General features: G+C 50.0%; 65 protein-coding genes and 1 riboswitch (1 of these 66 running past the window's edge). Of the genes, 22 read left to right on the forward strand and 43 right to left on the reverse strand.

Annotation, left to right across the window (positions count from 1 at the left end):
- Window positions 1-216 precede the first annotated feature (216 nt).
- The 3 genes from ABJU74_RS14230 to ABJU74_RS14240 all read right to left on the reverse strand — a co-directional run bounded on the left by ABJU74_RS14230 (window position 217) and on the right by ABJU74_RS14240 (window position 1879).
- The gene (locus ABJU74_RS14230) at window positions 217-1113 is read right to left on the reverse strand and encodes an alpha/beta hydrolase (RefSeq protein ID WP_348385503.1); all 897 of its coding nucleotides are present in this window, start codon (window positions 1111-1113) and stop codon (window positions 217-219) included.
- A gap of 115 nt (window positions 1114-1228) precedes the next feature.
- On the reverse strand, window positions 1229-1624 hold the full coding sequence (locus ABJU74_RS14235; protein WP_348385502.1) for a hypothetical protein: 396 nt from the start codon (window positions 1622-1624) through the stop codon (window positions 1229-1231).
- 30 nt (window positions 1625-1654) lie between these two features.
- The gene (locus ABJU74_RS14240) at window positions 1655-1879 is read right to left on the reverse strand and encodes a hypothetical protein (protein WP_348385501.1); all 225 of its coding nucleotides are present in this window, start codon (window positions 1877-1879) and stop codon (window positions 1655-1657) included.
- A gap of 126 nt (window positions 1880-2005) precedes the next feature.
- Between ABJU74_RS14240 and ABJU74_RS14245 the strand changes: the two genes are divergently transcribed.
- Complete coding sequence (locus ABJU74_RS14245) at window positions 2006-2386, forward strand: MAPEG family protein (RefSeq protein ID WP_348385500.1); 381 nt, start codon at window positions 2006-2008, stop codon at window positions 2384-2386.
- A gap of 31 nt (window positions 2387-2417) precedes the next feature.
- Here ABJU74_RS14245 and ABJU74_RS14250 read toward each other — a convergent pair whose 3' ends face one another.
- From ABJU74_RS14250 to ABJU74_RS14270, 5 genes are all read right to left on the reverse strand, one after another.
- Window positions 2418-2900 carry a RidA family protein gene (locus tag ABJU74_RS14250; RefSeq protein ID WP_348385499.1) on the reverse strand — a complete coding sequence of 161 codons (483 nt, stop codon included), beginning with the start codon at window positions 2898-2900 and terminating at the stop codon, window positions 2418-2420.
- Window positions 2901-3146: 246 nt separating this feature from the next.
- On the reverse strand, window positions 3147-4010 hold the full coding sequence (locus tag ABJU74_RS14255) for a hypothetical protein (protein WP_348385498.1): 864 nt from the start codon (window positions 4008-4010) through the stop codon (window positions 3147-3149).
- A complete protein-coding gene (thiC, locus tag ABJU74_RS14260) occupies window positions 4007-5920 on the reverse strand; it encodes a phosphomethylpyrimidine synthase ThiC (protein WP_348385497.1) in 1914 nt (637 codons plus the stop codon). Before thiC ends, ABJU74_RS14255 begins: the two co-directional genes overlap by 4 nt.
- Window positions 5921-5958: 38 nt before the next feature.
- Window positions 5959-6069: riboswitch (TPP riboswitch) on the reverse strand.
- Between the two features lie 83 nt (window positions 6070-6152).
- A complete protein-coding gene (locus ABJU74_RS14265; protein ID WP_348385496.1) occupies window positions 6153-7319 on the reverse strand; it encodes an EAL domain-containing protein in 1167 nt (388 codons plus the stop codon).
- 146 nt (window positions 7320-7465) lie between these two features.
- Window positions 7466-7762: a DUF1153 domain-containing protein gene (locus ABJU74_RS14270; RefSeq protein ID WP_348385495.1), complete on the reverse strand. Its 297-nt coding sequence runs from the start codon at window positions 7760-7762 to the stop codon at window positions 7466-7468.
- Window positions 7763-8112: 350 nt separating this feature from the next.
- Here ABJU74_RS14270 and ABJU74_RS14275 point away from each other — a divergent pair, with 350 nt between their 5' ends.
- From ABJU74_RS14275 to ABJU74_RS14295, 5 genes are all read left to right on the forward strand, one after another.
- Entirely contained in the window at window positions 8113-9213 is a 1101-nt protein-coding gene (locus ABJU74_RS14275) for a DUF3667 domain-containing protein (protein ID WP_348385494.1), read from the forward strand.
- Window positions 9214-9216: 3 nt separating this feature from the next.
- Window positions 9217-10854 (forward strand): alkaline phosphatase D family protein, encoded by a 1638-nt coding sequence (locus ABJU74_RS14280; RefSeq protein ID WP_348385493.1) that lies wholly within the window; start codon window positions 9217-9219, stop codon window positions 10852-10854.
- A gap of 202 nt (window positions 10855-11056) precedes the next feature.
- Window positions 11057-12235, forward strand: coding sequence for an LL-diaminopimelate aminotransferase (locus ABJU74_RS14285; protein WP_348385492.1), 1179 nt, complete (start codon window positions 11057-11059; stop codon window positions 12233-12235).
- Window positions 12236-12433: 198 nt separating this feature from the next.
- The gene (locus ABJU74_RS14290) at window positions 12434-12916 is read left to right on the forward strand and encodes a hypothetical protein (protein ID WP_348385491.1); all 483 of its coding nucleotides are present in this window, start codon (window positions 12434-12436) and stop codon (window positions 12914-12916) included.
- 190 nt (window positions 12917-13106) lie between these two features.
- On the forward strand, window positions 13107-14255 hold the full coding sequence (locus tag ABJU74_RS14295) for a sigma-54 dependent transcriptional regulator (protein ID WP_348385490.1): 1149 nt from the start codon (window positions 13107-13109) through the stop codon (window positions 14253-14255).
- A 21-nt stretch (window positions 14256-14276) separates the two neighbouring features.
- Here ABJU74_RS14295 and ABJU74_RS14300 read toward each other — a convergent pair whose 3' ends face one another.
- The 18 genes from ABJU74_RS14300 to ABJU74_RS14385 all read right to left on the reverse strand — a co-directional run bounded on the left by ABJU74_RS14300 (window position 14277) and on the right by ABJU74_RS14385 (window position 29826).
- Window positions 14277-14669 (reverse strand): flagellar export chaperone FliS, encoded by a 393-nt coding sequence (locus tag ABJU74_RS14300; protein WP_348385489.1) that lies wholly within the window; start codon window positions 14667-14669, stop codon window positions 14277-14279.
- A gap of 17 nt (window positions 14670-14686) precedes the next feature.
- Complete coding sequence (gene fliD / locus ABJU74_RS14305) at window positions 14687-16039, reverse strand: flagellar filament capping protein FliD (protein ID WP_348385488.1); 1353 nt, start codon at window positions 16037-16039, stop codon at window positions 14687-14689.
- 70 nt (window positions 16040-16109) lie between these two features.
- Window positions 16110-17252, reverse strand: a complete 1143-nt coding sequence (locus ABJU74_RS14310; protein WP_348385487.1) for a flagellar type III secretion system protein FlhB — start codon at window positions 17250-17252, stop codon at window positions 16110-16112.
- On the reverse strand, window positions 17252-18034 hold the full coding sequence (gene fliR, locus ABJU74_RS14315; RefSeq protein ID WP_348385486.1) for a flagellar biosynthetic protein FliR: 783 nt from the start codon (window positions 18032-18034) through the stop codon (window positions 17252-17254). Before fliR ends, ABJU74_RS14310 begins: the two co-directional genes overlap by 1 nt.
- Window positions 18031-18306 (reverse strand): flagellar biosynthetic protein FliQ, encoded by a 276-nt coding sequence (locus ABJU74_RS14320; protein WP_348385485.1) that lies wholly within the window; start codon window positions 18304-18306, stop codon window positions 18031-18033. The genes fliR and ABJU74_RS14320 overlap by 4 nt, the downstream gene beginning before the upstream one ends.
- A gap of 3 nt (window positions 18307-18309) precedes the next feature.
- Complete coding sequence (gene fliP / locus ABJU74_RS14325; protein ID WP_348385484.1) at window positions 18310-19095, reverse strand: flagellar type III secretion system pore protein FliP; 786 nt, start codon at window positions 19093-19095, stop codon at window positions 18310-18312.
- On the reverse strand, window positions 19085-19339 hold the full coding sequence (locus tag ABJU74_RS14330; protein ID WP_348385483.1) for a flagellar biosynthetic protein FliO: 255 nt from the start codon (window positions 19337-19339) through the stop codon (window positions 19085-19087). Before ABJU74_RS14330 ends, fliP begins: the two co-directional genes overlap by 11 nt.
- Entirely contained in the window at window positions 19339-19680 is a 342-nt protein-coding gene (fliN, locus tag ABJU74_RS14335) for a flagellar motor switch protein FliN (protein WP_348385482.1), read from the reverse strand. The genes ABJU74_RS14330 and fliN overlap by 1 nt, the downstream gene beginning before the upstream one ends.
- 9 nt (window positions 19681-19689) lie before the next feature.
- Complete coding sequence (locus ABJU74_RS14340; RefSeq protein WP_348385481.1) at window positions 19690-20613, reverse strand: FliM/FliN family flagellar motor switch protein; 924 nt, start codon at window positions 20611-20613, stop codon at window positions 19690-19692.
- 23 nt (window positions 20614-20636) lie between these two features.
- Entirely contained in the window at window positions 20637-21209 is a 573-nt protein-coding gene (locus ABJU74_RS14345) for a flagellar basal body-associated FliL family protein (protein ID WP_348385480.1), read from the reverse strand.
- Between the two features lie 42 nt (window positions 21210-21251).
- Window positions 21252-22964, reverse strand: a complete 1713-nt coding sequence (locus tag ABJU74_RS14350) for a hypothetical protein (protein WP_348385479.1) — start codon at window positions 22962-22964, stop codon at window positions 21252-21254.
- A gap of 11 nt (window positions 22965-22975) precedes the next feature.
- The gene (locus tag ABJU74_RS14355; protein WP_348385478.1) at window positions 22976-23392 is read right to left on the reverse strand and encodes a hypothetical protein; all 417 of its coding nucleotides are present in this window, start codon (window positions 23390-23392) and stop codon (window positions 22976-22978) included.
- Window positions 23393-23412: 20 nt separating this feature from the next.
- Window positions 23413-24774, reverse strand: a complete 1362-nt coding sequence (locus tag ABJU74_RS14360; protein ID WP_348385477.1) for a FliI/YscN family ATPase — start codon at window positions 24772-24774, stop codon at window positions 23413-23415.
- The gene (locus tag ABJU74_RS14365) at window positions 24764-25459 is read right to left on the reverse strand and encodes a hypothetical protein (protein ID WP_348385476.1); all 696 of its coding nucleotides are present in this window, start codon (window positions 25457-25459) and stop codon (window positions 24764-24766) included. The genes ABJU74_RS14360 and ABJU74_RS14365 overlap by 11 nt, the downstream gene beginning before the upstream one ends.
- Window positions 25452-26504 (reverse strand): FliG C-terminal domain-containing protein, encoded by a 1053-nt coding sequence (locus ABJU74_RS14370; protein ID WP_348385475.1) that lies wholly within the window; start codon window positions 26502-26504, stop codon window positions 25452-25454. Before ABJU74_RS14370 ends, ABJU74_RS14365 begins: the two co-directional genes overlap by 8 nt.
- Entirely contained in the window at window positions 26497-28233 is a 1737-nt protein-coding gene (fliF, locus tag ABJU74_RS14375; protein ID WP_348385474.1) for a flagellar basal-body MS-ring/collar protein FliF, read from the reverse strand. The genes ABJU74_RS14370 and fliF overlap by 8 nt, the downstream gene beginning before the upstream one ends.
- A gap of 1 nt (window position 28234) precedes the next feature.
- Window positions 28235-28597: a flagellar hook-basal body complex protein FliE gene (gene fliE, locus ABJU74_RS14380; RefSeq protein ID WP_348385473.1), complete on the reverse strand. Its 363-nt coding sequence runs from the start codon at window positions 28595-28597 to the stop codon at window positions 28235-28237.
- A gap of 14 nt (window positions 28598-28611) precedes the next feature.
- Window positions 28612-29826 carry a sigma-54 dependent transcriptional regulator gene (locus ABJU74_RS14385; protein ID WP_348385472.1) on the reverse strand — a complete coding sequence of 405 codons (1215 nt, stop codon included), beginning with the start codon at window positions 29824-29826 and terminating at the stop codon, window positions 28612-28614.
- 350 nt (window positions 29827-30176) lie between these two features.
- On the opposite strand from ABJU74_RS14385, the gene ABJU74_RS14390 reads away from it, so the two are divergent.
- Window positions 30177-30992 (forward strand): flagellin, encoded by an 816-nt coding sequence (locus ABJU74_RS14390; RefSeq protein ID WP_348385471.1) that lies wholly within the window; start codon window positions 30177-30179, stop codon window positions 30990-30992.
- 88 nt (window positions 30993-31080) lie between these two features.
- Here the strand turns inward: ABJU74_RS14390 and ABJU74_RS14395 are convergent, their stop codons facing one another.
- The 8 genes from ABJU74_RS14395 to ABJU74_RS14430 form a co-directional block, all read right to left on the reverse strand.
- Window positions 31081-31806, reverse strand: coding sequence for a sigma-70 family RNA polymerase sigma factor (locus ABJU74_RS14395; RefSeq protein WP_348385470.1), 726 nt, complete (start codon window positions 31804-31806; stop codon window positions 31081-31083).
- A 17-nt stretch (window positions 31807-31823) separates the two neighbouring features.
- On the reverse strand, window positions 31824-33935 hold the full coding sequence (gene flhA, locus ABJU74_RS14400; RefSeq protein WP_348385469.1) for a flagellar biosynthesis protein FlhA: 2112 nt from the start codon (window positions 33933-33935) through the stop codon (window positions 31824-31826).
- A 6-nt stretch (window positions 33936-33941) separates the two neighbouring features.
- Window positions 33942-34769, reverse strand: coding sequence for a transglycosylase SLT domain-containing protein (locus ABJU74_RS14405; protein WP_348385468.1), 828 nt, complete (start codon window positions 34767-34769; stop codon window positions 33942-33944).
- A gap of 157 nt (window positions 34770-34926) precedes the next feature.
- On the reverse strand, window positions 34927-35238 hold the full coding sequence (locus ABJU74_RS14410) for a hypothetical protein (RefSeq protein WP_348385467.1): 312 nt from the start codon (window positions 35236-35238) through the stop codon (window positions 34927-34929).
- Window positions 35235-35525: a flagellar biosynthesis anti-sigma factor FlgM gene (flgM, locus tag ABJU74_RS14415; protein WP_348385466.1), complete on the reverse strand. Its 291-nt coding sequence runs from the start codon at window positions 35523-35525 to the stop codon at window positions 35235-35237. The genes ABJU74_RS14410 and flgM overlap by 4 nt, the downstream gene beginning before the upstream one ends.
- A gap of 120 nt (window positions 35526-35645) precedes the next feature.
- A complete protein-coding gene (locus ABJU74_RS14420) occupies window positions 35646-36143 on the reverse strand; it encodes a flagella basal body P-ring formation protein FlgA (RefSeq protein WP_348385465.1) in 498 nt (165 codons plus the stop codon).
- A gap of 66 nt (window positions 36144-36209) precedes the next feature.
- On the reverse strand, window positions 36210-36653 hold the full coding sequence (locus tag ABJU74_RS14425; protein WP_348385464.1) for a hypothetical protein: 444 nt from the start codon (window positions 36651-36653) through the stop codon (window positions 36210-36212).
- 48 nt (window positions 36654-36701) lie between these two features.
- Window positions 36702-37397 carry a MotA/TolQ/ExbB proton channel family protein gene (locus tag ABJU74_RS14430; RefSeq protein ID WP_348385463.1) on the reverse strand — a complete coding sequence of 232 codons (696 nt, stop codon included), beginning with the start codon at window positions 37395-37397 and terminating at the stop codon, window positions 36702-36704.
- A gap of 248 nt (window positions 37398-37645) precedes the next feature.
- Between ABJU74_RS14430 and flgB the strand changes: the two genes are divergently transcribed.
- The 13 genes from flgB (at window position 37646) to ABJU74_RS14495 (ending at window position 47784) form a co-directional block, all read left to right on the forward strand.
- Window positions 37646-37999 (forward strand): flagellar basal body rod protein FlgB, encoded by a 354-nt coding sequence (flgB, locus tag ABJU74_RS14435; RefSeq protein WP_348385462.1) that lies wholly within the window; start codon window positions 37646-37648, stop codon window positions 37997-37999.
- A 1-nt stretch (window position 38000) separates the two neighbouring features.
- Window positions 38001-38399 carry a flagellar basal body rod protein FlgC gene (gene flgC / locus ABJU74_RS14440; protein WP_348385461.1) on the forward strand — a complete coding sequence of 133 codons (399 nt, stop codon included), beginning with the start codon at window positions 38001-38003 and terminating at the stop codon, window positions 38397-38399.
- Window positions 38399-39067 (forward strand): flagellar hook capping FlgD N-terminal domain-containing protein, encoded by a 669-nt coding sequence (locus ABJU74_RS14445; RefSeq protein WP_348385460.1) that lies wholly within the window; start codon window positions 38399-38401, stop codon window positions 39065-39067. The genes flgC and ABJU74_RS14445 overlap by 1 nt, the downstream gene beginning before the upstream one ends.
- A 41-nt stretch (window positions 39068-39108) precedes the next feature.
- The gene (locus ABJU74_RS14450; protein ID WP_348385459.1) at window positions 39109-39939 is read left to right on the forward strand and encodes a flagellar hook-basal body complex protein; all 831 of its coding nucleotides are present in this window, start codon (window positions 39109-39111) and stop codon (window positions 39937-39939) included.
- A gap of 33 nt (window positions 39940-39972) precedes the next feature.
- The gene (gene flgF, locus ABJU74_RS14455; RefSeq protein ID WP_348385458.1) at window positions 39973-40719 is read left to right on the forward strand and encodes a flagellar basal body rod protein FlgF; all 747 of its coding nucleotides are present in this window, start codon (window positions 39973-39975) and stop codon (window positions 40717-40719) included.
- Window positions 40720-40751: 32 nt separating this feature from the next.
- A complete protein-coding gene (gene flgG / locus ABJU74_RS14460; RefSeq protein ID WP_348385457.1) occupies window positions 40752-41540 on the forward strand; it encodes a flagellar basal-body rod protein FlgG in 789 nt (262 codons plus the stop codon).
- A 26-nt stretch (window positions 41541-41566) separates the two neighbouring features.
- Window positions 41567-42253: a flagellar basal body L-ring protein FlgH gene (locus tag ABJU74_RS14465; protein WP_348385456.1), complete on the forward strand. Its 687-nt coding sequence runs from the start codon at window positions 41567-41569 to the stop codon at window positions 42251-42253.
- Between the two features lie 81 nt (window positions 42254-42334).
- Complete coding sequence (locus tag ABJU74_RS14470; RefSeq protein ID WP_348385619.1) at window positions 42335-43399, forward strand: flagellar basal body P-ring protein FlgI; 1065 nt, start codon at window positions 42335-42337, stop codon at window positions 43397-43399.
- A complete protein-coding gene (locus ABJU74_RS14475; RefSeq protein ID WP_348385455.1) occupies window positions 43396-43698 on the forward strand; it encodes a rod-binding protein in 303 nt (100 codons plus the stop codon). Before ABJU74_RS14470 ends, ABJU74_RS14475 begins: the two co-directional genes overlap by 4 nt.
- The gene (gene flgK, locus ABJU74_RS14480; protein ID WP_348385454.1) at window positions 43691-45022 is read left to right on the forward strand and encodes a flagellar hook-associated protein FlgK; all 1332 of its coding nucleotides are present in this window, start codon (window positions 43691-43693) and stop codon (window positions 45020-45022) included. The genes ABJU74_RS14475 and flgK overlap by 8 nt, the downstream gene beginning before the upstream one ends.
- A gap of 35 nt (window positions 45023-45057) precedes the next feature.
- Window positions 45058-45906 carry a hypothetical protein gene (locus ABJU74_RS14485; RefSeq protein ID WP_348385453.1) on the forward strand — a complete coding sequence of 283 codons (849 nt, stop codon included), beginning with the start codon at window positions 45058-45060 and terminating at the stop codon, window positions 45904-45906.
- Between the two features lie 122 nt (window positions 45907-46028).
- Window positions 46029-46892, forward strand: coding sequence for a flagellar motor stator protein MotA (motA, locus tag ABJU74_RS14490; RefSeq protein ID WP_348385452.1), 864 nt, complete (start codon window positions 46029-46031; stop codon window positions 46890-46892).
- Window position 46893: 1 nt separating this feature from the next.
- Window positions 46894-47784 carry a flagellar motor protein MotB gene (locus ABJU74_RS14495; RefSeq protein WP_348385451.1) on the forward strand — a complete coding sequence of 297 codons (891 nt, stop codon included), beginning with the start codon at window positions 46894-46896 and terminating at the stop codon, window positions 47782-47784.
- A 502-nt stretch (window positions 47785-48286) separates the two neighbouring features.
- On the opposite strand, the gene ABJU74_RS14500 is transcribed toward ABJU74_RS14495, so the two are convergent.
- Entirely contained in the window at window positions 48287-49369 is a 1083-nt protein-coding gene (locus ABJU74_RS14500) for a diguanylate cyclase (RefSeq protein ID WP_348385450.1), read from the reverse strand.
- A gap of 1 nt (window position 49370) precedes the next feature.
- Window positions 49371-50792: a Si-specific NAD(P)(+) transhydrogenase gene (gene sthA, locus ABJU74_RS14505; protein WP_348385449.1), complete on the reverse strand. Its 1422-nt coding sequence runs from the start codon at window positions 50790-50792 to the stop codon at window positions 49371-49373.
- A 307-nt stretch (window positions 50793-51099) separates the two neighbouring features.
- Here sthA and ABJU74_RS14510 point away from each other — a divergent pair, with 307 nt between their 5' ends.
- Window positions 51100-51261: a hypothetical protein gene (locus ABJU74_RS14510; protein WP_348385448.1), complete on the forward strand. Its 162-nt coding sequence runs from the start codon at window positions 51100-51102 to the stop codon at window positions 51259-51261.
- 9 nt (window positions 51262-51270) lie between these two features.
- On the opposite strand, the gene ABJU74_RS14515 is transcribed toward ABJU74_RS14510, so the two are convergent.
- From ABJU74_RS14515 to ABJU74_RS14540, 6 genes are all read right to left on the reverse strand, one after another.
- Window positions 51271-51582, reverse strand: coding sequence for a hypothetical protein (locus tag ABJU74_RS14515; RefSeq protein WP_348385447.1), 312 nt, complete (start codon window positions 51580-51582; stop codon window positions 51271-51273).
- 96 nt (window positions 51583-51678) lie between these two features.
- Complete coding sequence (locus ABJU74_RS14520; protein ID WP_348385446.1) at window positions 51679-52023, reverse strand: hypothetical protein; 345 nt, start codon at window positions 52021-52023, stop codon at window positions 51679-51681.
- Window positions 52020-52787: a JAB domain-containing protein gene (locus tag ABJU74_RS14525; RefSeq protein WP_348385445.1), complete on the reverse strand. Its 768-nt coding sequence runs from the start codon at window positions 52785-52787 to the stop codon at window positions 52020-52022. Before ABJU74_RS14525 ends, ABJU74_RS14520 begins: the two co-directional genes overlap by 4 nt.
- Before the next feature lie 75 nt (window positions 52788-52862).
- Window positions 52863-53312 (reverse strand): hypothetical protein, encoded by a 450-nt coding sequence (locus ABJU74_RS14530; protein ID WP_348385444.1) that lies wholly within the window; start codon window positions 53310-53312, stop codon window positions 52863-52865.
- Between the two features lie 47 nt (window positions 53313-53359).
- Window positions 53360-53695 carry a hypothetical protein gene (locus ABJU74_RS14535; protein ID WP_348385443.1) on the reverse strand — a complete coding sequence of 112 codons (336 nt, stop codon included), beginning with the start codon at window positions 53693-53695 and terminating at the stop codon, window positions 53360-53362.
- Window positions 53696-53759: 64 nt separating this feature from the next.
- Window positions 53760-54275 carry a helix-turn-helix transcriptional regulator gene (locus tag ABJU74_RS14540; RefSeq protein ID WP_348385442.1) on the reverse strand — a complete coding sequence of 172 codons (516 nt, stop codon included), beginning with the start codon at window positions 54273-54275 and terminating at the stop codon, window positions 53760-53762.
- 342 nt (window positions 54276-54617) lie between these two features.
- Between ABJU74_RS14540 and ABJU74_RS14545 the strand changes: the two genes are divergently transcribed.
- Window positions 54618-54776, forward strand: coding sequence for a hypothetical protein (locus ABJU74_RS14545; protein ID WP_348385441.1), 159 nt, complete (start codon window positions 54618-54620; stop codon window positions 54774-54776).
- A gap of 232 nt (window positions 54777-55008) precedes the next feature.
- Here the strand turns inward: ABJU74_RS14545 and ABJU74_RS14550 are convergent, their stop codons facing one another.
- Window positions 55009-55586 carry the final stretch of a putative 2OG-Fe(II) oxygenase gene (locus ABJU74_RS14550; RefSeq protein ID WP_348385440.1) on the reverse strand. 721 nt of this gene lie beyond the right edge of the window, so 578 of the gene's 1299 nt are visible here — the last part of the coding sequence; its start codon lies beyond the right edge, outside the window — the gene reads right to left on this strand; its stop codon occupies window positions 55009-55011.

Here is a 55586-nt window from a genome sequence, read left to right on the forward strand (position 1 = left end):
GATGGTTCTGCGGTCTGGTTGGTCTATCCGAAATCAAATGTCCTTACGGCCAAGGTCCGTGTGTTGATTGATTTTCTTGTTGAGAGAATTGGTTCCCCACCAATCTGGGAAGAAAAGTAACTTATACTGCGATTGGAAAACTTCCTCTCCGTGGCAATCGTCTTAATGTCCGTTTTCGGGATGAAGCGGACGTCAGGTACAAGGCTTCTTCACACTTCACAACCCACCCCGAAACTCCGCATAAGCCGCAATCACATCCGCTGCGCCTTCGGTCTGCGGATAATGACCCAGATGGTCCAGCCGCCACGCCGGGACGTCAGGGTTTAGCGCCGCGATCGCATCCACCAGATGGCCGCCGGAGACCGGGTCTTGGGTGCCGTTGATCAAGGCGATCGGGCATGGCGGGGCTTTCAGCACCGCTTCCCAGCGCGCGCCGTGGGTGCGGCGATCGGCGATATAGTGGAGCAATTTATGTTGCAGCCGGTTGCCGCCCTTATGGCTGATGACCGTCCAATAGGCGTCGAGCTCCGCCGCGCTGGGCTGTGTGTCCTTACCGAAAACCTGACTGAAATTTTCGCCAAAGCTTTTGCGGTTCATCAGGTGGACGATCAACCCGCCAAAGGGCCCGATGAGCAGCTTTTGTATCCGCCTTGCGCGATGCTGCGCGGGGAGCAGGCCGCCATTGAGGAACGCGCAGCTGAGTATGCGATGGGCCATGCTGCCTTCGCCGCTGCGCGCCAGCAATTCTTGCCCCGGACTAACACCATAATCATGGACGAGCAGGTGGAAATCCTCACCCAATAATGTCTCCGCAAGATGCTCCGCGAGGTCAGTCTGTTCCTGCAGATCATAGTCATGCCGCCTCGGCTTGTCGGAATAGCCAAAGCCCAGAAAATCAAATGCCAGCACGCGGTAACGCGCCGTCAGATCTGCCCACATCGGCAGCCAGTCGAGGCTGGACGTCGGAAAGCCGTGAAGCAGCAGCAGCGGCGGCGCGCTGTCTTCGCCGCCCGTGCGGACGAATATCTGGTGGCCTTGCCATTCGAAAAGCTGTCCGTCCTCTTGCCATTGGGTGGCGCTTTGCGGGGTGATGGTGGTGCTGTTATTTATCATGACAGGAGGCTAGCACGGATGGATCCTGAAACAAGTTCAGGATGACGATTGGGGCAACAGCGCAAGTTATGCGCAGATGCGTTTGGCTGCGTTTTTACCTGCCCGACCCGTGTTCTTATTTGCTTTTGCGCTTTGGCTTGTCTTTTCCCTTTGCCTGTTCCAGCGGACAGGGAAAATCGACGCCATAATATTTTAGCTGTCCGATATTGCCTTCTAAACGAAAGCTGACGTCTTTCCCAGAAAACTGAAGGGTTTTGCTGTTGTCACTGGACCGCTGCATGATCGTGGCGACCCCGCCTTTTCCCCAACCGTTCGGGATGTAAAAGGCCAGAATATGGAGAGCGGCCTCCTGCGGATTAGCAGGCTGCATGGTTACAATATAATCCTGGAACACTGCGGGCGGCATCTCGCAAACATAGCGCCGATGGCTGCTTGGCGGCCGCGACAATATCTGATGATCCGGTGAATTTTGCACAGCAATGGCCGGAGCGGCAGAGCCCACCACAGCCAATGATATTGCCGCTACTATGCTAATGACACATCACTCCGCTGGTTCCAATATCCGTGGTGTGGCGACAAAGGGGCGATCTTCCAATGCGCGCAGGCCATTGGATATCCTCGTGCGATCACTGATCAGCCGGACATATTGATAGTCACATCCTGAAATCGGGTGGGGATATTCAGAAATATCTTGCTGCAGCAATGCGCGCGCTTTTTCGAGTTCCGCGCGGGCCTTATCCAAGGCCAATTCATAAGCTTCCTGCATAATGCTCTCCTTGTTGAATATTGCCATGGCATAGCATGAATAGGCCTGTCACTAGCCTACCTCCGAGGTAATTGCATTAGCGCTGCCGCGATTATAAGCGAATAAGTTTAGAAAAGGGGCGCGCACATGATGATGACGGCAATAATTTTAACGGTACTCATAGTCTATGTCGTGCAGCTGTTCTTGCAGGAAATGTCGCTGCTCGGGGTTGATCGCAAAAAATTGCTAGGCAATCGTGATAGCTTGCCCGAACATACGGTTGTGTCCGCGCGGCTGGAACGCGCAAAGAATAATATGATGGAAGCACTGCCCATCTTTTTGGGTCTGGCGCTGCTTGCGATCATCAAAGATGGCGATGATAGCGCTGCTACAACCGGCGCGCTGGTTTTTCTGGTCACCCGGATACTCTATGTCCCTGCCTATGCGAGCGGCATACGGGCGGTGCGCTCGATATTATGGACGATCAGTTTGATTGGCTTATTGATGATGGCGCTGACGCTGGTGTGATCAGCCGTTAGGGCGCGGCGCGATCAAATGTTCATTCGGCCGGTTTTGAATCCTTTGGCGTCAGACGCGCCGTAATCTTGATCTCTACCAGTCCATCGGGCGTGAACAGACGGTCAATATCAATGGCCGTCCACGCTGGAAACGGCGCTTTCACAAACCGGTTCTTGGCAGCGGCAAGCGGCGGCATAGATTGCTCGATATCGACATGATAGGTGGTTATATCAATCACATCATCCCAGCTCGATCCGGCGCGCTTTAAAATCGTACCGAGATAAGCGAAAGTGCGCGCATAGCTTTCCTCATCGGTCATGCCTTCTGGCGTTGGCCCAGCGATCACGCCTGATAGATAGACCGTATCTTTGTGGATAACGGCCTCAGAAAAGCCGAATTGCTCCATGAATGCGCGGCCCTGTTCGCTATCGGGCATCAAGGTCTGCTTCGGTTCCGCCTGCGCGGCAGGGGCGGCTGCGATGATCGCCATCGCGGCGGCCCAGGAAGTCAATATTGTTTTCATGATAGTTTTCCTCTCATCCTCTGGTAAGCGCGATCAGCGCTTCGAAATAGGCCGCCTCTCCCCGATATGCCGCCCCAATCTCCCCCAACATTCTGAACTCCCAACCATTAAAGGCCTGAAGACGGGTGAGCAAGGCTGCAGCAGACAGGTCCATGGGGTGAATTTACTCCCTGGGTTTGTTGACTTCTTCGGCCGACTGATAGAACTCCGGTCGCTTGTCACGGTCGAACCGACCAATTGCACAGCTTACCAAACTGTAATCTTCGGTTCAAATTTCTGATCGCCGGTTGAGCTCCAAACCTTCATGTTGATCACGGCAGGCACCAGGCTGTCCCCCTTGTAGGTTGGAACGACGTCCATCTTGTCGACTACTCCATCTTCAATGTAGAGGGTCAAAGTGTCAATCACCTGCTTTTGGAACCTGGCGGCTGCAGGCGTCACATACGCTATATTCTCCTTGACGTCCGATCCGCCAAATTCTGTCGGAAAAATATGGATCGACACCAATTCCCCAGCGTTAACTCGCTGCTCGATATCGGCAGTGGTTAACACATCGGAAAAGTCGGGCGGAATCTTGGCAACCATGGCACCTTCTTCCACCACATCGATATGCACAGTGCTTTTGGCTGTCACTTTGGCGTTGACGTCCGTTATAGCCAATTCCAACCGATAAGCCCCCAACTGCTCGCCATCCTCAACACGCAAACCAAGGCCTTGTGGTGCGAGCCGAATGACATTTCGGGTACCAGCAGGAGTGGGAGGCAGAGCATCATAGACCATAGTGTCGCCATAGCGGCTGCCGTCGGGCGCATAAATATCCAGTGCGGCTTTGAGGTGACAATCGCCGGCCTCGTTGGTTTTGCAATTGGCATACAGGATGTACTGCTGGATCGGTTTGTTGCGTTCGGTTTTAGTGGTAGTCGGCAAGCTCGGTGGTGTGGGGCCGTTCCAGGCTTCGATAAACTGATCGGGTTTTGTCGACCACAGATGCAGTATCCTGAGATCGCCTGCCGTTGCTTCGACATTGTCACCTTCTTTAGCCAAGGCCGTATTGGTCAGTGCCAATGCGGCAAGAACAAGCATCCAAAATGCGCCCAACCGCGCAATCACTCCGCTGGCTCCTGCTTCACTTCATCTTCCGGCAAATATAATCGGTCACCCTTGTCCTTATAGACTTTCGCCATTTCGCGCATGCCTTCTTCCGCCGCGGCCTTACTTGCTGCTGCGGTGTCTGCGCCTAACTTCTCGCTCGCGATAAAGCCTTCGGCGCTCTGGTTTTGTTTGCTGGCAAAGTCGCGCACTTCCTGACTGATTTTCATGCTGCAGAATTTTGGTCCGCACATGGAACAGAAATGCGCGGTCTTGGCGCCTTCTGCGGGGAGAGTCTGGTCGTGATATTGCATCGCCGTATCCGGATCGAGCGACAGGTTGAATTGATCGCGCCAGCGAAATTCGAAACGCGCCTTCGACAACGCGTCATCGCGGACCTGTGCCGCCGGATGACCCTTGGCAAGATCAGCGGCATGGGCGGCAAGTTTATAGGTGACCACGCCCACTTTCACATCGTCACGGTCCGGTAGGCCGAGATGCTCTTTCGGCGTGACATAGCAAAGCATCGCAGTGCCATACCAACCGATTTGTGCAGCGCCGATGCCGCTGGTAATATGGTCATAGCCCGGTGCGATATCCGTGGTTAGAGGCCCCAATGTATAAAATGGTGCCTCGCCGCACACTTCAAGTTGCTTTTCCATATTTTCCTTGATCTTGTGCATTGGCACATGGCCAGGCCCTTCGATCATCACCTGGACATCCGACTTCCACGCGCGATGGGTTAGTTCGCCGAGCGTGTACAGTTCAGAAAATTGGGCTTCATCATTAGCATCAGCAATCGAGCCGGGGCGCAAGCCATCGCCTAGACTATAGGCAATGTCATAGGCTTTCATAATTTCAGTAATGTCGTCAAAATGCTCGTAGAGGAAGCTTTCTTTGTGATGGGCAAGACACCATTTCGCCATAATCGACCCACCGCGCGAAACGATACCGGTGACGCGTTTTGCGGCCATCGGAACATAGGGCAGCCGCACGCCGGCATGGATGGTGAAATAATCAACGCCTTGCTCAGCCTGCTCGATCAACGTATCGCGGAAAATTTCCCAGGTCAGATCTTCGGCGACCCCGCCCACTTTTTCCAATGCTTGATAGATAGGCACTGTCCCGATTGGCACGGGAGAGTTCCGGATGATCCACTCGCGCGTATCGTGAATATTGCGGCCGGTGGACAGATCCATCACCGTATCGCCGCCCCAGCGGATTGACCAGACCATCTTGTCCACTTCGCTCGCCACATCCGATGCCACGGCGCTGTTTCCAATATTAGCGTTAATCTTGACGAGGAAGTTCCGACCAATGGCCATCGGTTCGGTTTCCGGGTGATTAATATTATTGGGAATAATCGCCCGACCACGCGCCACTTCATCACGGACAAATTCCGGCGTGACATAGTCCGGGATGGACGCGCCAAAGCTTTCGCCATCACGCTTATATTCCTTCAACCGTTCGCGCCCGAGATTTTCTCGCTCCGCAACATATTCCATTTCCGGTGTAATAATGCCTTTGCGCGCATAGTGCATCTGACTGACATTCATACCCGACTTGGCGCGTAAAGGGCGCTTCACCACATGCGGGAATTGCGGAACGCCGCCACTGCGATCGGGACCCAGTTGACCATTATCCTCCGGTTTGATTTCGCGGCCATCATAGCTCTCAACATCGCCGCGTGCCTCAATCCATTCGCGGCGCAATTGCGGAAGGCCAGCATTAATATCGATGAGAACATCAGGGTCGGTATAGGGACCAGAAGTATCATAAACCCGCACCGGCGGTTCACCGCCTTCGAGTTGAATTTCCCGCATCGCGACACGAATGCCCGATCCGCTATGAGCAGCCACATGTATCTTTTTGGATCCAGCAATTGGACCGGTGGTTACGCCAATTTCAGTTTTTGCAGGAATGTCAGCCATAGTCTTACTCCATAAGGCGGAGTGAAGAGGCGGAATTAAAGGTAACGCCGCTCCCTCCCTCCGCCCGGGTTAACGGGATCAGGTTCAACGGGTCGCGGTTTATTCCGCTCTCAACCTGCTGTTGCGCACAGGCTCCCCGGGGATGAGTCGCAGGTTAGTGCGCCCGGACCAGAAGGTCCAGCGAAGAAATAAGAGTCGGTGTGATTATAGCTGCGTGACGAGCGCGAATATTCTACCAGCCAGGTACAAAATATTTTGGCGGGACGGCGCAGCCCCAATAAAATCCTTGCCCGAAATCTGCTCCCAAGAGACGCGCCTGTGCCAAATGATGTTTGGTTTCAATGCCCTCAATCACGGACCGCGCCTTTCGGCTGCGGCAAAATTCTAACATCGAAGCCAATAGTGAAATTGGAATATCCCCGTCATAGCAGGCATTAAATATCGTCTTGTCAATTTTCAGCTCATCAAAAGGGATTTTGGAAATGCGATCCAAATTGGCAAGCCCCGTGCCATAGTCATCAATCGAAATACTCAATCCATGCCCGCGTAATAAGTGACAAACCGCCGCCAAGCGATCCACATCAACCACCCGAGATTCCTCGGTAATTTCCAGCATCAGCGCATTGGGCGGCACATCGGCATGTTTCAACCGGCTAATCAAAGCATCAACAAACCGGCGATAGGTCATCATGATTGCGCTGCAATTAAACGAGACCGGTACCGATTGTCCGCGCTTCGCCAAAGCGGTTGCGAGGCGAATGGATTCGTCGACTACGACCATGGTTGCTTCGACTTCAACCGCAACATCGACCAGATCGGAAAAGATAATCGCCGGGTTGAGTGCCCGTCGCGTCTTTACTCTGGTGAGCGCCTCATAGCCGACAATTTTGTCATTTTCCAAGGACTGCTTGGACTGAAATTCCACCGATAAGTTGGGCAAGAGACGATCCGTTTCGACCAAGGCGCACACATAATCGAGATCGTTGACCGCATGGCCGCTGACATCAGCCATCCGTCCGATCAAATTGCACAAGGTCGGAATCGCATAGGGCTTTTGCAGCCGTTGCACGATACTGGCGGCATCAAAGGCGAGATCATCATCGCCGTTATCTTTTGGATTGGGTGTCAAAATAACTGGCATGGAAGTTCGCAACCCAGAAAATCGATCGAGCAATTCGCTGCCATTTTCGCGCATTGTTTTTGGATCAATGATCAGTGCGTCAGGACCGAAGACGAGACTGGCTTCTTCATCGAGTTTTGAAAACACACAGGCAACAGCAATGTCATTTGCTTCCAGATCATCTTGCAACGATCGCGACAGGGCATTTTCTTCTTCGACAATGATAACTTTCGCGCTCGACGTGGTGAACGACGGCGCAGAGGAGGATGTTGTGGGCATTGGGGGTAACCTTGATGATTGGGTGTCGCAACAAGAGGCCGTAAGGGAAGGCGTCCCGTGCGAAAGTTAATATAGATGAAGAAAAGCAGCAGCAGTCAGGCGGCGGGACCAGAAAACCCTATCAACCGCCTGCACTGCGCTCTTGACTAGATATCTCGACTTTGACCTTGGTCGCGATATTCCTGCAAATGGGTAATCCGCAGCCCGGACATGCCAGACCGATGGATAGCCTGCTGCCAGGAAATCAACTCTTCCAACGACAATTGATAGCGCTCACACGCTTCATCAGTCGTCAACAGTCCGCCATTAACGGCGGCAACCACTTCGGCTTTACGCCGAATAACCCACCGCGTTGTGTCTGCGGGTGGCAAATCATGTTCGGCTAATGCTTCCCCAAGCGGACCGATCACCCTCGTGGCTTTTGGTATTGTTACGTGCTTCATATGGAACCTCATTTCTGCCTTGCGGCGTTACCCTGTTCCTATGCCCGTCCATGAAAATGCCGCCGGGATATTAACCGCATTTCAATGGCTATGGTTACCAACAATTAATGCTGTTAAGCGCTTCAAAAACCCGAAAAATCAGTAAAAATAGACTAGTCGCGTTTTTGACCTCAAAATTTCTACTGTACCTTTTTCTTGCTGAATTTAGTTGGCATCTGAGGGAAGCCAGTCGATCCAAAGCAATTGAATTTCCCCAGTGCTCATCGGGTCAGCGAGGGGATCTGGGCGTGAAAGGTAAGATTTCAAAAAGCTGCTTGCCTTATTCACCAAAATGACCAAAACCCTCTCCTATGTCTGGGGAATTTGACGCAGCTGGAACAGCCATTGAAGGCGCCTTGATTGCCAAAGCAGTCGAGAGCGAATCTGGTGACAGCCCATCCAAAAAGGGTGGCGAATGTCTCAACTGCAAAGCAATTGTGACCGGAAGCTTTTGCAGCAATTGCGGCCAACCTCTGCATATTCATCGATCAATCGCCGCTATCTGGCACGACTTGTTGCATGGCGTTTTGCATTTCGAAGGAAAGATCTGGCGCACCCTGCCCATGCTCGCATTCAAACCTGGTCAATTGACGCGCCGCTACATTCGAGGAGAACGCTCTGGGTTCGTTTCACCCATGGCTCTGTTTCTCTTTTCCATTTTTCTGATGTTTGCTGTGTTTGCATTTATCGGCACCAACAATATCAAATTGCCAGAAGATGCCACCTATGTAGAAAATTTGGAAATCCAAGATGCCAAGCTCATTGAGAAACTAGAACAGTTCGAATTGGAACTTGCCGCCCCAACACTTACTTCGGCAGATCGGGAAAAGATCGAAGAGGAATTGGTCAAGTTAAAACATGGGCGCAACGGCCTATCTTACGCCCGAGCCAAACCGATACCCTATCCCGAACTCAACCAAAACCCCGACAGCCCTATTCAATTTAGCAATGATGGCGAGATCGATACCGGCAGTCCCTATTGGGATAAAACATTGAACGATGCGCTAAAAAAGGCACAAACCAATCCCAGCTTATTGCTCTACAAACTGCAATCCAATGGGTATAAATTTGCTTGGCTGCTTATCCCCTTATCGCTTCCATTTGTTTGGCTGACCATGTTCGGCAAACGGGGTTATAAGCTCTATGATCACGCCATTTTTACAACCTATTCCATTAGCTTCATGTCATTGCTGTTCATTTTTGTTGCAGTTTTAGGAAGCGCCGGATTCGGCGGAATAGTTGGTCCTATTGCTGCATTGGTCCCGCCCCTTCATCTCTATAAGCATCTCCGCCATAGCTACGGTTTGTCGCGCCTGGAAACGCTGATCCGATTAGTTGTCTTATTGATCGGAGTTGTCTTAAGCCTGACATTTTTCCTGCTTATATTGTTCCTTCTTGGTCTTTTAGGATAACACATGACAACATCTCTTAACCGCCGCCAGCTCATCCAGCTAGGCACCTTTGGGCTTGGCGCTATGTCTGCGTCTGCATCGGCCAGTATCGCGCGTGCCCAAGGCTTCACGCATGGCGTTGCAAGCGGAGAACCTTCGCAAAACTCGATTTTGCTTTGGACTCGTTTTGTCGGTGATGGCGATATTAAATTGACCGTAGAAATGTCGAAAAATGCCGCGTTTGAAGGCGCCAATATAATCGGTGAAGTCACCGCATCGCCGAGCCGTGATCATATCGCCAAATTTGTGGCAACCGATTTGCTCGAAAATCATTGGTATTTTTTCCGTTTCATTGCACCGGATGGCGCAATATCCGCCATCGGCCGCACACGGACCTTGCCGCAAGGCCCAACAGCAAAATTTAACATCGGAGTGTTTGGCTGTTCAAATATGCCCTTTGGCTATTTTAACGCCTATGCACATGCCGCGACGCGTCAAGATTTGGACCTCACAATCCATACGGGCGATTATCTTTATGAATATCCTGTCGGGACCTATCCATCAGAGAAACAGGCTCTGGCTGGCCGTGTTATTGATCCCGGTCATGAAATTGTTCAATTGGCAGATTATCGCTTGCGCTATGCCGCCTATCGGAGTGATCCGGATTTGCAACGTATTCATCAACTCTACCCGATGATATCGATGTGGGACGATCATGAGTTTACCAATGACGCCCACATGACCGGAGCGCAAAATCACCAACCCAAAACGGAAGGCGATTGGAACGTTTGTAAGCGGGTTGCCGAACAGGTTTATAGAGAATGGATGCCGGTTCAAGACAGGGCTGACGCCGATCCGCTTTGGAGCGCCTATCAAATTGGTGACCTGGCAACATTGTTCATGACCGAAAGCCGGATCGGTGGACGCGATGAACCCGCCGATCTTGCGGCGGCATTGCAGGGCCAAGAAAATTTGCAAAAGGCTTTGGAATCTTTTCGCGATACCACTTGGCAAGATCCAGCGCGTCAGATGCTTGGTTTTGCGCAAGAAACCTGGCTCAGCAACTCCATGCGCCAATCACGGGCAGCCGGTACAAAATGGCAGGTTTGGGGTCAGCAATGCGTCATGGGTGAATTGCGTCTACCCCAAGATGCGGTCAATTGGCTCGCCAGCGATGCGCCGGCTTTTGCAAAATCCAGAATCGCGATCGGTGCCCTGGCATCGCAAGTGGGTCTCCCGATCAACCTGGACAGCTGGGACGGTTATCCGATGGCTCGCGAACGGGCCTTAACCGGGGCCCAGGAAGCGGATGCCGATCTGATTGTGTTGTCAGGCGATAGCCACAATGGTTGGGCCTTTAATCTCGAGACCAGCAATGGCGCGGTTGGAGTTGAATTTGGTGGTCACAGCGTAACATCCCCAGGATTGGAATCTTATCTGTCCGGAACAGATCCACAAACCATGGCGCGTGCGGTTCAAGATACCAACGGTCAATTGCAATGGTGCGATACATCGAACCGCGGCTATATGACGGTTTCATTGACACCGGACAAGGCCATCTCGACATGGCATTTCCTCGACACGATCCGATCGAAATCCACCGCTTTGAAAGGCAGTGAGAGCCGGACTGTGCTGCACGGACAACGCAGTTTGATGGCCTAATCAATGTCTGAAACCCTGTCTCCATAGGTCCAGATTTGCTATCTCAAACGCATCTACGTCCTGTTGGTATTCAAGAGATCAGAAATGAGGTTCTGCAAACGGCCGCGAAATATTAGTAAATTGTCCTACAATCCTCGACAATCCTATCAAAGTTGCGCAAAGCAGCCATTACTTAAAACGAACCACCGGAAACGATTATAAAATGTCTGAAGAATTTTACCGTATCAAACGCCTACCGCCTTATGTCTTCGCTGAAGTGAATGCCATGAAAGCGGAAGCGCGTGCGCGCGGTGAAGATATTATTGATCTGGGTATGGGTAATCCAGATGGCGCGCCGGCACAGCATGTGATTGATAAGTTATGCGAGACGGCAAATGATCCGACCGCCCATCGGTATAGCGCTTCCAAAGGCATAAAAGGACTGCGACTGGCGCAATCCAACTATTATAAGCGCCGCTTTGATGTCGATCTTGATCCGGAAAGCGAAGTCATTGTCACGCTTGGGTCCAAAGAAGGGTTAGCCAATCTGGCGCAGGCAATAACCGCGCCTGGCGACGTCGTTCTCGCTCCCAACCCGTCCTATCCCATCCATACTTTTGGGTTCATCATTGCTGGCGCGGCTATTCGGTCAATACCAGCGGCCCCTGGGCCTGACTTCTTTACGCGGCTTGAATATGCGATGAGCTATTCGGTGCCCAAGCCGTCTGTGCTCGTCATGGGCTATCCATCCAACCCAACAGCCTATGTGGCCGACCTAGATTTTTATCAAAAAGTCGTCGATTTTGCGCGCGATCACAAACTCTGGGTGATCAGTGACTTGGCCTATGCCGAAATCTATTATGGCGATGTTCCCACCCCATCTATGCTGCAAGTCGAGGGCGCCAAAGATTGCGTGGTCGAATTTACCAGCATGTCAAAAACCTACTCCATGCCCGGCTGGCGCATGGGTTTTGCGGTAGGCAATCAAAAGTTGGTCGGCGCATTGACGCGCGTCAAAAGCTATTTGGACTATGGTGCGTTTACCCCAATCCAAGTTGCTGCCACCGCTGCGCTCAATGGACCGCAGGATATTATTGCGGAAAATCGGGCCTTATATAAACATCGCCGCGATGTGATGGTCGAAAGTTTCGGCCGCGCTGGATGGGACATCCCTTCTCCCGAAGCCAGCATGTTTGCCTGGGCGCCCGTGCCCGAGCAATTTCGCGAGCTGGGCTCTATGGAATTTGCCAAACGACTGCTCGCCGAAGCGGGCGTTGCCGTTGCACCCGGTACGGGATTTGGCGATGAAGGCGAAGGCTATGTCCGGCTCGCTCTTGTCGAAAATGAGCAGCGCATTCGGCAGGCGGCACGCAATATGAAAAAATTTCTTAGCCAAGGATAGATGCTGAATTTTATCTAGCGGCATCGACCGTAAGAATTTTGCCCATAGACGCCAAAAACGGCCATAAATCATGTAAATCACAAGATTTCCGGAATTGTTAGTTCGATTTTACTGGTGCAAACCGAATAAGCAGGCTTATAGTTAATCCATGTCGGGTCGCTTGATTTTCCGAATTACAACAACTGACGGCGTTTGAACATGGACGAAATTCGTGCCGAAATTGCGTCAATAAAATCAGCATTGACGCAAGCGGCAGAAAAAGTAGATGCTCTCGACGGGCTTGTCGCCCGGCCAGAACGCTTAGTAAAATCCGAAACCGCCGAAACACCTCAACAATATTCAAATGCCCAGCTCATCGCTCGCGCTGAACAACTGCTTGCATGGAGCCGGTTCAAAGCCAAGACGCTGAGCCTTGGCTCCGGTCTCTTTGCGGATTCTTGTTGGAATATGTGTTTGGACATTTACATTTGCGATCTGAAGGAAGAACAAATCACTGTGTCTTCCATTGCACATAGCTCAGGCATTCCGATGACCACGGCCATGCGCTATATAAATGTTATGGCGGAAGAATTGCTTTTGGAAAAAACGCCCAATCCATCCGATCATCGGATGATTTTTGTCTCAACATCGACCGCCTGCAAAGAAAAAATATCTGGCATTTTAGCTAATTTTTCCGCCTGAACCATCTCCTGATCAGCAGTAAATAGGCATTTCTCGTCACGAAGAAAAAACTGGGTCGGCACGTTAACTTCAACTTAACCATCTTTGTTCATTTACGTTTTTACCAGGTGACGGTTCGGAGATTGCGGGATCTTCGAACCACCCAACCCCGGCAATGCCGGATTTAGTGGTTTGTTATCTGGGCGGTTTTATGACTGATGCAAATTTAGAGACGCTTCTTGCTTCAAAGCTGATTGGCAGCAGTCCAAAGATGCAGCAATTGCGAATGCTCATTAAATTTGCCGGTCGCTGTAACAGCTCGATACTGATCACTGGCCCATCGGGCAGCGGGAAAGAAGTCGTGGCCGATGCCATCCACAGCATTTCCAACCGAGCACCCTCCCCTCATGTCACTGTCAATTGTGGAGCACTTCCGGAACAATTGATTGAATCTGAACTATTCGGGCATGAAAAGGGCAGTTTTACCGGCGCATTTAACAAACATGTCGGTTTATTCGAACAGTCGAATAACGGCACGATCTTCCTTGATGAAATCGGGGACATGCCGCTCAATATGCAAGTTAAATTGCTCCGCGTTTTGGAGACACGGATTGTCAATCGGGTCGGCGGCAATCAAAATATTCCAATTGATGTTCGCGTCATTGCAGCAACCCATAAAAACCTAGCGGATTCTATTCGCGGTGGTTCTTTTCGTGAAGACCTTTTCTATCGGCTTTGTGTCGTGCCGATTGAAGTTCCTGCCCTGCAGGAGCGCACGGAAGACATTCCAGCCTTGGTAGCGCATTTTCTCGACAATCAACCCAATATCGAGCGCCATCCGACTTTTACATCGGAAGCTTTCGCGGCGATGCAAAATTATAGCTGGCCAGGCAATGTCAGGGAATTGCGTAATGTCGTCGAGCGCGCAACCGTGTTTTTTGCAGGCAAGCCGGTCAATGCTCAAGATATTGCCACCTTGATCCAATCCGACTTGAACAAGCCCATCATGCCATCGGAGCCGGCTACTTCTGCACCCGCCTTCCACGTCCTCCCTGCCCCAATGACCGGGCAACCAATTGCTCCGGTCCCACCAGCAACAGCACAGTCTTCGTTTGCAGAAACATTCGCCTCAGTCCATCAAGCGTCAACGCCTGTGATCAACGATCTCAACGCCCATCTGCAAAATGAAGAACGACGGATCATCAAACATGCACTAGAAAATTCTCATGGCGTGGTCTCAAAAGCAGCCCGTTCAATCAACATAAAGCGGACCACTTTTATCGACAAAATGCGCAAATATAATATCGACAAAGAGATCGAAGCCGTCGTTGCGCCCATGGGCCGGGTAGAATTTGCTTAACCTAGTCCCGTTTTTTGACTATCAATGAGGGCGAATTGCCAGCCATGCCTTTTCAATCTCATGCAGCATTTCACGGGCGGACTCAGCCTTTTCGATAAAGGAAACGCCAATATCAGCCTGAATACGGCGGCCGGCCTCGCGGTATATTGTGTGAAGGGTTTGGGCCAATTCACCTGCCGCTTCGAAATCTAATGCTTCATCCAATCCATTGAGAATAGCCAAAGCTTTCGCTCGATATTGGAACATCTTTCCATGATCATTGCGCCGCGCGCTTTCGATCATCACATCGAGACTGTCCCGCAATTCGGCAAATAGAACCGATACCAGGTCATAAGGATTCGCCGATAAGACGCGGCTATTTTTCTCAATCGATTGATAGCTCGTTGCACGCCGCACATTGGTTTGGAAGGTCATTTTACTGCTTTCTAAGATCAATTATCATCAAAATTGGCGAATTGCTGGTCGACATAAGATTGGGTGGCGCGCAAAATCGACAGCTGCCGTTCCAAGCCGGCAAATGTGGTTTGCAATTGCTCGCGCAAACGATCGCCTTCATCATTGATCTTCACGCGTCGTTCTTCAATTGATTCACGGATGGAATCCAACCGTTCCTGGGCTTGTTTGAGCGCCCCATCTTCTTCTTGGAGGCGAGTTGAAATCGCGTCCAAAGCGCCGCTCAATCCGATGTTGGTTTCGCTCTCCAATACCGGCTCCAACATTAATTTTATCGCCCCGGAGTCAAGCTCCAATGCGGCATCCAACCGGGTGTCATCGATACTCAATGTGCCATCGGTTTCGGTGCGCACACCAATATCGGCAAGGGTTCTAAAGTCACCGCTATCGGTCAATTGCGTCGAAGTGAGCTGGCTAAGCTGTCGTTTGACCTCGCGGGCCCCTCGGTCTCCTGCAAGCGGTCCTCCGCTACCACCGAGTAAGCCGGGCGCGGTGGCGGCGTTGAGCGAACTGCGCAATTCATTATAGGCGGTGACAAATTCTGTTACCAGACTGCGAACGTCTAACGGTTCAGCATCTCCGCTGATGGTCAAATTGGTGCCAGGCTCTGCCGCCAATAATGACAGTTGGACGCCAGGTATGGCCCCGGTTACGATATTGCTATCATTGGTCAGTTGAATACCGTCGACAGCAATAATGCTATTGGCGGCCGAGGCGATATTTGTCAGGTTCAAGGCTGTCGGATTGCCAGATTGCGCAATAGTGAATGCGTTATCAATCCCTTCTTGCGCTTCAAACACCAAGCGTGAACCGGAATTGTCCGTTAATATTGAAGCGGTGACACCGCTGTTGCTAGCGTTGATCGCATCTTTCAAACCGGCCAAACTATTATTGCTCTCATCGATAACAATATCAAAGCTACCAGCGCTGTTATTGATGGTGAGCGTTCGCTCTCCAATCGGATCCGAGGCGCTCGCAAAGACATCCGTCATCTCTCTTTGGGCCAATGCCAATTGGATAACTTCTACCGTCGCTGGCAATCCTTCCGGTCGGGCATCTTCCAGCACTGTTGCATTGGCGAGTTCCGCACGACTGGAGATTAATTCTCCAACAAAACCTTGGCCATTCAATGTTTCTTTTACCGCATCGGAAAAGGTAGACAGCGCCGATGCCGTGGCAGCCATGGCCGAGATTCGTGTGCTGTTCAATTGGCTGCGTTCGTTCAACTGACTGAGTTTTACCCCAGTGGACGCAGCGACCAGATCTGCGACCAATTGTGCAGAGTTTATTCCGGAACCGGCGCCGATACTATTGATGACATCACTAAACATAATTTGCTCACCTTTGAAGAGATATACGGTGCTTTGATCGCCATATTAAGACAGGTAATTTCATAGCCGATCAGGCCAACCGACTGCCATCAGCGCCATATTGCATGTCTTCCGGCACCGATATTTTTGGCCTGTGCAGAGGGCTGACCATCTTCTCGTCCAATTGGATCAAGAAGCTCAATATTGCGGCTACAACCGCATAGAGGCGGTCATCAATTACCTCGCCAACGTCCGACGTATAATAGATGGACCGGGTTAAATCTGGATATTCCATGATCGGTGTACCCACCTCTGTCGCCATTTCCCGCATGGCAAAAGCAATAGAATCACAACCTTTAGCCAACATGATCGGGGCGTAATCCTGTTCGCGATCATAACGTAAAGCCACGGCAAAGTGGGTCGGGTTCACCAGAATAACCGTCGCTTCGGCAACCGCTTTCCGGGTCGAATCATTCAACATTTCGTTGCGCCGCTGGCGCTGGACATTGCGCGTTTCAGGCGATCCTTCCGTCTGCTTATATTCGTCTTTCACCTCTTGTTTGGTCATTTTCAAACGCTTGGTCCGTTGAAACATCTGAATCGGAACATCGATCATGGCAATCAGCATCAAGCTCACCGAAATGCCGACCAGCAATTTCATGAACAATGCTGCATAGCTTGCCACGGCAGAGGAGAGGTCCTGCGCCGCCAATTGGGACAGATCGTGAAGATGAAGATAGATAGTCACACTGCCGACAATTCCGATCAGCAAAACTTTCATTAAAGACTTGCCCAATTCCATAACGCCATTGGTTCCAAAAATACGACCAAGGCCCTTAATCGGGTTCATTTTTGATGGCTTGGGTTTCATGGCCGTCCAGCGAAATCCGAAAGACCCCAGCAAAGCCGGCGTAGCTATTGCCGCGGCTAGAAGTATGACGAACAAGCTTAAAAATGTCGGTAGCAAGCCAGTGATGAGAGAGAAACTACGTTCCTCCATATCAAATTTTTCAACATCTTGGTGGTCGAACACCAATGCGCTGGTCAGCATATCTGCCAGCGCCTGATACAATGTTCCCCCAAAAATGAACAATGCAGCTGTTCCAATGAATATGATCACTGCTCCGCCCAGATCTTTGGATTTGAGAACATCCCCTTCTTTCGCGCTGTCGATAAGCTTTTTTGGGGTCGGTGCTTCGGTTTTTTCACCGCCACTGGGAGATTCTTGCGCCATTATCCGCCTCCAGATAGCATTGCGGCTTTATCCAGCCCCATGCCAATTGATTGAATAATGGTATCGGCCATAATCGGCGCCGTAACCGCCAGTGCAACGAGCCCGGCCGTAATTGTTACTGGAATACCAACAGCAAAAAGATTGAGTGCCGGTGCTGTGCGCGCCAGGAAACCCATGATAAATTGAATGAGAATTAAAGCACCGCCAACCGGCAAAGCGATTAAAACACCCATGGTAAAAAGAGTACCACCGAATTTGACGATGCCGAACAGAATATCAGCGCCCAAAAAGGCAAAACCCGGCGGCAAGGCTGCATAGCTTTCGACGATGGTCGCCAAAAGCATCAAATGGCCGTCAATTGCCAGCAAAAGCAATGTCGCAAAGATCGTCAGGAATTGACCGATGACCGGCGTAGATTGCCCGGTTTGCGGATCTGCCATACTTGCAAATCCAAGGCCCATGGAATTGCTGATTGTTTCCCCGGCAATTAACACGCTCGCATATCCAAGTTGTAGAGAAAATCCGATGGCCAGACCCAGCAGGACTTCTCCCATTACAAAAATTATGTTGCTCAAACTAATGGCGCTGTCGGTCGGCAAATCAAAGCTCACGCTATTGGTCGCCACCATCCCGATCATGAACGCCAAAATGATGCGTATCTGCACCGGAACATTGGCGGCGCCAAAGACAGGAGTCACGATCATCGCGGCGCCGGGCCGGATCATCGCCATCATCCACATCCACATCTGGCCTTCAATTTCGGAAAAACCGGGAATGATCATAGAAGCAAGTCCGGAATTCGCGTATAAATCTCGCGCGTGAAATCGACAATCAGCACCAAGATGGAACCGCCGAACACGGCTGCAACAACGGCCACAATCACAAGCTTGGGGACAAATGTTAGCGTCTGTTCATTAATTGACGTTGCGGCTTGAACCATGCCGAGCAGCAAACCCACCAACAGAGCGGGAACCAGAAACGGTGCTGCTGCAAGGGCGGTGACCCACAAAGCTTGCTGGGCAATGCCTACAAAAAAATCCGCGTTATCTGTCATTTTCTAACTCGCAAATGAGGCGGCCAAAGACCCCATGGTCAGGGCCCAGCCATCGACCAAAACAAACAGCAGGAGCTTGAATGGCATAGAAATAATTACCGGAGATAGCATCATCATCCCCAAGGCCATCAGCACAGCGGCCACCACGAGATCGATGATCAGAAAGGGCAAGAAAACGAGGAAGCCAATTTGGAACGCCGTTTTTAACTCGCTCGTCACAAAGGCCGGCAACATGATAGAAAAGGGAATATCTTCGGTGCGTTCAAACCCCTCTTCATTGGCCAGATCCATGAACAACCTAAGGTCGGATTGCCGGGTTTGTTTGGCCATGAAACGATGCATGACTGTGCCCGATCTTTCAATCGCTTGCGTTAGGGTGATTTCATCCGACGAATAGGGCGTGATCGCCTGTTCATTTATCTTCTCGATGCTCGGCGCCATCACAAATAGCGAAAGAAACAAGGACAAACCGATAAGAACCTGATTAGGCGGTGTCTGCTGCAATCCCAAAGCGTGCCGCAAAATCGACAGCACAATTATGATACGAGTAAAACTGGTCATCATCAAAACGATCGATGGCAATATCGTCAGCAAACCCATGACGATTAGAATTTGCAATGTCGTACTCAACGGCTGTCCGTCTCCAGAAACGTCATCCAAAGCTCGCTCCAAAGCGGCCGAAGCATCCGGCGCGGTACTGGCCGTGTCTTGAGCAAAGGCCGGATCTGCAACCGTTGCAGAAGCCAGAAACGCCAATATCGCCAGTAAATATTTGAAACTATTGCGCATGTGTCGATTCAATCTTTGCGACGCCATTGCGGGTGACCGAGAGCAAAAGTTTGCGCCCTTCAAAATCAACAACTGCAAGCTTGTTATTCACACCCATGGGATGCACTTCCAAAACTTGAAGACTTTGCGACTTTTGGCGCATCATCGATTGTGGTTGATATTTTCGGTAGAGCCACATCGATCCGTAAATCAGCAAGCCAATAAGCGGCAGCATGATCGCCAGCTTGAGGATATAGAAGGTCATTAATTGCGCCTCTCGACCCGGGCACGAGCCATCCCGTTGGACACAATTTCCGCGATGCGCACCCCGAATTTATTCTTCACCGGTACAACTTCGCCGCGCGCCACCAATGTACCGTTGACGTTGATATCGATCAGTTGATCAACTTGCCGATCCAACTCGACCACAGACCCTTCTTGCAGATCCATAATTTCCGAAACCGTCATCGACACACTGCCCACTTCTACGGATAAGCGAACTTTTATGTCAGCGAGAAAGGCATAATGATCTTGCGTCTGGCTGACATTTACATCGGCCGGAGTAGCGGCTTCCAAAGCCTCGTTATCATGAGTCATATCGTTCATTTTCTGGTCCTATAAAAATTGTTTGATTTTAAAGGCGACACCGCCATTTTGTTCACCAATGCTGCCATGGGCAAAAACCCGATCACCGATGATCAACGGGACATTGTCTGTGGGCGAAACAGGCAAGACATCACCCACGGATAGTTGCGACAATTGCGACAAATTCATGGTCGGCCGCGCGAGAACCGACCGCACAGGCATATAGACCTGATCAAAAGAGTCCTTGAGCGAGCGCTGCCACACCGGGTCGACACTGTTGGTCTCTCGGCTAACTGGACGATGCAATTGCGGTTCGATTGCCACCAGGCCATCAATCGGTTGCGCGAAATGAAAGGCCTCTACAGCATGCCCGCAAAGCGTTGCCGAGGCTGCACTGATGAGAATATTTGGATCATCCAGATCCATTTCCAGATCATCTTTGTCCTGAATATAGCCGGCATATCGGAAGGATGTCTCGCAGATGACCGACCAACCTTCGATCAGACTATCACCAATGGCTTTGCCCAATCGTTCAATAATCGCGGTTTCTGATCGCGACAATTTCCCTGAGGCGCTACTGTTGCCGTCAAACTGACCACCAAAAAAACAATCAACGCATCCAGATAGAAACGTCCGCGATATCCGGACCCATATCGGCGGCCCGGACGGCCCGTTATGATATTCCAGATAAACCGCATCTCCTTCGATAGACTGAAGCCATTCGGGAAATTGCAATGTTTCATTGCCGGTCATTTCAATCGCCAGGTCAGCGCTGACAAACGCCATTAACTGACTTTTCAATTGATTGGCCAACCGCTTTTCAACTTTGCGATAGGCCGACAATAGATGATCATCAGGACCACCTTTTTTCAACAAACTATGCTCGATCGGCGGCGCATTGGCAGAGTCATTGTCGGTATCAGCAGAGATAGTTTCAGATGGTGCATTGGACATGGGATTTCCGCTTTCTTTAAAATTTACTGCACAACCATGCTGGTAAAATAAACGTCCTCAATACCGCCAAATCCGGCTTTTTCCTTGAGGGTCGCATTGATCACACCGCGGAGTTTTTTCTTGAGTTTGACCTTGCCTTCCGACGTGTCCAATTCGAAAGGATCCTGCTGACCCAATTCCATCAACACTGCCGATCGAATCGCAATTTCGTGCGCGGTTACATTTTCCACAACGCGCTCGTCATAATAGGTGGAAATCGCCAGGGATAATTGCGCAAAACTTTCTGAGTTAGAAAGATTGGACGTAAAGGGTTGTTCAATCTGATGATAAGTCACTTTAAACTTGCTATCATCTTCATCGAGTACCGCTGTCTTGGCCTCTTTCTCGCTGACTGCGGTGCCATCTTTCAGAATGATCTTCGGCTTGTTGGGGTCTTCCGGTTCGCCGGCTTCACCGCCCATTGTTCCGGCGACATAATAGCCGCCAGCTGCGCCACCACCGCCCAGGACAATAATCGCCACCAATCCGACAATTAGCCCTTTCATTTTGCCTTTTTTCTTAACCGGCTTTTCTTCTTCTGGGTTGCTTTCTGACATTCTAACCTCTGGGTTTAATGTAAATTATTGGGGGTAACGTTCTCAGGCGTAGCGACTTGTATCAGTGGCTTCGTCTGCACTATCTTCAGATTCCGAGAGTTGAGATTGGCTCTGGCGAATTGCTTGCTTGGCATCGCGATTATCTGCCGTTTCATTGTCATGCCGGTCGAAAGCCATGGTCTCGTTGTGACCTCCAGCAAGACCATTGTCCCGCAGGTCGATACGCAATCCAAGATCCGTCCGACCTTGCGATTTCAACAAATCCTGGATGGCTTGACCATGTTTTAGAATCATATCGCGAGCGGCTTCATTGTCCGCCTCAATCATCAGCATTTCGGTTCCGCCGCGCGTCACAAAAGACACTTCAAGGCGTCCTAGATTCCGCGGATTAAGCTCAAATTTCTTGAGATCACCGTTGATTTTCAAATCTCCAATTTCCGAAGCGAACCGCTCTGGAAATTGCGGGGCATTGCTATCAAAGTTCACAGACTTTTGTGTTAAACTTGATGCGCCTAGGGTTGCAGCAGCGGCAGTAGCCGTGGGCAGATCCACCTGGTCTTGCAAGCCCAAATCAACGGAGCTGTTTTTTCCATCAACGGCAAACGGTTTCAAACCTGTTGTCATGGATTTTTCTGCCGCAGCCGGCAACATAGGCTTCTTCAATTCCAGTGCATCGGATCCCTTAATCGGATCAAATTTTTGGGCCGCGGATGCTTTGGGATCAATATTGTCGAGGGCCGGTCTGGTTGGCCCGACAGAGATTGAAGGCGCTGCTGCACCGGGGGTTTTTCCGCGCAACACGTCGATAACAGCACGGGCATGAATTTCAATATCCGTTGCGGGTACAGAGTTTTTATCCAGTCCGCCACTGGGACCGTGGCTCGGCACGGCGCTCTCTTTTCCATTATTGCCAGTCACGGCACCGATTGGGTTCGCTGGAAGATTTTGCAAAGTCGGCTTCAGCGCTTCAGGAGATCGGTTCCGCACTATTGCGTGATCCGACAATTTAATCGCGCGATATTCTTTGGAGCTTTCATCACGCGGTTCTCGTGTTTCGGAGATGAGACGAGATGATAAATTCACTTGCGCAATTGCCTTGCGCCCTTCCCCTTTATTTTCTCGCTGCGCCGCGGCGTCCCGACCAGAAACCATGTCATCGGCTGGCAAATTTATGGGCGGCGTCGGAATTTTCGCGACACTATCAATATTTAGCACGGCGTTTCGTGAAGGGGGTGTCGCATCGGTTGCGATAGGTGTCGAGCGATTTACGCTATGTTCTGGCGCCAGAGGCTGCCGTTGCGAAGAACTCAAATTCTCTGCCTTTGCTCTATTTGCAATACTCGCATTGGCAGCATTGAAACTACCAGTGGAATGAGAGGTGTTATCCGAATGTGTCCGATCAGCTGCCAGCATGGGAGATGACATTTTCGAAACAAAAGCTCCAATGTCTGTTGGCAATTCTGTAGCAATGATCTGATCGGGACGATGATCCGCATCATCCACTATTTTGCCAACCCGGGTTTTCGAAGGTTGTGCGGTAGAGATGGACACCTGATCAGGGTTGATCATTTGTTCCAAAAACGCATCACTATTAGGCTCTTCAATTGTCTCAGAATCATCGCGAAGCAAAGCAACATCCGGACGGCTTTCACCGCTGGTCAAAAGGGCGTTAAACGCGTTATTTCCAGTTCCTGTTTCCATGTCCAAAGGCTTTGCAGAAAGCATGCCAATTATAGAATGGGAGGCCTCAGTCATGATCTTTCCAATCATCGCGATAGTCCTTTTCTCTTATTTTTATCTATGTTATACAATATGTTATGCCGTATGTCGGCATTGTAACGCTCTGCTTTTTGCGCTTTGTGAAGGTTGGATTGCAGCAGTTTTTCTGTGCTTTCATAGGTTGTTCGGGCGGCAAGATTTTGCCGCTCGGCATGGGCAAAATCTTGCCTTGCCGTTTCGATAGAAACACTGAGAGTTTGCTCGGCATCAATAAGCCGTTCGGTCAATTCCATTCGGGCAGCAAACATATCCGCAGGTATTGCTTCAACGCCTGCCTGAACATCAGTTTGTAAGTTACGGATTCTGCTCGCATTATGCTCTAAAGCCGCACAATGGTTTCCGGCTTTTGCAAGCGCGTTTTCCTTTAAACGCTTTTGCGTGTCGCGGATCTTTAAAATCCGCACGAGCGATGTGACCTTCCGTTTCACGGATCGAACAAGTTAAACAAGTCACTGATACTGGATTGAAAATTGATCAGTTCGCGGGGTTTCTGTTTGAGATATTTGACCATGACGGGCCATTGCGCGAGCGCTTCATCAATTTGCGGATCGCTACCCGCTTGATAGGCGCCCATTAAAACCAAGTCGCGATTTTCCTCATAGACAGACCAAAGCCGACGAAAATGGATTTGCGCATCCTGATGGGCATCATCAATAATATCGACCGCGACCCGGCTGATCGATTTACCAATATCGATGGCCGGAAATATTCCCTGCTCTGCTAAGGACCGTGATAGAATAATGTGTCCGTCCGCAATCGCACGAGCGCTGTCGACGATCGGATCGTCCAAATCATCACCATCCGCGAGCACGGTATAAATGGCGGTTATCGACCCTCCGGTTTCGCTATCATTACCGGCCCGTTCGATTAATCGCGGGATCATCGACAAAGCTGATGGCGGATAGCCTTTCATGGTTGGCGGCTCTCCTGCCGCCAGGCCAATTTCGCGTTGGGCATGAGCAACCCGCGTCAGACTGTCGATAACCAGTACCACGGACTTGCCCTGCGACCGGAAATGTTCTGCGATTGCTGTGGCCCGATGTGCAGCCTTCAACCGTGATGGCGGAGAATGATCCGCTGGAACAGCAACGGTAATAGTAGGAACACCATCTCTTTTCTCTTTGCGCCGCTGGACAAAGTCGTTCACTTCTCGGCCGCGCTCACCGATCAGACCCACAACTACAACATCAGCGACCACACCATCCAAGATCTGATTGATCAGCATCGACTTACCAACGCCTGATCCAGCGATGACCGCCACCCGCTGACCTTGACCGATAGTCAAAAGACCATTGAGCGCTCGGATACCCATATCTATGGGTTTCTTCACGCTGGCTCGGCGCATAACGCTGCCTTCTATACCTGATAAGGGAATGGTTTCAGTGGCTAAAATGGGTCCTTTATCATCCAACGGTTCGCCCATGGGGCCTATAATTCTTCCGAATAATGCATCTCCAACAGCCGCTTCATTTGATTTAACAAAGGGAAAGACGGGGCTGCCACCACGCAACGGTGCATCTTGAACCATTGGGATCATCAGCGTACGTGCGCCTTTAAAACCCACCACTTCAGCGTTTATTTCTCGACCATCTGTCGCGATGACACGGCCAGAATATCCTAATGGATACGGAAAGCCGGTGACTTCCAACATACCATTATCATGAGCGGATAATTTCCCAATATGCCTTGGTTCATTGTTGATCTGTTCAATCCGAGCAAGCAATCCTTGGATGCCCTTTCCGCTATTGGGATCATCTACCGTGGCAATGTTGGATCTATTTCTCATTGGGCACCACCGCCTGATTGCTAAACTCATCGACCAGTCCGCGCAGTTCATCCAGAACGATTTCAGAGCCTTTTTCAATCCAACCGCCAGCGTGATTCAGACGAATATTCCCGCGTAACATTTGGCTATCGCCGGTGATTGGAAGCTTACAATTATTCTGATCGATCAATCCCAAATCGTCCGGGTTCACCGACAGGCTTGCGCCTTTTTGATCCTGATCAACTTTATCTGCCAGTTGCGTAGCCCAGGCTTGCAGCAAGATGGGATCAGGCACGGCCAGTTCAGAGCACCGCCGAAAAAGGTCTTCAATAGCTGTTAGAATGAGGGAGAAACTACCGGTCGAATAGAGATCGTTCACATGCTGAATGGCATCCGCCAACTTGGCCGTTGCCTGTTCATTCGCTGTTTGCTCTCCGGCGAGAGCGGCCTGCCCGTCTTCCCATCCCTTGCGATAAGCGGCTTCGAAAATATCGTCGTCTTGACCGCCATGAGAAGATCCACCGCCATCTGAATCGACGCCACTGAAACTTTGAAATTGCGCATCTGATTGCGCAATTTTCTCGGGATGCAAATCTTGGGTCCAGGCGGCAAATTCCTTTTGCTCTATGGGCATTTGCCAAAGCGGAACCACATCATCGACGGAAAGAGGATGTTGAGAATTGGGCGCGCTATGCAGTTCAGACATAATCGGCACCACCGGTCGACATGCTGATTTCACCATTGTCGATCATCAGTTTTGCAATTGCAATAACCCCTTTTTGGGCGTCGATAACCGCTTCCATTGGCTGCGGCGGTGCTTCGTCCATTTCATCCTTGATGGTTTCTGCTGCCCGCTGCGACATAGCATCGAAAATCTTCGTCTTCAGTGCTTCAGAAGCACCACGCAAGGCGGGAACCAAAATGGCGCTATCAACTTTGCGAACAACGGTACCAATATCCTTTTTCGAGAGATTCATCAGGTCCGCGAATACAAACATTTCATCTTCTATTTGCTTTGCAACTTTGCGATCTCTTTTGGTGACACCCTTCAGCACAGCCTGACTGATCGTTTTGGGCAATCCGTTGATGATCGACGCGCTGTCCATCACACCTCCTATTTCCATAGGCGGGGCAATTTCTTCAGCCGACGGACCGTTGCTTTCGAGCAAATTGTGAATTTGCGCTAGCGCATGCGCGCTCACCGGTCCCAGAGTGGCCACCCGATAAACCAGTTCTTCTTGCAAACTCGTTGATACCAATTGCAGCATCTCAGCGGCAGCATCCGGAGTCATAAATGAAATCATCACCGCCGCAATTTGCGGTGGCTCATTTTCAACCAGTTCCGCCAGATCTTTCAACGGAACCCATTTTAGCAAATCTGCAATGTTGCTCGGGCGTTTGGGAGCGAAACGGTTCATCATCGTTTCCGCTCGCGAGGTGCCCAGCGCTTGACGAAATACTCGACCGACTTTTTCATCGGACTTATAGGTCACCATGGTTTGATTTTGGGTGAGTTGGAGAAACTTGTCCAAAGATCCATCAATTTGCATTGCATCCACATCAGCGACACTGAACATGGCTTCTCCCAAGGCTTCTGCTTCTTGCGGTTCCAGCCTTTCCAAAATTTTTGCAGCCTCTTCATCATCAAATAGCAGCATCAATATTGCTGCGGTCTGGCGACCGGTGACCAGTTCGAGCTCGCTACTCATATTTTCGGCTGACCCGCTATCGGTCATTGCTGTTTCAGCCATCCGCCTCCTCCATATCTTCTGCCTCTTTCAAAAGTTCTTTGACGACCAACGCAGCATGATCCGGATTCTGTCGAACAAAGTCCTGGGTCAACATTGCCCGTTCTTGATAACTCGGCGCGGACTGGATCATGTCGACGGTTACTTTGCCGCCGGCATTTTGCACCGCTGATCCGGTGTTGTGATCCATATTTGCCAGCGCATGTGATGATTGCGGCAGGCTACGATTTTGCATCATCAACTCGGCCGGAATGGCCTGACCTTGCGCTGCCATGATCGACTTTCGGTCCTTTTCGGCTGTCAACCAACGTTTCAAAATCGGCCGTGCGATCAGGAATATTATTAACAAAGCGACAATCAGAGCAGTGATATTGCGTGCGATAACCGCAAACCAGGGCGATTCGTAAAAGGCCACTTCCGTTTCTTTTTGGGTGACCGGACGGAACTGACTAGCGGATACAGCGATCTGATCCCCCCGTTCAGCGTTGAAACCTATTGTTCCTTTGACCAGTTTTTCAATGTCCTGGATTTCCTTGGGTGATTTGGCATCCTTCAAGGCCTTATCATCAATGGCAACTGCAACAGAAAGGCGCGAAACTTGACCAGTCGCTTGATTGGTCACCGCTATTTCTCGGGCCAATTCAAAATTACGGCGATATTCTTCGCTGGATTTGCGTGGCTCCGTTTCGACCGCGACTTGTTCCTCTTCACCATCAGGTTGATCGTCCACTTGCGCAGCCTCGGGAGGCCGATTGGCCAATGCGCCAGGAATTCCACCAACTTGTGAACCGCCTACGGGCTCTTCGGAACGCATGCCCTGCTCGGACCGCAAAACAGAACCTTCCGCGGGATAAGTTTCACTGGTTGCCTGCTTCTCATCAAAATTCACATCTGCAGTCACCTGCGCCACGAAATTTCCCGGCCCGACAATGGGCGTCAGCAAGCTCGCCAAAGATTGGCGATAGCGATCTTCAATCGCGGCCTTTATCTTGAGCTGCGTGTCATTGCCTCGCGTGTCGGCTCCGTCGCTGCTTGACAATAAACGGCCATTTTGGTCGATGACCGAAACATTGCCAGCAGATAGGCCAGGCACCGAACTGGCCACCAAATTTAATATCGCCTGGGTTTGGCGATCATCCAATTTTGTCGCCCCACTTAATTGCAGGATAACCGAAGCAGCGGGCTCGTTGCGATCGCGGAGGAATATGCTGGGCTGTTCCACTGCGAGATGGACGCGCGCTGAAACAACATTGTCCAAAGCTTCAATCGAACGCGCAAGATCCATTTCTCGCGCGGTACGCAATTTTTCAGACTCAACCGCTCGACTGGCACCCATGGGCATACTGGACATAACCGTGTCGCCGCTCGGCGCCGAACGCGGCAAGCCTTGCCCGGCCAATTGAATTTTTGCATCATGATAGTCTTCATTGCTGACCATCAAAGTACCGGTTGTGTCATCAACTTGATAAGGAATATTCGCCGTCTGCAGGGCCTGCATGACAGCTGATTTGTCATTATCCGGCAGACCGCGGAAAAGATCGCGTTGCGCAGGCTCCCGCAGCATCAACCAGGCAGAAAAGGCGGCCAGAAGAACAGCCGACAAGATGATAAGCGGCATTGCGCGGGCAATTGCCGGTTGCCGGGTAAGCGATTGCATGGAGCCAAGAACACCGCCAGCATCGGGCGCTGCCGCTGGCATCACTGTCGCATCATTGGAAGGGGTTTCTGCCATCTTATACCGACATGTTCATGATGTCTTTATAGGCCGACAATAATTTATTGCGGACCTGCAAAGTGGATTCAAAACCAATGGATGCTTTATGTTTGGATAGCATTACCGCCGCTACATCATTGGTCTCTCCCATTTGATAGGCGGCGGTATCGGCCTTTGCCGTTTGCTGTAGTTTGTTCACTTCCTGAATTGCGTCCGTCAATTGCGCTGCAAATCCTGCCGGATCATCCGCCTGCTCAGATGGTCGCACGTTTCCAGGACCAGTGAGACCGCCTGTTTTGCCAGCAATATCTTGCAGAGCATTGTTGCGGTTCAAAATCGCATTACGCGCGGCCATTAAGCTGTTCATGTTTACGGAAGACATATCCTATCTCCTGCTCAAGCCGCGAGTGCGCGCATATCAGCCATCCGATAGCGCAACGTGCGTTCGGAAATACCAAGCTCTTTGGCGGCTTCTCGTCGATTGCCATTTGTCTGCTCGAGCGTTTTACTGATCGCGTCATATTCAACGCTTTTGGAAATGGAGTGCAGATCACGGCCGCGCACAAAACGCGCTGAGCTCCCTGGTTGGACGGCATCTTGCTTCGGTTGTGATACAAGACATTGGCCAGAGAACATTAAGTCTTCGGCCTCGATGCGATCGCCGTCACACATTACCAAGGCGCGCTGCAAAACATTGGCGAGTTCGCGCACATTGCCGGGCCAATTATGGGTCTTTAACCGCTCGACGCACGATGGCGACAGGGTAACAAATTTCTCGTGCCCTTTTTGAAAGCCCATCATCATGAATGTGGAAATGGCAACAATATCATCCGGCCGTTGCGCCAATGGCTGCAATTCAACGGGCATCACATTTAGGCGCCAGTAAAGATCTTCTCGAAAGGTACCGGCCTTGACTTCTTCGGCAAAGTTGCGGTTAGCCGCACAAATGACGCGGACATCAATTTTTTCATGTTGTGTCGCGCCGACTGGAAGAATTTCGCCTTCCTGCAAAACACGCAATAGCTTTGATTGGCTTTCTAGCGGCATCTCGGTAATTTCATCAAGAAATATTGTTCCGCCGTCCGCTTCTTTGAACAAACCAACCGCATTGGCATAGGCACCAGTGAATGCGCCCTTCTTGTGACCAAATAGAATGGACTCGATCATTGTTTCGGTGATGGCCGCACAATTGATGGTCACGAGCTGTTTATCAGCCCGCATGCTATGTTCATGGATGTAGCGAGCGACGCCTTCTTTGCCAGTTCCGGTCTCACCGGTAATCATGACATTGGCATCGCTGCGGGCTACCCGGGCGGCATATTTATATAAGGCAATGGATTTAGGATCTGCAAAGGCCGGCCCGATACCTCCGCGCATCGATTCAACAATGCATGACAAACCAAAAGATTTATCTGCAGCGCCAAATTCAATACGCGGAGGTTGGCTGAGGGTAGCCGGAACGAAACGGAATGGGCCATCGCGATAGATCACGATGGGATCGTGTGCACCACCATTAGCATCTGTTTTTGCTGCGCTGTCAATGTGGGGTAGTGGCGAAGCAGCAGATGACAATGTGTGGTCGGAGTGGAAATTTTCGACACTCCCGAGCATATCAACAAGCTCTGGAAACCTAGAGACCAGGCTAGATTTTTTCGCGTTGTTAATCATCTCATTCCCTCACGTTTTATTCTGAACACGGGATCCTTGTTGTGTTCACCCCACACTTCGCAATGAGTGTGCCAACTTTTGGAAATGGCAGAAAACCGGCTTTTTCTAATCCTAACCTGTCGGATTTCCGATGATATTGCCGGAAAACCGACAGCTATTTTGCCGGTCTGTCGGAGAACCGACAAAAAATAATATTAATTATCGCAAGTCCCGCCGTTAACTCCAATGAGGCCGCTTCAACCGACGAGGTGACCCGCAGTATCAAGTAAGTAAATTGTGAAAAGGATGTCACCATGACTGTTATAGGAACAAACGTATCGGCCTTGCGCTCCAGCTACGCTTCTAGCCAAGCTGAAATGGGCCTAGCCAAATCAATCGAACGGCTTTCTACGGGTCGCCGGATCAACTCTGCTGCCGATGACGCAGCCGGAAATGCAATCGCAACCCGGATGACTTCAGAAGTTCGCGGCCTCAATATGGCCATTCGAAATGCCAATGATGGTATCTCGGCAGCGCAAACCGCTGAAGGCGGCATGAATGAAATTACCAGCATGTTGCAACGTATGCGTGAACTGTCTGTTCAATCTGCCAACGGTACATTGTCTGACGGTGACCGCACCAACCTGCAAACTGAGGTTACCGCTCTGATCGGGCAAATTGGTGATGTCGCATCCCGGACCACTTTTAACGATGTTGCTTTGCTCGATGGCACCAATGCTTCGATCGCAATTCAAACCGGCAGTGACGCAAGTCAAACCGTTTCCATCGCTTTGACCGATGTTGATGCAACCGCTCTGGCCGTCAACGCCGTCGATATCAGCACCGCCGCCGGCGCCAACAGCGCGTTGACTGCTCTCGATACAGCACTCGATACAATCACCACTGCACAGGCCTCTTTGGGTGCTTCGCAGAACCGATTGCAGACCACCGTCTCTAATCTATCTGATCGAGTTGCTAACATTACGGAATCTCGTTCGCGTATTCAGGATGTAGATTTCTCTGCTGAAACCACCGAACTGGCCAAGAACCAGATCCTGAGCCAGGCATCTACCGCGATGCTCGCCCAGGCTAACCAGTCTCAGCAGTCGGTATTGAGCCTGATCCGGTAGTCTGATCAATTCAATATCGAGGAAAAGCCTCCCCCCAGAATTGGGCGGAGGCTTTTTTCGTTCTCCAGAAGTTTCTTAATAATGCGCCCTAAGTTTGGCTGGCAGTCATTGCGACCTGCAATTTTTCCAGCGCTCGTTTCTTGATCTGACAAATCCGCACAGATGAAACATCTAACACCGCACCAATTTCTTCCAATTGCATCTCTTCAACAAAATAGCTGTTGAGAACCAGCTGCTCTCGCTCATTCAACTTTTTCAGATTGGACGAAAGCAGATCAACCATCTGACTTTTTTCTAGAGTTTCATGTTGGTCGTCTTCTTCATTGGTGAACCAGCTGCTGGAATCGCAATAGACTTCGTCCAAGGAATCGACATGTACATCAATCGCGCGATCAGCATTTTTTCGAAACTCAGCCTGTTCCATCCCCAGCGCTTCAGCAAGTTCGACTTCATTGGGTTCTTGACCATTTTTCTGCGACAGCTCTTCTTTAATGCGCCGCATCTTTTTGTTCCACTCCACCGAGCTTCGGCGCAGGCTGCAGGTTGTACGCAGATAATCGATCATCGCACCACGGACACGGACATACAAATAGGTACTAAAACTATGCCCTTGGTCGACATATTTTCCAGCCGCTTCCACCATCGCCACAAGCCCAACTTGGATAAGGTCTTCGACCTCTATTTGATCCGGTGAAAAAGATTTGATTTGCCACGCAATTTTGGTCACCAGACCCTGATGTTCCTCGACCAGTTTGGTCTCGTCAATCTGCATGGCGCCATAAGCTTGAGATGCTTTGATTTTTGATTGAAACATAGTTTTTTCCACTCGATCTAATATGTGGGGTTCGCTTCGACCTGAGGAGGTTCGTTAGGAATTTGAGGGACACCGATTTTTGCCAAAACCTCGATGGATTTGTCTTCTGGTAGTTCTTGATAAGAAAGCACCGTCAAATCTGGGAAACGGTTTTTGAGCAGTCCGCCCAATGGACGGCGCACAATCGGAGAGGTGATCAGTGCGATATTGCGCGCTTCCATCGGCAAAGTGCGCGCGGTCTCATCAACGGCTTCAACCAATTGCTGCGCCAATTGCGGTTCGATCGGGAAATTCGCATCTTCACCGACTTTCAAAGCTTTGACGAGCAGGCTTTCCAATCCTGCATCTAAGGTGACTACTGGTAGAGGGAGGTTGATGGGAACCATAGTCTGGATGATCAGATTCCCAATTTTTTGCCGAATGGCATCGACAATATGTTCAGTCTCAGTGTGATGGTTGGACGCTTCAAGCATCGCCAAGCAAATTTTCTGAAAGTCTTTGACGGGGACTTTTTCCGTCAACAATTCTCGGCAAATGGATGTGATGGAGAATAGCGACAATGGTTGCGGCGTGAGACTATCAACCAGCTGTGGAGAGCTCTCCTTCAACAAGTCGAGCAACTTTTGGGCTTCGTCCATACTGAACAACTGGGCAGCGTTGCGGCGCACAACATCGTTGAGGTGCGTGGCCACCACTGTGGGTGCATCGACGACCGTATAGCCTTCTGCCACAGCCTGCGATTTCTTTTCTGGACCGATCCAAAGCGCATCCATTCCAAAGGTTGGATCTTTGCAGGCGCGTCCGTCGATAACCGCATCAACATGGCCGTCATCGAGAGCCAGAAAATCATTGGGCCATACTGTTCCTTCGCCCAATATCATGCCGCCCATCATGATCCGATAGCTATTGGGTTCGAGCTCCAAATCATCCTTGATCCGGACCAGCGGCACAACAAAACCAAGCTCTTTCGAAATCTGGCGACGGATGCCAGTAATCCGTTTCATTAACGGCGCGCCTTTGCGATCCTCGACCATCGACACCAAACCATAGCCTATTTCGATGCCCAATCGGGCTTTCTCAGATACGTCTTCCCAATCAATCTGCTCAGGTTGCTTTTCTTGAACCGGCGCGATCGGCGCTTCGACAGCCTTGGGTTTGCGGATCAAGTAAATGGCGAAAGCTGCTGCTGCGGCGGCGGCAGGCAAAATGACAAAATGTGGCATACCTGGAAGCACACCCAAGATGGTCAAGATTGCCGCTACCGGGACCCAAGCGGCACCAGCACCAAATTGGGAAGTAATTTGATCCGGTAAATTCTTACTCGAAGCGACACGGGTCACAATTGCAGCGGCAGCGATAGACAAGATCAAAGCAGGTACCTGAGCGACCAGTGCATCTCCAATCGCGAGCATGGAATAGGTGCTCGCCGCTTCTGCAAAGGACAAACCATGCATTGTGGTCCCCAAAACAATTCCGCCGATAATATTCACGGCCAGAATCAATATGCCTGCAACAGCATCGCCTTTTACAAATTTGGACGCACCGTCCATTGAACCATAGAAATCGGCTTCCGTTGCAACGTCCGACCGCCGTTGTTTCGCCTCTTCCGGTGCAATTAGTCCGGCGTTTAAATCGGCATCAATGGCCATTTGTTTCCCAGGCAATGCATCCAATGTAAACCGGGCGGAAACTTCGGAAACCCGCCCCGCCCCTTTGGTTATTACGATTAGATTGATGATCATAAGAATGGAAAAAACGAATATGCCGACGACATAATTTCCGCCCAGCAACAGACTGCCAAAAGCTTCAATAATCTGACCGGCGGAATCGCCGCCCTCATGCCCTTGCACCAACACAACGCGGGTTGAAGCCACATTCAGTCCTAAGCGCATCAATGTCGCGAATAACAGCACTGTGGGGAAGCTGGAAAAGTCCAACGGCTTATTCGCATTTAGCGCGACCATTAATATGGCCAGAGAAATCATGATGTTGGAGATGAAACCAATATCCAACATGATCGTCGGCAACGGCAGCACCATGAAAATGACAAGGAGCAAAGTTGCCATAGGCAACAAACTGGACTTCAGGCTACTCGCGACGCGGTCCATCGAAAAATTTGGTCGGTTCATTATATTCTACATCCCCAGGGTGGCGAGCATCAAGTAAGCCGCACGGGCCGGCTCACTAAATGGCTTTGATTGTGTGGTTGTTTCGTGATCTCGGGCATGAGCCTGAGCAATTCTGAGATAGTCTTCCGGTTGCACCATGCGGGCCGCTCCATCGGACGACGGCAACATATTTCCGTTTGTCGGCAAGCCATTGCCGCTACCCACCAAGGTGACAGCATCGGCAAGTTTCTGTTCAAACCGATCCCGAATGGATTCAAAGCTGTGTGCTTCTCCATGGCGGTTAAAAAATATCGAGCGATTGGCGCGCGCTGCTGATTGGAAATGGGAAGCCGCCGCCCCTTGCGGACTGGCGTCCAGATGATTGAGAAATTTGGCGGCGCCAGCCGGGCCCAAAAAATGTGCTAGATAGAGATCTACCGATTCAGGCTCACGGCCAATTCGGTCTTCAAGATAGGCTTTATTGTCGCTTGCAAATTCACCCGCCATATTCGCAGATAATTGGGCGTCGTTTCTAAGCGCAAGAATGGCATTTTTCTGGGATTTATCGGCTATAGAAAATTGACCGTTGCGGTTACGGGATATGGCTTTTTCCGCCCAGCCCAACCCATATTGATCACCTTTTTCTTTGATCAACCCCATCCAGGTTTGATCAATAAACTGATAGAGACCGGTGGCCGAAGAAGTGGCTGCCTTGGCATCCGGCCGCAAACCGCTTTCCAATTGTGCTTGCGCAACCAGATATTGGAAATCAACACCCGTCTGCTGAGCGCTCTGGGCAATGATGCCGGTTAGGCTGCGTTGCTGTGAAAGCGGGGGGATCGATAAATGGAACATGACCGTTTCAAATTCTCCTGCACAGAAGAAAAGCAATGATCGTGCCAAAAAATATTGATGCTAACGGGCGGACTTCTCGCCTGCATTACTCCAAAAAAAAAGGCCGCGATCTGAAGCGGCCTTGTTCTGAGTTTGGATATTTGGAATAGGCTGGGTGCTATTGCCCCGCTCCGGTTCGGGTATAGACATTTGCTGAACTCTCTCGGAAACCCGATAGCAGTTGCAGCCGGGTTGCGCTGTGATCTCGCAAAAAGCGGAGACGATAGATTGAAGCTTGCATCAACTCCCCGGCTTCCGACATCAGCGGTTGCAATGAAGGATCGATGTCTCTCGCATCAATAGCGTCCAGTTGAGCGGCTGCCTCCCCCAATTTTTTGCTCGCTTGGAAAATAGCGTCGCTGTCATGACCTTCTAGGGCTGAAAAAAGAATATCTTGAGAATGGCGGAAAGATTCCACTATCCGCTTCATTGTTCCGTTCCCAAACCAAACACGCCCATATCGAGCATTTTCTGTGCCAAAGCAGCGGTATCGACGCTGTAGATGCCTGATGCTATTTTTTGGCGCACTTCAGCCACTTTCTGTTCATCAAAAGGTGGGTTTTGCGCCGCTAATATAGAAGCCGTCGTGGTAATTGCTGGCGTGTTTTTACCGCCGCCGGCCTCTGCGCCGGCCGTAACTTTGTTGGATGCTCCATCTTGCAGGACGGAACGATCCAACCGCGTATTAATCGCTGTATAGCTTTCTACTGGTTTCATTTCACTCTTTCCTCGTTGCGCTGGATGGCCACTTTCTTTTTGCCAGGCCAACGCTTAAAACTTCTGTCATTACAATTTACGGCTTGTTGAGAAAAAATTAATATCTGCTTTAAAAATATTTTATTGCGCCAGTTCCACTTCCCCTGATCCTGATACTTTAGCCATTAAAACCTTAGACTTACGGCTAGCACGGACGGGAATAAAATCACCTATTCGGCCATTTTTTTGAGCGACAACGCCGTAACTTATGCTGAAATTGGCGCGCCGAACGACCAAAGTTAGCGGTTGATTGCGGCGAATTATAAAATCGTCATTGCGTGATACGACATTCGTCGCGGGTAATGACCGGGATCGAATAGGGACAAATATTCGCCAACCCTTATCCGCGCAGCTGACAAGAACCGCATTATTATTCGTATCGGATAATTGGACTGGGCTAGGGCAACGCTTTAGCCGCAACTTGCGATCAATCTCAGCGCGTGCGCCGCCAGCCGATCCGATCGTCGCGTTCAAGTGACGCGCCACTTGGCGATCGAGCTGCGCTGTATCTTCGAAGGTCGGGACCGCGCCAATCGCGAAAACGGACAAAATTGGAACGATAAATCGGTAATGAGCCATATTGATTTCCTATAAATGTATAGGAGTTTCAAAGCAGGTTCCATGCCAACTCAGTGAGCGTCCATTCTATTTATTGACTATATCATCAGCAGCGGCGGTAAACACCAAGTGGATATGACTCTTTCTCTTTGCGTTAGAAATCAGAGTTTCGGGCATATGAAGTTTTATTTTTCTACCGTCTTGGCCGGCTTTCTCAAATGCATCTGCTATGGCAGCGGATCGAGCGGCCACTTTTTCCCATTGGCGCAATCTAAAGTCGCCGTCTTGATTAACGGCAGCGGGGACCATGATCGACAATAAGTGCCCTTGATGATCGGATTGGATATTGGCAATTCGATCACGAGCAAAGTCTGTCAGCAATGCATTACTTTGACCAAAAAACTGTTCCGCTTTATATTCGTAATGCCCCAATATTTGGGATGGCTTCGCTATGGTCTGTGATACGGAATCATCTGCTTTCTGATCTGCAATGTTGAAAAAATGGGCATAGGCAAAGGCACTTAATAACATCAGTGCCAAATCCAGAAATGATAAGGTAGTCCGCCCCGCGTTCATGGTTCAACCAACGGCTCGGGACGGCTTGTGTGGTGAAAAATGCACGGGCCCCAATATGACCAGCTCCCGCTTTGCAATGGCAATACTATGCTGCACCACGGCGTCACGATAGCTATTTAATATCTGCGCTCTGGCTTGGAGGCGAACATGAATCGGAAAGGCGATGATATGCGAAACAAAAAGTCCATAGAGGCTGGTTAGCAGCGTGAAGCTCATTGCCGGACCCATTTTCATCGGATCGATTCCGGTGGCAAAAAGTTGTATCAAACCAATAATTGTGCCGATAAGACCAATAGCTGGTGCAATTTCTGACGCTGCGCTCCAATAGCTGGCCGTGACATCTTGCCGCTTTTGAACAATATTTTGTTGCAAGCGCGCCCATTCTTCAAACAGCTTCGCATCCTTTGAATGCAGCAATTTTGCAATAACCGATGTGACGAATTTATCTTCGCTGCGCAGACTTTCTAATCCCACTAGTCCCCGTTCCCTGAGAACAAAATCAATACGGCGGCACATGAAAGTCGCATTTTCACCGGATTCCGAAAAGGGATCGCGCCCGCTATTGAGCAGCGCGGCAAAAGCCAATCCAAGAGAAGAGCGGCCATTTTGAATCCAGGCCATGAGCAGGACCCCGCCCAACACCAAAGCAAATAAAAGCGGATCAAAAAAACGCGTCAAATTGTCCAGAACAATATCCACTATTTTACCACCCTGTCGAACGCGGCAAAATTTTTCCGGTGGGCGGCAAATTTTTGCCGGTCTTGTCCAAAAGGAAATATGTCTACGATTGCGATTGGCATAAAACCCCCAAAAACCACCATTTCAATCATACTGCGCCAAAACTGGCACAGCCTTTGCGAAGTATGATCCGAGTTTATCCAACCTGGCCATCTCCACACCCAAGTGACGGTTGTCAGCCCGGATGATTAAGACAGGATTTTAGAACGATGCCCAATCTGGACGAAGTATTTGCATTAAACGGCGGTGCGCTGAAATTGCGTTCGCAACGTTTGAATATGCTTGCTTCCAATATCGCCAACGCTTCGACCCCGGGATATAAAGCAAAAGATCTCGATTTTGATCGTGCGATGCAGCAAGCCCAAAATGGCAGCTCGATCAACGCAGCCATGAATGATCATACCGGCTACCGCGTTCCGCTACAGCCCTCCCTTGATGGGAACACAGTCGAGCTTTCGGTTGAACAAACCTTGTTCGCAGAAAATGCCATTCAATATCGCACCACCTTGTCCTTCCTTCAGGGACAAGTGTCGTCGATCAAACGCGCCCTAAAAGGAGAGTGACATGAGCGGTAACATGAATGTTTTTGACGTCGCGAGTCGCGCTATGTCAGCCCAGATGGTGCGGTTAAACACCACCGCATCCAACCTCGCCAATGCCCGCACTGATTATGCCAGCAAGGATGAAGCCTATCGTGCCATGCGCCCGGTTTTCCGTTCCGTTATGGAAGAAAATATGGCGACCATTGACGTTGAACGGGTGGTCCAGACGGATGCCGAACCGCAAAAACGCTACGACCCTTCCAACCCCATTGCCGACCAGCAAGGCTATGTTTGGGAGGCGGCCGTCGATGAGACAGCCGAGATGATCGACATGCTCGAAACCGCCCGAAATTACAAAAATAACGTCCAAGTTTTACAGACCGCAAAATCACTTATTCTAGAAACAGTAAGGAACCAATAATGGAAATCGCTCCACAAGTTTTTGAAAATACGACCAATAATATTGCAGGCCTAGAGGCGGCACAACCCGCCAACGCCGTTGGCAACAACAGCCTGGGACAAGATTCCTTTTTGCGACTAATGACCACACAATTGAAATTTCAAGATCCGTTCGATCCATTGGATAACCAAGCCATGGTTGCGCAGCTCGCACAATTTTCGAGCGTTGCTGGTATTTCAGAAATGAACCAGTCGCTGACCGATATCGCTTCGATGCTGGGTAACAATCGCCTGTCTGATGCCAAAGAATGGATCGGACATACTGTTTTGGTGCCCGGAACATTTGCTGTTGCCAATAAAGATGGCGTCTATGCCGGTGAGTTTGAATTGAACCAGGCCAGCGACAACTTGTCGATCGACCTGCTCAACGAAACCGGTGAAATCGTGATGTTCGCCGAGCTCGGTCGTCAGGATGCCGGGCCGGTAGAGTTTAGCTTTGATAGCAAAAACGCCAATGGAGAACCGCAAGATCTTGGTCGCTTGAGAGTGCGCGTCAATGGTGGTTCCATATCCGATTTGGCCACTTGGGTTCCGGTTGCATCGGTACAAACATCTCAGGCAGACGAACCACCAATTCTGGTGACCCCTATCGGCAATGTGCTTCCCTCTGAAGCTTTGCGCATTGGCTAGAATAACCCTGCCCCACAATATTTAAACCAGGAGAAGAAACTATGTCTTTCTTTACATCGCTCAGTGGCTTGAAAGCCGCGCAAACCGATTTGAACGTGATTTCCAACAATGTCGCGAACACAAATTCAACCGGCTTCAAAAAAAGCCGCGCTCAATTTGGCGATCTGTTTGCCGCATCCCCAACCCAATCCGCCAAAACGGTAGCTGGTCAGGGCGTTCGGCTAAACGGAATCACGCAACAATTTACGCAAGGGACATTGCAAGCCACTGAAAAAACACTGGACCTTGCTATTGCCGGTGACGGGTTTTTCTCCGTTCGCGGACAACCGCCGCGCCAAGATTTATCGTTCACCCGGAATGGATCATTTTCGGTCAACAATAATCGGGAAGTCATCGACACAACCGGAGCCAAAGCGCAGCTATTGCCAGTGGATGCAACGGGCGTTGCAACATCTACAAATGTAGCGGACATGTTTGACTTCATTCTTCCCGATTCAGATCCATCCGATCCCAGCGCCCTACTCGCCAATATTTCGATCAATGGCGAAGGCGTTGTCAGCGCAACATTTTCTAACGGTAACCAGTTGAATATTGGTGCATTGGCCATGGCCAGCTTTACCTCGATTGAAGGATTGCGACCGATTGGAGATGCTCATTGGCAAGCCACTGGTGATTCCGGCGCAGCGCAAATTAACCAGGCTGCCAATGGTCCGCTCGGTCAAGTTCGGTCCGGTTCACTGGAACTCGCCAATGTCGACATAACCGAAGAATTGGTGTCGCTCATTTCCGCTCAACGGAACTTTCAGGCCAACGCCCAAGCCATCGAAACCGCCAATACGTTGAGCCAGACCATCATAAATCTTCAGGTCTAAGATCTGAAGGGGATAGCGATCTAGGAACTGCTCATGGATAAGCTTGCATATACCAGCATCAATGCGATGAAATCATTGATGAACCGGCAAACGGCCATTGCCAATAATATGGCAAACTCCAACACCATTGGGTTTAAAGCCGATATGGTTTCGGCAGAGGCCAAATATCTGGTTGGACCGGGGCATGACAGCCGTGCGATGGCGGTGCAGCGCGATATGCAGGCCGATATGAACAGCGGATCCGTGACTCAAACCGGACGGTCCCTAGACATCGTATTGGAAGGCGACGCGCTGATTGCTGTCCAATCGGCCGAAGGCAATGAAGCTTATTCCCGTCGCGGCGATTTCCGGATTGCCGCGACCGGGACAATGGTTACCGGTGATGGCCACCCCGTTTTGGGTCAGAGCGGTCCAATTACAGTGCCACCATCCGAGAGCATTAATATCGGCGCCGATGGAACGATATTTTTCGTCCCCCTGGGCGGTGACCCGACCCAGCCTGAAGAATTGGATCGGATAAAATTGGTCAGCATGACCGGAAGCGCAATCTCCAAAGGATCAGATGCCTTATTCCATGCCGCTGATGATGGCGTCCTTCCAGTTGATGAAAATGCTCGAGTCATTTCCGGGGCTTTGGAAGAATCCAATGTCAACATGACGGCAGCATTAGTCGATATGATCGAGACCAGTCGCGCTTGGGAAACCCAAGCCAAATTGCTGCGAACCGCCGAAGAGCTGGATGAGAGCAGCAGTAGCATCATGAACATGCCGCAAGGATAGTCAGAGCGCTAGTCGCACTAAGGAGAATTTAAATGAGCAATGCAGCCCTACAAGTCGCACGGACTGGTCTTGACGCCCAAAACACAAAAATGCGTGTCATTGCGAACAACTTAGCCAATGTGAACACCACCGGTTTCAAACGCGATCGTGCCGATTTTGAAACTTTGGCTTATCAAAATATCGTTACGCCCGGCGCACCATCTGATGCCCAAAATCGGTTCGCCAGTGGATTGCAACTGGGTACGGGTGTGAAGCTTTCTGGCATTGGTAAAATCAGCACACAAGGCACATTGCAAATTTCTGAAAATGCTTTGGATATGGCGATTGAAGGGGCTGGATTTTTCCAAGTCGAGCTTCCGGATGGCACGACTGGATATTCTCGCGCGGGAAATTTCAACCTGACGGCAGAGGGCAATATGGTGACCAGCGATGGCTTTCCCTTGATACCTGCAATCCAAATCCCACAAGGCGCCACCAATGTAACCATCGGCAATAATGGAACCGTTACCGCTACACTGGCGGGACAAAATGAGCCCAGCGAGCTGGGTCAAATTGAATTGGCGAGTTTCACCAACCCTGCCGGTCTGCTCTCAGTCGGTAATAATATCCGATCAGAAACAGCAGCCAGCGGTCCACCTCAGGTTGGCGAAGCCGGCACGGAAGGCATTGGTTCTATTCGCCAAGGTGCTTTGGAGCAATCCAATGTCAATATTGTCGAAGAATTGGTCAACATGATCGAGACGCAGCGGGCTTATGAAGTCAATTCCAAGATGATTTCGGCCACCGATGAAATGCTGCAATTTGTGAATCAGCAGCTTTAATATTTTCAATGAAAGATAATTTTCTCATGCCCCAATTCCGTATCTCGAAAAGTTCAATCATGGTGATGACAACACCGTTACTCCTTATGGGATGTCTTGGTGTCGGAGGATCAAAGGCCGGGCCAGGTTTCCAAGCCGCCACGGCCCCTCCGCTTGCGCAACCCGGCCCGGTTGCCGCCAATGGCGCGATCTTTCAGCAAGCCTCCGGCTATGCCGCGCTGACCAGTGGCATGCGCGCCAGCCGCAAAGGAGATATCATCACCATTTTGCTAGTGGAGAATACCAGAGCAGCAAAATCGAACAGCGCATCGGAAGATCGCAACGGAAGTATCGGGTTAACACCTCCGACAACCGGATTATTCTCACTATTTTCTCCCAGTGATGTGGGCGCCAGCGGTTCTCAAAATTTCGCCGGAACCGGCAGCGCGGCTCAATCCAATTCCTTGCAAGGACAAGTGAGTGTCACCGTCGCAGAAAGCTATGCCAATGGCACAATGTTGGTCCGCGGTCAGAAAATGACTTCGCTTAACCGAGGCAATGAACATGTTCAATTCAGCGGTTTAATCCGTGCGATTGACGTATCTTCCGAAAACACCATCCCGTCGAGCAAAGTAGCCGATGCACGTATCATTTATGGCGGTACCGGCGAAATTGCTTCGGCCAGCAAACAAGGTTGGTTGCAGAGATTCTTCTCCCGAATTTCTCCTTTTTAGCCCTCATACAGGCAAGACATTATGACCCTATCTTCTAAACTTCCTCGCATCATTCATTTGATCGCCGCACTAGCGATCACAATGTTTATCGCTGTGCAACCGGTCCAGGCTGAACGCATAAAAGATCTTGGACATTTTGCTGGGCTGCGCACCAACCAGCTGGTTGGCTATGGCGTTGTTGTAGGGTTGGCAGGAACTGGTGATGACAGCTTGGAATATGCGACGCTCGGCGTCAAAGGAGTAACCAGCCGCTTTGGCTTATCTCTACCTCCCGGCGTTAATCCCGCCACTAAAAATGCAGCCGCCGTCATGGTCACCGCAGAAATGCCGGCCTTTGCGAAACCCGGACAACGAATGGATGTTACCGTATCGGCACTTGGTAAGGCGAAATCGCTCCGCGGCGGGACCTTAATCCTGATGCCTCTCTATGGTGCGGATCAGCAAATATACGCCATGGCGCAGGGTAATTTAGCGGTTGGCGGATTAGGTATATCGGCTGCCGATGGCTCTAGTCTCACCGTCAATATTCCCTCCGTTGGGCGAATTTCGAGCGGCGCGACGATCGAGCGCACTGTTGCTACCGGATTTGAAACACAACCCTATTTGAGCTTCAACTTAGCCGATGCTGATCTAACCACATCGTTGCGCGTGGCCCAAGCCATTAACACGGCGATTGGCAAAGACCAGGCGGTTGCAGCAGATGCCGTAACGGTGAGGATCAACGCTCCTGTTGGTGTCCAGGAACGCGTCATGTTGATGGGTATGATCGAGAATTTGGAAGTCAGCCCAGCAAAAGCCAGAGCCCGCATCATCGTCAACGCCCGAACCGGTACTGTCGTTATAAATGGCGCAGTGCGATTAGGACCGGCGGCCGTCAGTCACGGAAAGCTGACCGTTCGCGTCGAAGAAAATCCCACTGTCGTACAACCGGCACCGTTTAGTCGCGGACGGACAGAGACAGAAGAGAATAGTGATATTCTATTGGAAGATAGCGGCGCTCCGGCGTTCGAAATTGGCCGCCGCGCTTCCCTGTCGGAAATTGTTGAAACTATTAATTCCATCGGTGTTTCACCGTCAGATCTAACAGCGATCCTCGAAGGTTTAAAGCAAGCCGGTGCATTGAAAGCGGAGTTGATAATCATATGAACCCTATACAATTTCAGAACCCGCGTTCAGTCGATCAGGTCCCACAAAATGCCCATTCATCTGACCGCAACACAAAGACGCAAGTCGAAGCGATGGCTGCGGACTTTGAAGCAATCTTCGTTCGGCAGATGCTAAAAACAATGCGTAGCGCTTCACTCAGCGAAGGCTTGTTTGACGGTCAAGGCACCGACCAATTTCAAGATATGCAGGATTCCATGCTTGCCGAGAATATGGCCGAAAAAGGCGTTTTCGGCGTTGCAGAACTGCTAAGCCGGCATGTGGAGAGCAAAAATGTCTGATCTATTGGCTATTGGACGCTCCGCGCTGCAGGTTAATGCGCGCGCATTGGAGGTTGTGGGTTCAAATATCGCAAACGCGGAGAATCCCGATTATGTCCGCCGATCGCTCAATGTTGGTGACACAACTATATATGGGTCCACCAACCCGCTTTATGGAAAATTTACTGGCGTCGGCGGGGTTGAAATTAATGGCCTTGTGCGCGCCAGCGACAAGTTTCTGGAAGCTGCAACCCGTCAGACCGGTGCCGATCGGGTGCGCACAGATGTGTTGGTTCAATGGTTGGATCAAGGTGAGATTGCGCTCGCAAATAATCAATCCGATGTGGGCAGCCAGCTCACGCAGCTATTCGGTAGCGCAGAAGAGCTGTCCGCAATACCCTTTGAACCAGCGCTTAGAGGTCAATTTCTTGGCGATATAGAAGATACAGTTGCCCGGTTCAATCAAACCGCATCCAATCTGTCGGCCACGACGACTTTAATCAACGGTGCCGCCACTCAAGAAGTATCAGAATTAAATCTGGCCCTTGCGGAACTCGCTGAGGTTAACGAGAAACTGCAGCCAACCCAGCCGGGCACCGCTCAGCATGTTGCATTGCTGGATCAACGCGATGCAGCCTTGACTGTGATCACTGAAAAACTGGATGTTGAAATAAATTTTGGCGATGACGGTTTGGTTGATGTTTCTCGTAATGGTACCGATCTGGTGGCATTTAATACCGTCAGTCCGGTGAACTTCATCGCCAATGCGGGCGGTGCATTTGATATTGATATTGGCGGTGTCGTTCAATCTGCTCCCACTAACGGGACATTGGGCGGTCTCCACCGCGCGCAATCAAACATTGCATCCAGTGCTTCTGAATTGGATGCTCTCGCGGTCCAATTTGCCGACGAGTTAAACGGTTGGCAGGCCAATGGCCGAACGGATGGCGGCGCGGTTGGCGCAGCGGTTGTTTCTCACGGCGGCGGCGCAGCCAGCTTAGCGATGACCGGATTGACTATAGATGATCTGGCCTTGGCCTCACCAGCCGGCGTTGCAAATGGCAATATCCTTGCCTTTGTTGACTTGCGCACTCCTGGTGGCACCGAGCAACAATTTGAAGGCTTAGTCCTTACCCAGGCTCAAAATCTATTGTCAGCACGAAGTGAAAGCGAAGCGGCGACTGCTTTTGACAGAGCCACACGCGAGTCCAGGGATCGCATATCCGTTGTCGATCTTGATCGCGAAGCAGCGGACTTAATCCGTCTCCAGCAATCTTACGAAGCATCGGCCCGCATTGTTCAGGTCGCGCGCGAGACGATTCAATCCGTTTTGGCCATATTCTAGACTAATTATATTCACACGCGCCAAAGGGGCTTAAAATGGAATCCATTAATCGCACCAGACCAGCAGATGCCATTCAGATGCAGAGTCAATTGGCTGACCTGATTGCGCGCAAGCAGGAAACCATCGCCACGGGGATAAGTTTCAACCGTCCATCGGAAGCGCCATCAAGCTGGCTGGAAATTTCCAGTATCAGCAGACAGTCAACCATTGAACAAAGCTGGTCGAACAATATCGGTCGCGCCCGCATTTTGGCGCAGCAAGCGGAATCTACGATCAACACAATGTCTAACGGAACCACGCGAGTCCGAGAACTTATGGTATTGGCGAACAATGAAACATTAGCACCCCAAGATCGAGACGTGATCATTTTGGAGCTTGAGAGCTTTCAACAACAATTCAGCCAACTTGTTCAAGTGGATGATAATTATGGCGGGAAGCTATTCCATAGCGGTGATCCCATAGAAATGCGGATTGACAATAATGTTTTGGTCACTCCGGCCCCCACTCTTGCTGCCGTTGCTCAGGGCGTTGATATTGGCGGCGGCATGACCGAAAGTTTGGATGTCATATTTGCAAATATGATCGACGCCGTCCGCTCGGGAACGCCAACCGAACGAGGGGAACAGCTAGATCGAGCAAAGGCGATGACCGATCATTTTGCTTCGTTGCTGGGCGCTCAAGGGGTTTTGGTCAACCGGTTGGATGAGCAAGAGCTGCGCCTGCAGGAATCAGAATTGAACACACTGGAACGGCGTTCTGCTCTGGAGAATACGGATATTGGCCAGGCTATTTCTCAATTCCAATCCTTGCTGGTCAACTTGGAGGCTGCCCAACGACTCTATGCGCAAACCGCGAGTAACTCCTTGGTTCAGTTGATCGGATAACTGCCGATAATATGCTTATTTGTCCCTTAACCACGGGGCATTTTTGCCGTTCACCAATATGATCGTCCTTCTGTTTCAGAGGGATCGAACAAAATTTAACGGACCTGTGGATTGGAACGAAGATGTTCGCTGGAATTGGTATTGTAGTTTTACTCGTCATGGTTTTTGGCGTTTTTATGATTTCCGGCGGCGATCTGGGTGTTGTAGTTTCAGCCTTGCCAGTTGAAATGGGCATTATCGGCGGATCCGCCGTCGGCGCGCTTATCATCGGCAATAGCAGCGGACAGTTAAAAGCATTGATGGGCGGCTTTGCAAAAGTCTTCAAAGGTCCAACTTACGTGAAACAAGACTTTATGGACTGCATATTGCTGGTTTCAAAACTGACCAAAATTCTCAAAAGCGAAGGCCCGGTTGCACTGGAGCCTCATATTGAAGATCCCAAATCCTCTCCCATTTTCAGCGAATATCCCAAGCTGCTCAAGGACGATACGTTGATCCATCTAATCGCGGATAGTTTGCGCCTGGTGGTGGTTTCTTCCGGCACACTAGATCCCCATGCTGTTGAAGATGTCATGGACCAGGCTATCAAGACTCATCATCACGAAGCCATAGCACCCGCAGACAATCTCCAGAACCTAGCTGACGCGCTCCCGGCACTCGGCATTGTTGCTGCGGTTTTGGGTATTATCAAAGTCATGGGTTCGATTGATAAGCCTCCAACAATACTCGGCGGAATGATTGGCTCTGCATTGGTTGGAACATTCCTTGGTGTTTTACTGGCTTATGGTTTGGTTGGCCCCATGGCCAACCGAGCGCGATCGGTCATTGAAAGTGATGCGAGCATTTATCATGTTGCCAAACAACTGATAATCGCCAGCCTTCACGGCCATCCTCAGCCGCTTATTATTGAGGCAGCGCGAACCAGCTTACAGCACGACAATCAACCCAGCTTCTCTGACGTCTTTGATGCCATAAGGGCAAAATAACATGGCAAAAAAAGCTGCGCCTGAACCCTTGCAACCGATCATTGTCAAAAAAATCATCATGGAAGATCATGGTGGTCACCATGGCGGTGCGTGGAAAGTCGCATATGCCGACTTTGTGACCGCGATGATGGCGTTTTTCTTGCTCATGTGGTTGTTAGGAGCAACCGACGAGAAACAGCGCAAAGGCATTGCCGACTATTTTGCTCCGACCCTTGCCCAAGTCAAACGAGACAGCGCAGGCGGCAAAGATATGTTTGGCGGCTCTTCGGTCACTGATCCGGATAAATATCCCAATCCAAATTCCAATACTGGTAACGCTGCTATGGCGGTTCCACGCAACAATACCGGCGCCAAAGCGGAACAAAAAAACAAGTATAAAGAAAAAGGCGAAAGCCAAGGCCAAGGAAAACTGGCGCAAGTGAAAGAGCTGGATGCCAAAGAATTTGAGCGACTTATTCGCGAACAGCTGAAAAATAACCCCGCGAGTTTGGAGTTGCTTTCCAACGTCAGGTTTACAGATACGCAAGAAGGTTTGCGCATCGATATTGTCGATGAAGCCGACTTCAGCATGTTCGCATTGGCAACGGATGATCTTAACCCCGTAGCCGCGGAGTTAATCGGTCAGGTCGCGCGCATTATCAAAACAGTCGATAATGAACTGATCATTAGAGGTCATACCGACAGTCTACCTTATGCCAGCGGTCAAAATATGAACAATTGGCTGTTATCTTCTGCGCGCGCCGAAGCGACCAGACAGGAACTGGTAAAACGCGGCGTCTCAATGGTTCGTACCGCCCGTATTGAGGGCGTTGCCGACACAGAGCCCTATAATCCCGCTGAACCGGCGGATGATAGGAATAGGCGTATTTCCATAACGATGAAGAAAATATAAGCCGTTTCATCCCGCACTGGCGATGCGATAGACCCAGTTTGGAAGTAAAACGGACCGGTCCACTCAGATTGGATTGAATATCCGTTGCTATCAGGCGTCTGGATTCGGATAACACTATGTGAAGGGTTTATATCTTTCATTCCAAAGCCATCGCAGCCCCCGCAGGTTGTGGCTTTGTTAAACGTAGCGCACCTGGTCTGCGTTATTATTGATTGGGTAGAGTTGCTTTGGTTACTCTACCCAATCGCTTTTGGGGCTCCCTATTCGGTCATCTTGGAACGATGCGTCGTCGATGTTCAGCACAGTGGTCTGAACCGGGCTGCCTGTGATGCAGATAATGATGCGGACAATGGTGTGGGCAGCTTCAATCCAAGCTTCAATAGATTTCGTGCAGATACCAAAAAGCCAGAGAAGAGTATTTCTACTCTCCCCTGGCTGACTGATTATCAGATCGATCGTTTGTCACCACCGCAATAGATACAGCGTCAATTAGCCGATCCGTTTATTCCGCCGAATATTGCAATACGGTATTGCGTCCCTGAGATTTGGCTTCGTAGAGCGCCAAATCTGCTTTTCGCAACAATGAGCGCTTGGTATCCGATTGCAAACATTCTGCAACACCGGCTGAAAAAGTCAGTTTACCGAGCGATTGGCCTGTCTCGAGATCAACCAATGCGCGGCGCGACAAAGTCTCACGGCATTGATCAACCAGTTTGCAGGCTTGATCGATAGACTTGTCTTCAAAAATCATTGCAAATTCTTCACCACCATAGCGTGATGTGTGACATTTGCTGTTCGACATGGTCGACAATTCGTCCGCGACCAGACGCAAGACACGATCGCCGCACTCATGGCCGAACGTGTCATTGACCTTCTTGAAATGATCAATGTCAATAAATACCAATATTGGGGCTGCACCGCCTTGAATCAGCTTTTCGAGCAGATCATCCAAAGTGCGTTCAAATTTCCTTCTGTTCGGCAATTTTGTTAACTGATCAAAATCTGCTTCATTTCTGGCTTGCTCCAACTCGGTCTGCAATTCTGCCAGTTTCTTGTTGGTTTCCGAAATTTGTTCCCGGTTTTCGCGGGTTGATTCAACCATAAGATGCGACAAATCCAAAAGTTTCTGTATCGCGTTATCGAGATCACCCGGTTGGGTGCGGATATGATCGGCATGCTCGATCAAATTTGTTTCGGCCTCGATCGAATTTTTGGTGCCATCATCAATGATTTGGCTGGTTTGATGAATCTGGGTAATGGCCTCTTTCAATATTTTGTCAATTTGCACCCCAATGTCTGAACGCAAATATTTGTCGTGCAATTCTGCCGCGGACGAATTGTTTAACCGGCCGGCCGATGATAGGCCTAATATTTCATTTTTCAGAACGCTTTTGCCGCCACAAATATATTCCCAAGCGAGTTCCAAATTATTAGAAGACAGGGACAGATTATGCTGTCGGATAAAGCTCGCGATCGCGAAGAGGGGCGTTCGCTGACCATCCTCCTCAATGCAGACCGGGCAGGATTCCTCATTGTCATTATCGCGGAAATAACCGTCCAATATATTTTTAATATCTAGTTTCACGTTATGCTCTCATTCTGGGTTGTGGCATACGGTTATACGCATCAAGCGCAGCGACCTTATATGCTTCGGCTAGGGTGGGGAAATTGAAGACAGTGTCGGACAAATAGTCGATACCTCCGTTGAGGTTCAAAACGGCTTGGCCGATATGAATAAGTTCTGTCGCGCCCTCTCCGACAATATGAACGCCCAAAAGTTTTCGATCGTGAAGATCAAAAATGCATTTGAGCATCCCTTTGCAATTGCCTAAAATATGGCCACGAGAGGTTTCTTGAAATCGCGCGATGCCGATTTCAACTTGCAGATCATTGGCACGCGCTTCTTCTTCCGACATGCCAATACTGGCGATTTCTGGAATAGAATAGATTCCCAGAGGGAAATTATGCTCCGACGTGTGGATCGGATGATTAAATGCATGGCATGCGGCTAGCCGCCCCTGCTCCATAGAAGTGGAAGCCAATGCGGGGAAGCCGATGATATCACCCGCTGCGTAAATATGCGGCTGTGTCGTTTGCAGCGTTTCGGCATTGACAGAGAGCCGACCACGGCTGTCGGCTTCGATGCCTACTTTTTCCAATCCGAGCTTGCCAACCGCACCAACCCGGCCGGCCGTGAATAAGAGCATTTGTGATCGTAATTCTCGGCCATCATCCAGCACAACATGCGGGCTGTTATTTTTGTCCAGTTCGATATTTTTTATCGTCCGGCCCAAGCGCAGATTAATGCCGCGTTCGGACAATTGATGCGTGAAGTTGGAAACGATATCACGATCAATAAATTCGAGAATATTTTCTCTTGCTTCGACCACGGTAACCGGAATTTCCAGGGTCGAGAATATTGTTGCATATTCGAGCCCAATGACACCGCCGCCAACGACGATGATAGATTTGGGCATGGGCATATTGGCGGCAATACAATCGCTGTCGACCACAGACGTACCATTGAATGGGATATGACTGGGACGATAAGGTTTCGTGCCAACCGCGATGAGAAATTTTTCAGCCGTAACCGAATAGCTTGTTTTCTTGCCTTGAACCGTTTGGGAAACAGCAAGCTTATTGGATGCTGAAAATTTTGCACGCCCTTTTAACGTTGCAATATTATTGCGACACAGCTGGCTGTCGATAACCTCGACCTCATCGCCCAATGTGGTCGACAATCGTGACGCAATTGAATTTTGCGTTACGTTGGCACCATGACGTTGCCGCCCCGATTTAAAATGTTGATCACGCCACCCAGTAACCGACAGGACGGACTCCCGGATTGTTTTCGACGGCAGCGTTCCGGTATGCACTGACACACCACCAATTTTCTTTTGGTCATCGACGATCGCAACAGACTTCCCAAGTTTGGAAGCCTGGATGGCTGCGCGGCGACCAGCTGGCCCACCTCCGATTATTACAAAGTCATAATCAAAATCAGTCATCTATTTCCCTTTCGTGTGATGGTTAACGGCACCTGTGGAAAATATTAAACGGAAGGCAGCATTATTCCTGTAATTCCGGTGACTTTGAGATGCGTTAGCAATCACGAAGGAGCTGCTTCAAATTGGGACACCAGCAATATATTTGTCGGAATTGGCCAGTTTCCGGTAATTTTGGTTGTAATTGCAACCGGTTGCAACTAGTTGGATTTTTTGTTGAGCGCTGTAACCATTTGATTTCATCGTTCGAATAGAGCGTATGGAATCATCAAAAAGCACATTTGCCAATAGAAAGGCACTCTCGATTGACATGAGTAACAGCAATGTTGACATGCTAGACTTAGTCGAAAAACTCGAGAATGTCCTGTCCCTGTTAGATGAAGGTGGCCACGCTCTTGCGGCGATAAAAGTCGAAGAAGCGATCAACGCTTTGCAACGGGCGGACGCCTCCGAAGCGGAAAATGATGAATAGCAAATTCTTCTACTGAAGTTCATAAATCATCAAAACACAGGCGTCGATTTGCTGGCCGGTTTCGGCATTGCATGTTTGAACACTTATATCCGCTAACTTTTCTCCGCGCCTTCTCGGACGTGCCACAAAATTATCGGGCGCAACGCGAAACGGCTTTGCAATTCTCGCATAGGCAAGAACGGTTGCGCCTCGGACGCCGCTATCATCTATTTTCTGCTGGGCATTCGCCGATGAATGAAGAACGGCAAGCAACAAGACAGCCAGCCAATATCTCCACTGGACCTTATCACTTAACTGCGCCGCTGGGCGAAGATAATTCATTCCGCACAATCCCGATACCGGAGGGTTCAGTGTGAATTACGGTCAACGGGAGGCAGGATTAAGGGTTAGATCAAATAAAAAATAGGCCGATCAAATCTAAAGTAGCAGCACCGCATCGAGATAGGCAGCGCATTCTGCGCGGGCAGAGTCGGTCATCCGAATACCAACTTTACCCTGCTGCTCACATTCAACAATATAGTCATTGTCCGAAAAAATATCGATCCAACGCGATGCTATGGCCGGTGTGGTTGACAAATCCACCAAAAGTTCACTCTTCATCACACATTGATCGGACTCCGTTGCGATAAATATCCCAAGCAATAATTCCCAAGCCGGGTCACCAAATATCCCGTCATTCTCAAAAAACAGGTTTTGCTGACGTTGCATCGCCAGGTAATTTTTAGCTCGTTCCACATAGCTATCCAGAAGTTGCTCGGTCATAACAGCCTCATGTTCCGAAAACTGGACCATTTATTGTCAGCAATGATGATGTGATCGTGTAATTTGATCTCTAGTTCGCCGCACAGATTTTTGATCAATGTCGTAAATTTGATATCTGACGGACTGGGCTGCAAATCACCGCCTGGATGGTTATGCACAAGGATGATAGCACTGGCGTTGAGTTCCAATGCGCGCTTCAAAATGCATCGCGGCTGCACGATTATCTTGCGCGGTGAACCGCTACCAAATTCTTCATCTTTAAGCAGATGATTTGCATTGTTGAGAAATAAAACACGCATGGTTTCATTCGCCAACGACCCCATGGTTGCTTGCAGATAGTAGATCAACTTTTCGTCGGTTGCCGACACTAGTTTTTTGGGTAAGTTATTTTGCAACTGGGTTGTTAAAAGTGTCTTGGTTGCCACCAGTAAATTGAGTACCGATTGGTGCGATCCAATGACCCGTTTCAATGCTTCTTCGGACTCCGAAAAAATACGCCCGAGCGAACCAAATTCAGCCAATAAAGCATCGGACAAAATACCGGCCTTTTCCGGCAAGACCGACGCGATGAGTTGCGCTAAGACAGATCGGTCCTGTTGGTTAGAAGGCGGCGCTGGTGGCAATATATCCCGAGTGCCAGGATTAGCAGCAAGGGATAAAAAGAAGCGGCTTGCGTGATGAAATATGCCTGCGGGTGTATCGACACTTCCATCTGCTTCGCGATAAGAGCCACCAGCGCTATGGTTTGCAGCAAAGTTACCCATGGCAACCAAAACCTTTGGGTGTTGTGCGACACGTTTCACTACATGATTTGAGAAAGAGGATAAAAGGACGCGTGTCTATTTTAGACTTTTGCTGCGCCAAGACGGATCGAAACCATTTTCTTTTAACCGTTTTTGATGATTGTAAGTTCCAAAAGCCAGCAATATCAAAACTGGAAATGAAGATGCAATCTGCATTGTCAAATATGCCCTTGGGGCAATAGTTACATCCAAAAACTTCGCCGAATGTGCTACAACCGCAATTGTTTGTAATGAGGCTAACCATAGTGGCCAAAACCTTTTTGCTCGCATGGCAACTGTAAAGAATGCCACCCAGATGAGAAGGTCAATGACCAAATGGCCAGGATCCAATTCTGTAAAATCCGATGCGTAGACAAAATGTAAAGCTTGATCCAACAACCAGATCGAGAAATAGGATCCCGCCACCGCGCGTTCAGGTGCCCCTCCACGCCAAAGTGCATAGGCTGTGCAAGAAACGAACAGTATATAGAAAATTGCGATCCGCATTCAGTGCAAGGACCACGATAGCGGGATTTAGTCAACATATTGATCGACTAGCTTACTATAGAAAGTTGAGTTTTGTCATTATGGCTCGCTTGCGCGGGCGGACAATCTTCGCTGCCATATCCTGCATATTCTTTCCCTATTTTCTTCAATTCGCCATGGACCCGCAGTACATCACTGCTGGCGTCAACAAGGGCCATTTGTGCTTTGGCGAGACGGAGGATTGCAGCTTGACCTGTCGCGGCCGGAACGCCTGATGAGATACGTGCATTGACCAAAGTGGCCATAAGGGTGGATACAGAGATAAGTGCTTGATCGATACTATACTCGGTATTCGGCATGTCTTTGCCGATTTGATCTTTGGCTTTTTTAATTTCGTAAGACATAAGATTCCCTTTCCGCGAAACGCGAATTCCAAAAATAAAATTTTAGCTTAGGTCTGGTTTTGGCTTATCCGCCCAGCAGACCTGAAAGAGACTGAGAGACAGCAAGACCGATCAATACTATCGCCAATATACCGACAGTCATGCCGACAATGATGGCTAGTCTTTGAATGGTCCCGAGATCGCCACCCGGTTCCTTCAGGGCTTGCATCCACAGGCTCGAATCATGGTTGGATTTGAAGTCGTATGGAACGGCTGCTTCTTCCAACATGGTCGATTGTGTTTGTTCGCCCTGATTCGCTCTTGCACCTATTTCTGCGGCTGAGGGAAGATAGGCTGGATCATATATGATCCGATCATAGCCTCCGACAGCCCTAGCAAAGATGATCGCAGCTTCATCGCGGGTCATGACATCCAAAGTTCGCCGGGCGCCGTCCAGCCGTTGGTCTACCGCTGGTTTGGAAATGTCTAATATGCGGGCAATTTCTTTGGAGGATTTTCGTTGGACTACCAGATGCAGGCATTCCCGCTGTTTCTCGGTCAGCTTTGCAACGCGCTCGGCTTCGATTTCAAACTGGCCCACTTGTGATCCCCAAAAATGCAAGATTAATATATATTCACATTACCCGTTAAGCAACTAACGAAAAAACTATAGCTAATTTAGACAGAATAACGACCCGCTTCAATCAACGGTTCGATTGATAGCATGGCGGTAAAGCAATAGAATTTATCGAAAAGTATATTAACAATATTGTAAGTACTGATAGTCAATTACTACAGTATTACATGATGTTACATTTTTTTACAAATTAGAGCTTTTCGACAGTGTAGGTTAATATTAAACAGATTAAGCGGCTTACTGTAATTTTTTGTTCCGAACGATTTGCGTTCGATGCATGTGCATAAAACCAACGGGAACGAGTTGATGAAAGAGCTTGATCAAACAGTCTCGCCAGACAGCGGATCCCAAACTGCTGAAGTATTGGCCATGCTCGAACAGCTATTGGCACAATTGGACAATCTCGAAATGGCCATCCCGGCGATTAAAGTCGCGGAAGCCATTGATTGTCTGGAAAATCCCTGACCACAAAACCCCTTATTCTGCTGTAAATCGGATCGGGTTTAAAATAATACATCCCCACTGTTAAGCGGCGCTGCATTTAACCGTAAATCTAATCGGGCAGAGAAAACTGCCCATTGGTTAAACTCCGCATTAATCATCCCCACAATGAGCGGTCCGTTTAACACGCGTTGGAAAGAGGCGATCCTGTCTGCTGGTCCTTACGGAATCGCCTCTTTTTCCAATCTTCCAATCATCAGGCCCCATCTGTCCCAACAGCGCCTGCACCAACTGCGCCGGCATCAAAGGCTATCGTCAATCGTTCTCCCCGGTCGATCGGCCGCGTTCCATGATATAAAAAACTGGGGAAAAGAACCAAATGCCCAGCTTTCGGTTGAAAATGCGTCAAAGGTTCCACATCGCAGGCCAGATCAATCGGCGCACGCCCTAGCTCTAATGCTCCACCGCCATTGCCCGTCTCGCTCTGCTGCGGTATGCCAATATGGAACGCGGAACTGATCAACCCACCATCATGGACGTGGCTCACATGATGACCCGGTGGTTTTATCAAAATTGACCATCCGGCCGTTAATGCCATTTTCTGATCGCGATGGTGCAACAAGGGATGGTCGGGATCCTCGGCAGGCCATGACCCGATATAATCTGTAATGGCAGCCATAAAACTCTGCTTCAATTCGGCAATTTCTCCATTGCGCCGGAAAAAAAGATTGCCCCGCGTCTGGCTGCCGTGGCGAACAGATTGGCTCAGCGGTCGCGATTTACTATGATGCCATTTGTGCAATAATTGACTGAGAGACTGCACCAAAGCTGCAT

Origin of the sequence: Parasphingorhabdus sp. (assembly GCF_039982415.1) — a bacterium.
Classification (GTDB): domain Bacteria; phylum Pseudomonadota; class Alphaproteobacteria; order Sphingomonadales; family Sphingomonadaceae; genus Parasphingorhabdus.

Excerpts from the sequence above, each read along its gene's own strand:
- ABJU74_RS14545 (WP_348385441.1), top strand. The coding sequence starts at position 54,618 with ATGAAAGAGCTTGATCAAACAGTCTCGCCAGACAGCGGATCCCAAACT.
- ABJU74_RS14365 (WP_348385476.1), bottom strand. The coding sequence starts at position 25,459 with ATGTCTGAACTGCATAGCGCGCCCAATTCTCAACATCCTCTTTCCGTC.
- ABJU74_RS14425 (WP_348385464.1), bottom strand. The coding sequence starts at position 36,653 with ATGTTATTAAGTGCCTTTGCCTATGCCCATTTTTTCAACATTGCAGAT.
- ABJU74_RS14345 (WP_348385480.1), bottom strand. The coding sequence starts at position 21,209 with ATGTCAGAAAGCAACCCAGAAGAAGAAAAGCCGGTTAAGAAAAAAGGC.
- ABJU74_RS14395 (WP_348385470.1), bottom strand. The coding sequence starts at position 31,806 with ATGTTTCAATCAAAAATCAAAGCATCTCAAGCTTATGGCGCCATGCAG.
- sthA (WP_348385449.1), bottom strand. The coding sequence starts at position 50,792 with ATGACTGATTTTGATTATGACTTTGTAATAATCGGAGGTGGGCCAGCT.
- flhA (WP_348385469.1), bottom strand. The coding sequence starts at position 33,935 with ATGAACCGACCAAATTTTTCGATGGACCGCGTCGCGAGTAGCCTGAAG.
- ABJU74_RS14245 (WP_348385500.1), top strand. The coding sequence starts at position 2,006 with ATGATGATGACGGCAATAATTTTAACGGTACTCATAGTCTATGTCGTG.
- fliR (WP_348385486.1), bottom strand. The coding sequence starts at position 18,034 with ATGATCATTCCCGGTTTTTCCGAAATTGAAGGCCAGATGTGGATGTGG.
- ABJU74_RS14445 (WP_348385460.1), top strand. The coding sequence starts at position 38,399 with ATGGAAATCGCTCCACAAGTTTTTGAAAATACGACCAATAATATTGCA.
- motA (WP_348385452.1), top strand. The coding sequence starts at position 46,029 with ATGTTCGCTGGAATTGGTATTGTAGTTTTACTCGTCATGGTTTTTGGC.
- flgG (WP_348385457.1), top strand. The coding sequence starts at position 40,752 with ATGAGCAATGCAGCCCTACAAGTCGCACGGACTGGTCTTGACGCCCAA.
- flgF (WP_348385458.1), top strand. The coding sequence starts at position 39,973 with ATGGATAAGCTTGCATATACCAGCATCAATGCGATGAAATCATTGATG.
- fliE (WP_348385473.1), bottom strand. The coding sequence starts at position 28,597 with ATGTCTTCCGTAAACATGAACAGCTTAATGGCCGCGCGTAATGCGATT.
- ABJU74_RS14360 (WP_348385477.1), bottom strand. The coding sequence starts at position 24,774 with ATGAGAAATAGATCCAACATTGCCACGGTAGATGATCCCAATAGCGGA.
- ABJU74_RS14520 (WP_348385446.1), bottom strand. The coding sequence starts at position 52,023 with ATGACCGAGCAACTTCTGGATAGCTATGTGGAACGAGCTAAAAATTAC.
- ABJU74_RS14525 (WP_348385445.1), bottom strand. The coding sequence starts at position 52,787 with ATGGGTAACTTTGCTGCAAACCATAGCGCTGGTGGCTCTTATCGCGAA.
- ABJU74_RS14485 (WP_348385453.1), top strand. The coding sequence starts at position 45,058 with ATGGAATCCATTAATCGCACCAGACCAGCAGATGCCATTCAGATGCAG.
- fliF (WP_348385474.1), bottom strand. The coding sequence starts at position 28,233 with ATGGCAGAAACCCCTTCCAATGATGCGACAGTGATGCCAGCGGCAGCG.
- ABJU74_RS14250 (WP_348385499.1), bottom strand. The coding sequence starts at position 2,900 with ATGAAAACAATATTGACTTCCTGGGCCGCCGCGATGGCGATCATCGCA.
- flgB (WP_348385462.1), top strand. The coding sequence starts at position 37,646 with ATGCCCAATCTGGACGAAGTATTTGCATTAAACGGCGGTGCGCTGAAA.
- ABJU74_RS14535 (WP_348385443.1), bottom strand. The coding sequence starts at position 53,695 with ATGTCTTACGAAATTAAAAAAGCCAAAGATCAAATCGGCAAAGACATG.
- fliP (WP_348385484.1), bottom strand. The coding sequence starts at position 19,095 with ATGCGCAATAGTTTCAAATATTTACTGGCGATATTGGCGTTTCTGGCT.
- ABJU74_RS14230 (WP_348385503.1), bottom strand. The coding sequence starts at position 1,113 with ATGATAAATAACAGCACCACCATCACCCCGCAAAGCGCCACCCAATGG.
- ABJU74_RS14475 (WP_348385455.1), top strand. The coding sequence starts at position 43,396 with ATGAACCCTATACAATTTCAGAACCCGCGTTCAGTCGATCAGGTCCCA.
- ABJU74_RS14420 (WP_348385465.1), bottom strand. The coding sequence starts at position 36,143 with ATGGCTCATTACCGATTTATCGTTCCAATTTTGTCCGTTTTCGCGATT.
- ABJU74_RS14340 (WP_348385481.1), bottom strand. The coding sequence starts at position 20,613 with ATGTCCAATGCACCATCTGAAACTATCTCTGCTGATACCGACAATGAC.
- ABJU74_RS14470 (WP_348385619.1), top strand. The coding sequence starts at position 42,335 with ATGTTTATCGCTGTGCAACCGGTCCAGGCTGAACGCATAAAAGATCTT.
- fliD (WP_348385488.1), bottom strand. The coding sequence starts at position 16,039 with ATGTTTAGTGATGTCATCAATAGTATCGGCGCCGGTTCCGGAATAAAC.
- flgC (WP_348385461.1), top strand. The coding sequence starts at position 38,001 with ATGAGCGGTAACATGAATGTTTTTGACGTCGCGAGTCGCGCTATGTCA.
- ABJU74_RS14385 (WP_348385472.1), bottom strand. The coding sequence starts at position 29,826 with ATGCTCGGGAGTGTCGAAAATTTCCACTCCGACCACACATTGTCATCT.
- thiC (WP_348385497.1), bottom strand. The coding sequence starts at position 5,920 with ATGGCTGACATTCCTGCAAAAACTGAAATTGGCGTAACCACCGGTCCA.
- ABJU74_RS14515 (WP_348385447.1), bottom strand. The coding sequence starts at position 51,582 with ATGAATTATCTTCGCCCAGCGGCGCAGTTAAGTGATAAGGTCCAGTGG.
- ABJU74_RS14290 (WP_348385491.1), top strand. The coding sequence starts at position 12,434 with ATGGACGAAATTCGTGCCGAAATTGCGTCAATAAAATCAGCATTGACG.
- ABJU74_RS14465 (WP_348385456.1), top strand. The coding sequence starts at position 41,567 with ATGCCCCAATTCCGTATCTCGAAAAGTTCAATCATGGTGATGACAACA.
- ABJU74_RS14275 (WP_348385494.1), top strand. The coding sequence starts at position 8,113 with ATGTCTGGGGAATTTGACGCAGCTGGAACAGCCATTGAAGGCGCCTTG.
- ABJU74_RS14510 (WP_348385448.1), top strand. The coding sequence starts at position 51,100 with ATGAGTAACAGCAATGTTGACATGCTAGACTTAGTCGAAAAACTCGAG.
- fliN (WP_348385482.1), bottom strand. The coding sequence starts at position 19,680 with ATGAACGATATGACTCATGATAACGAGGCTTTGGAAGCCGCTACTCCG.
- ABJU74_RS14265 (WP_348385496.1), bottom strand. The coding sequence starts at position 7,319 with ATGCCCACAACATCCTCCTCTGCGCCGTCGTTCACCACGTCGAGCGCG.
- ABJU74_RS14410 (WP_348385467.1), bottom strand. The coding sequence starts at position 35,238 with ATGAAGCGGATAGTGGAATCTTTCCGCCATTCTCAAGATATTCTTTTT.
- ABJU74_RS14320 (WP_348385485.1), bottom strand. The coding sequence starts at position 18,306 with ATGACAGATAACGCGGATTTTTTTGTAGGCATTGCCCAGCAAGCTTTG.
- ABJU74_RS14330 (WP_348385483.1), bottom strand. The coding sequence starts at position 19,339 with ATGACCTTCTATATCCTCAAGCTGGCGATCATGCTGCCGCTTATTGGC.
- ABJU74_RS14495 (WP_348385451.1), top strand. The coding sequence starts at position 46,894 with ATGGCAAAAAAAGCTGCGCCTGAACCCTTGCAACCGATCATTGTCAAA.
- ABJU74_RS14405 (WP_348385468.1), bottom strand. The coding sequence starts at position 34,769 with ATGTTCCATTTATCGATCCCCCCGCTTTCACAGCAACGCAGCCTAACC.
- ABJU74_RS14295 (WP_348385490.1), top strand. The coding sequence starts at position 13,107 with ATGACTGATGCAAATTTAGAGACGCTTCTTGCTTCAAAGCTGATTGGC.
- flgM (WP_348385466.1), bottom strand. The coding sequence starts at position 35,525 with ATGAAACCAGTAGAAAGCTATACAGCGATTAATACGCGGTTGGATCGT.
- flgK (WP_348385454.1), top strand. The coding sequence starts at position 43,691 with ATGTCTGATCTATTGGCTATTGGACGCTCCGCGCTGCAGGTTAATGCG.
- ABJU74_RS14300 (WP_348385489.1), bottom strand. The coding sequence starts at position 14,669 with ATGACCTTCCAAACCAATGTGCGGCGTGCAACGAGCTATCAATCGATT.
- ABJU74_RS14270 (WP_348385495.1), bottom strand. The coding sequence starts at position 7,762 with ATGAAGCACGTAACAATACCAAAAGCCACGAGGGTGATCGGTCCGCTT.
- ABJU74_RS14390 (WP_348385471.1), top strand. The coding sequence starts at position 30,177 with ATGACTGTTATAGGAACAAACGTATCGGCCTTGCGCTCCAGCTACGCT.
- ABJU74_RS14280 (WP_348385493.1), top strand. The coding sequence starts at position 9,217 with ATGACAACATCTCTTAACCGCCGCCAGCTCATCCAGCTAGGCACCTTT.
- ABJU74_RS14285 (WP_348385492.1), top strand. The coding sequence starts at position 11,057 with ATGTCTGAAGAATTTTACCGTATCAAACGCCTACCGCCTTATGTCTTC.
- ABJU74_RS14530 (WP_348385444.1), bottom strand. The coding sequence starts at position 53,312 with ATGCGGATCGCAATTTTCTATATACTGTTCGTTTCTTGCACAGCCTAT.
- ABJU74_RS14310 (WP_348385487.1), bottom strand. The coding sequence starts at position 17,252 with ATGGCGCAAGAATCTCCCAGTGGCGGTGAAAAAACCGAAGCACCGACC.
- ABJU74_RS14350 (WP_348385479.1), bottom strand. The coding sequence starts at position 22,964 with ATGACTGAGGCCTCCCATTCTATAATTGGCATGCTTTCTGCAAAGCCT.
- ABJU74_RS14450 (WP_348385459.1), top strand. The coding sequence starts at position 39,109 with ATGTCTTTCTTTACATCGCTCAGTGGCTTGAAAGCCGCGCAAACCGAT.
- ABJU74_RS14240 (WP_348385501.1), bottom strand. The coding sequence starts at position 1,879 with ATGCAGGAAGCTTATGAATTGGCCTTGGATAAGGCCCGCGCGGAACTC.
- ABJU74_RS14370 (WP_348385475.1), bottom strand. The coding sequence starts at position 26,504 with ATGGCTGAAACAGCAATGACCGATAGCGGGTCAGCCGAAAATATGAGT.